Origin of the sequence: Mixta tenebrionis (genome assembly GCF_006517625.1) — a bacterium.
In the GTDB taxonomy this organism is placed as follows: Bacteria; Pseudomonadota; Gammaproteobacteria; order Enterobacterales; family Enterobacteriaceae; genus Mixta; species Mixta tenebrionis.
Genome location: NZ_VHQI01000010.1, coordinates 114,000 through 156,761, shown reverse-complemented (window position 1 = coordinate 156,761; position 42,762 = coordinate 114,000). Strand labels below are relative to the sequence as shown.

46 protein-coding genes and 1 pseudogene (1 of these 47 cut by a window edge) are annotated in these 42,762 nt (G+C 57.1%); 19 read left to right on the top strand and 28 right to left on the bottom strand.

Translation table 11 applies throughout. The features are described 5' to 3' along the window. The 18 genes and pseudogenes from FKM52_RS16465 to FKM52_RS16385 all read right to left on the bottom strand — a co-directional run. On the bottom strand, window positions 1–623 hold a 623-nt coding region (locus FKM52_RS16465; RefSeq protein WP_181407950.1), incomplete at its 3' end, for a phage tail protein. Continuing rightward, window positions 620–1,228, bottom strand: a complete 609-nt coding sequence (locus tag FKM52_RS16460; RefSeq protein WP_141177239.1) for a phage tail protein I — start codon at window positions 1,226–1,228, stop codon at window positions 620–622. The genes FKM52_RS16465 and FKM52_RS16460, both read right to left, overlap by 4 nt. Beyond that, on the bottom strand, window positions 1,221–2,129 hold the full coding sequence (locus tag FKM52_RS16455) for a baseplate assembly protein (RefSeq protein ID WP_141177238.1): 909 nt from the start codon (window positions 2,127–2,129) through the stop codon (window positions 1,221–1,223). The genes FKM52_RS16460 and FKM52_RS16455 overlap by 8 nt, the downstream gene beginning before the upstream one ends. Before the next feature lie 4 nt (window positions 2,130–2,133). Next, window positions 2,134–2,484: a GPW/gp25 family protein gene (locus tag FKM52_RS16450; RefSeq protein WP_141177237.1), complete on the bottom strand. Its 351-nt coding sequence runs from the start codon at window positions 2,482–2,484 to the stop codon at window positions 2,134–2,136. Beyond that, window positions 2,481–3,065: a phage baseplate assembly protein V gene (locus FKM52_RS16445; RefSeq protein ID WP_141177236.1), complete on the bottom strand. Its 585-nt coding sequence runs from the start codon at window positions 3,063–3,065 to the stop codon at window positions 2,481–2,483. Before FKM52_RS16445 ends, FKM52_RS16450 begins: the two co-directional genes overlap by 4 nt. A gap of 425 nt (window positions 3,066–3,490) precedes the next feature. Continuing rightward, the gene (locus tag FKM52_RS16440) at window positions 3,491–3,961 is read right to left on the bottom strand and encodes a phage tail protein (protein WP_377092467.1); all 471 of its coding nucleotides are present in this window, start codon (window positions 3,959–3,961) and stop codon (window positions 3,491–3,493) included. Further along, window positions 3,921–4,211: an Rz1-like lysis system protein LysC gene (gene lysC / locus FKM52_RS21835; RefSeq protein WP_220446300.1), complete on the bottom strand. Its 291-nt coding sequence runs from the start codon at window positions 4,209–4,211 to the stop codon at window positions 3,921–3,923. Before lysC ends, FKM52_RS16440 begins: the two co-directional genes overlap by 41 nt. Further along, a pseudogene (locus tag FKM52_RS22015) lies at window positions 4,135–4,479 on the bottom strand (Rz-like lysis system protein LysB); the annotation flags it as partial. The gene lysC and the pseudogene FKM52_RS22015, both read right to left, overlap by 77 nt. Then, complete coding sequence (locus FKM52_RS16430; RefSeq protein WP_141177234.1) at window positions 4,479–4,988, bottom strand: lysozyme; 510 nt, start codon at window positions 4,986–4,988, stop codon at window positions 4,479–4,481. The gene FKM52_RS16430 and the pseudogene FKM52_RS22015, both read right to left, overlap by 1 nt. A gap of 3 nt (window positions 4,989–4,991) precedes the next feature. Beyond that, window positions 4,992–5,198: a phage holin family protein gene (locus FKM52_RS16425; RefSeq protein ID WP_141177233.1), complete on the bottom strand. Its 207-nt coding sequence runs from the start codon at window positions 5,196–5,198 to the stop codon at window positions 4,992–4,994. Between the two features lie 6 nt (window positions 5,199–5,204). Continuing rightward, window positions 5,205–5,408 carry a tail protein X gene (locus FKM52_RS16420; protein WP_141177232.1) on the bottom strand — a complete coding sequence of 68 codons (204 nt, stop codon included), beginning with the start codon at window positions 5,406–5,408 and terminating at the stop codon, window positions 5,205–5,207. Beyond that, window positions 5,405–5,710 carry a hypothetical protein gene (locus FKM52_RS16415; protein ID WP_141177231.1) on the bottom strand — a complete coding sequence of 102 codons (306 nt, stop codon included), beginning with the start codon at window positions 5,708–5,710 and terminating at the stop codon, window positions 5,405–5,407. Before FKM52_RS16415 ends, FKM52_RS16420 begins: the two co-directional genes overlap by 4 nt. A 666-nt stretch (window positions 5,711–6,376) precedes the next feature. Continuing rightward, window positions 6,377–6,562, bottom strand: a complete 186-nt coding sequence (locus FKM52_RS16410; protein ID WP_141177230.1) for a hypothetical protein — start codon at window positions 6,560–6,562, stop codon at window positions 6,377–6,379. A 203-nt stretch (window positions 6,563–6,765) separates the two neighbouring features. Next, window positions 6,766–9,000, bottom strand: coding sequence for a replication endonuclease (locus FKM52_RS16405; protein WP_141177229.1), 2,235 nt, complete (start codon window positions 8,998–9,000; stop codon window positions 6,766–6,768). Beyond that, entirely contained in the window at window positions 9,000–9,221 is a 222-nt protein-coding gene (locus FKM52_RS16400) for a TraR/DksA C4-type zinc finger protein (protein ID WP_141177228.1), read from the bottom strand. The genes FKM52_RS16405 and FKM52_RS16400 overlap by 1 nt, the downstream gene beginning before the upstream one ends. Next, a complete protein-coding gene (locus FKM52_RS16395; protein ID WP_141177227.1) occupies window positions 9,221–9,436 on the bottom strand; it encodes a DUF2732 family protein in 216 nt (71 codons plus the stop codon). The genes FKM52_RS16400 and FKM52_RS16395 overlap by 1 nt, the downstream gene beginning before the upstream one ends. Window positions 9,437–9,516: 80 nt before the next feature. Continuing rightward, a complete protein-coding gene (locus tag FKM52_RS16390; protein WP_377092468.1) occupies window positions 9,517–9,903 on the bottom strand; it encodes a hypothetical protein in 387 nt (128 codons plus the stop codon). Between the two features lie 95 nt (window positions 9,904–9,998). Continuing rightward, the gene (locus tag FKM52_RS16385) at window positions 9,999–10,262 is read right to left on the bottom strand and encodes a hypothetical protein (protein WP_141177226.1); all 264 of its coding nucleotides are present in this window, start codon (window positions 10,260–10,262) and stop codon (window positions 9,999–10,001) included. Between the two features lie 132 nt (window positions 10,263–10,394). On the opposite strand from FKM52_RS16385, the gene FKM52_RS16380 reads away from it, so the two are divergent. Next, the gene (locus tag FKM52_RS16380; protein WP_141177225.1) at window positions 10,395–10,982 is read left to right on the top strand and encodes a phage repressor protein CI; all 588 of its coding nucleotides are present in this window, start codon (window positions 10,395–10,397) and stop codon (window positions 10,980–10,982) included. A 287-nt stretch (window positions 10,983–11,269) separates the two neighbouring features. Then, on the top strand, window positions 11,270–11,749 hold the full coding sequence (locus FKM52_RS16375; RefSeq protein ID WP_244316907.1) for a hypothetical protein: 480 nt from the start codon (window positions 11,270–11,272) through the stop codon (window positions 11,747–11,749). 248 nt (window positions 11,750–11,997) lie between these two features. Here the strand turns inward: FKM52_RS16375 and FKM52_RS16370 are convergent, their stop codons facing one another. Then, window positions 11,998–12,531 carry a GNAT family N-acetyltransferase gene (locus FKM52_RS16370; protein ID WP_246085545.1) on the bottom strand — a complete coding sequence of 178 codons (534 nt, stop codon included), beginning with the start codon at window positions 12,529–12,531 and terminating at the stop codon, window positions 11,998–12,000. A gap of 181 nt (window positions 12,532–12,712) precedes the next feature. Between FKM52_RS16370 and FKM52_RS16365 the strand changes: the two genes are divergently transcribed. Further along, on the top strand, window positions 12,713–12,922 hold the full coding sequence (locus FKM52_RS16365; RefSeq protein ID WP_141177223.1) for a hypothetical protein: 210 nt from the start codon (window positions 12,713–12,715) through the stop codon (window positions 12,920–12,922). A 55-nt stretch (window positions 12,923–12,977) separates the two neighbouring features. Here FKM52_RS16365 and FKM52_RS16360 read toward each other — a convergent pair whose 3' ends face one another. The 3 genes from FKM52_RS16360 to FKM52_RS16350 all read right to left on the bottom strand — a co-directional run bounded on the left by FKM52_RS16360 (window position 12,978) and on the right by FKM52_RS16350 (window position 16,293). After that, complete coding sequence (locus tag FKM52_RS16360) at window positions 12,978–14,393, bottom strand: GGDEF domain-containing protein (protein ID WP_141177222.1); 1,416 nt, start codon at window positions 14,391–14,393, stop codon at window positions 12,978–12,980. Window positions 14,394–14,620: 227 nt separating this feature from the next. Beyond that, window positions 14,621–16,096, bottom strand: coding sequence for a SulP family inorganic anion transporter (locus FKM52_RS16355; protein WP_141177221.1), 1,476 nt, complete (start codon window positions 16,094–16,096; stop codon window positions 14,621–14,623). After that, the gene (locus tag FKM52_RS16350; RefSeq protein ID WP_141177220.1) at window positions 16,096–16,293 is read right to left on the bottom strand and encodes a hypothetical protein; all 198 of its coding nucleotides are present in this window, start codon (window positions 16,291–16,293) and stop codon (window positions 16,096–16,098) included. The genes FKM52_RS16355 and FKM52_RS16350 overlap by 1 nt, the downstream gene beginning before the upstream one ends. A 666-nt stretch (window positions 16,294–16,959) precedes the next feature. Between FKM52_RS16350 and FKM52_RS16345 the strand changes: the two genes are divergently transcribed. Further along, window positions 16,960–17,691 carry a purine nucleoside phosphorylase YfiH/LACC1 family protein gene (locus FKM52_RS16345; RefSeq protein ID WP_141177219.1) on the top strand — a complete coding sequence of 244 codons (732 nt, stop codon included), beginning with the start codon at window positions 16,960–16,962 and terminating at the stop codon, window positions 17,689–17,691. A 117-nt stretch (window positions 17,692–17,808) separates the two neighbouring features. Here FKM52_RS16345 and FKM52_RS16340 read toward each other — a convergent pair whose 3' ends face one another. Then, the gene (locus FKM52_RS16340) at window positions 17,809–18,528 is read right to left on the bottom strand and encodes a response regulator (protein WP_141177218.1); all 720 of its coding nucleotides are present in this window, start codon (window positions 18,526–18,528) and stop codon (window positions 17,809–17,811) included. A 600-nt stretch (window positions 18,529–19,128) separates the two neighbouring features. Here FKM52_RS16340 and FKM52_RS16335 point away from each other — a divergent pair. Next, the gene (locus FKM52_RS16335; protein ID WP_181407949.1) at window positions 19,129–22,611 is read left to right on the top strand and encodes an ATP-binding protein; all 3,483 of its coding nucleotides are present in this window, start codon (window positions 19,129–19,131) and stop codon (window positions 22,609–22,611) included. A gap of 163 nt (window positions 22,612–22,774) precedes the next feature. Next, the gene (locus FKM52_RS16330; protein WP_141177216.1) at window positions 22,775–24,790 is read left to right on the top strand and encodes an NADPH-dependent 2,4-dienoyl-CoA reductase; all 2,016 of its coding nucleotides are present in this window, start codon (window positions 22,775–22,777) and stop codon (window positions 24,788–24,790) included. A 5-nt stretch (window positions 24,791–24,795) separates the two neighbouring features. Here the strand turns inward: FKM52_RS16330 and rlmG are convergent, their stop codons facing one another. Next, entirely contained in the window at window positions 24,796–25,920 is a 1,125-nt protein-coding gene (rlmG, locus tag FKM52_RS16325) for a 23S rRNA (guanine(1835)-N(2))-methyltransferase RlmG (RefSeq protein WP_141177215.1), read from the bottom strand. 84 nt (window positions 25,921–26,004) lie between these two features. Between rlmG and FKM52_RS16320 the strand changes: the two genes are divergently transcribed. Next, entirely contained in the window at window positions 26,005–26,508 is a 504-nt protein-coding gene (locus tag FKM52_RS16320; RefSeq protein WP_141177214.1) for a M48 family metallopeptidase, read from the top strand. A 1-nt stretch (window position 26,509) separates the two neighbouring features. On the opposite strand, the gene FKM52_RS16315 is transcribed toward FKM52_RS16320, so the two are convergent. Next, window positions 26,510–28,198 (bottom strand): chloride channel protein, encoded by a 1,689-nt coding sequence (locus FKM52_RS16315; protein WP_141177213.1) that lies wholly within the window; start codon window positions 28,196–28,198, stop codon window positions 26,510–26,512. Between the two features lie 154 nt (window positions 28,199–28,352). On the opposite strand from FKM52_RS16315, the gene FKM52_RS16310 reads away from it, so the two are divergent. The 3 genes from FKM52_RS16310 to sstT all read left to right on the top strand — a co-directional run bounded on the left by FKM52_RS16310 (window position 28,353) and on the right by sstT (window position 32,052). Continuing rightward, entirely contained in the window at window positions 28,353–29,339 is a 987-nt protein-coding gene (locus tag FKM52_RS16310; protein WP_141177212.1) for a Gfo/Idh/MocA family protein, read from the top strand. A 266-nt stretch (window positions 29,340–29,605) separates the two neighbouring features. Then, the gene (locus tag FKM52_RS16305; RefSeq protein WP_141177211.1) at window positions 29,606–30,577 is read left to right on the top strand and encodes a TerC family protein; all 972 of its coding nucleotides are present in this window, start codon (window positions 29,606–29,608) and stop codon (window positions 30,575–30,577) included. A 236-nt stretch (window positions 30,578–30,813) separates the two neighbouring features. Further along, a complete protein-coding gene (gene sstT / locus FKM52_RS16300; RefSeq protein ID WP_141177210.1) occupies window positions 30,814–32,052 on the top strand; it encodes a serine/threonine transporter SstT in 1,239 nt (412 codons plus the stop codon). Window positions 32,053–32,096: 44 nt separating this feature from the next. Here sstT and FKM52_RS16295 read toward each other — a convergent pair whose 3' ends face one another. From FKM52_RS16295 to uxaC, 3 genes are read right to left on the bottom strand one after another with little or no spacing between them, the layout of a single operon-like run. Continuing rightward, window positions 32,097–33,587 (bottom strand): UxaA family hydrolase, encoded by a 1,491-nt coding sequence (locus FKM52_RS16295; protein WP_141177209.1) that lies wholly within the window; start codon window positions 33,585–33,587, stop codon window positions 32,097–32,099. Window positions 33,588–33,599: 12 nt separating this feature from the next. After that, entirely contained in the window at window positions 33,600–35,045 is a 1,446-nt protein-coding gene (locus tag FKM52_RS16290; protein ID WP_141177208.1) for a tagaturonate reductase, read from the bottom strand. A 14-nt stretch (window positions 35,046–35,059) separates the two neighbouring features. Further along, window positions 35,060–36,469: a glucuronate isomerase gene (uxaC, locus tag FKM52_RS16285; RefSeq protein ID WP_141177207.1), complete on the bottom strand. Its 1,410-nt coding sequence runs from the start codon at window positions 36,467–36,469 to the stop codon at window positions 35,060–35,062. Between the two features lie 418 nt (window positions 36,470–36,887). On the opposite strand from uxaC, the gene FKM52_RS16280 reads away from it, so the two are divergent. The 9 genes from FKM52_RS16280 to FKM52_RS16240 form a co-directional block, all read left to right on the top strand. Further along, window positions 36,888–38,195, top strand: a complete 1,308-nt coding sequence (locus FKM52_RS16280) for an MFS transporter (RefSeq protein ID WP_141177206.1) — start codon at window positions 36,888–36,890, stop codon at window positions 38,193–38,195. Window positions 38,196–38,699: 504 nt separating this feature from the next. Continuing rightward, entirely contained in the window at window positions 38,700–39,470 is a 771-nt protein-coding gene (gene exuR / locus FKM52_RS16275) for a transcriptional regulator ExuR (RefSeq protein WP_141177205.1), read from the top strand. A gap of 334 nt (window positions 39,471–39,804) precedes the next feature. Next, entirely contained in the window at window positions 39,805–40,482 is a 678-nt protein-coding gene (locus FKM52_RS16270) for a DedA family protein (protein ID WP_141177204.1), read from the top strand. Further along, window positions 40,482–40,862: an EnvZ/OmpR regulon moderator MzrA gene (gene mzrA, locus FKM52_RS16265; RefSeq protein ID WP_141177203.1), complete on the top strand. Its 381-nt coding sequence runs from the start codon at window positions 40,482–40,484 to the stop codon at window positions 40,860–40,862. The genes FKM52_RS16270 and mzrA overlap by 1 nt, the downstream gene beginning before the upstream one ends. 183 nt (window positions 40,863–41,045) lie before the next feature. After that, window positions 41,046–41,417 carry a DUF1090 domain-containing protein gene (locus tag FKM52_RS16260; protein ID WP_141177202.1) on the top strand — a complete coding sequence of 124 codons (372 nt, stop codon included), beginning with the start codon at window positions 41,046–41,048 and terminating at the stop codon, window positions 41,415–41,417. A gap of 42 nt (window positions 41,418–41,459) precedes the next feature. Further along, window positions 41,460–41,765, top strand: coding sequence for an ElaB/YgaM/YqjD family protein (locus FKM52_RS16255; RefSeq protein ID WP_141177201.1), 306 nt, complete (start codon window positions 41,460–41,462; stop codon window positions 41,763–41,765). A gap of 2 nt (window positions 41,766–41,767) precedes the next feature. Next, complete coding sequence (locus FKM52_RS16250; protein ID WP_181407948.1) at window positions 41,768–42,166, top strand: phage holin family protein; 399 nt, start codon at window positions 41,768–41,770, stop codon at window positions 42,164–42,166. Then, window positions 42,163–42,450, top strand: a complete 288-nt coding sequence (locus tag FKM52_RS16245) for a YqjK-like family protein (protein WP_141177200.1) — start codon at window positions 42,163–42,165, stop codon at window positions 42,448–42,450. Before FKM52_RS16250 ends, FKM52_RS16245 begins: the two co-directional genes overlap by 4 nt. 205 nt (window positions 42,451–42,655) lie before the next feature. After that, a protein-coding gene (locus tag FKM52_RS16240) for a DoxX family protein (RefSeq protein WP_141177199.1) crosses the window boundary here: on the top strand, window positions 42,656–42,762 show its beginning. 286 nt of this gene lie beyond the right edge of the window; only the first 107 of its 393 coding nucleotides appear in the window; it begins with the start codon at window positions 42,656–42,658; the stop codon falls past the right edge of the window.

The following is a 42,762-nucleotide window of genomic DNA, read 5'->3' as shown; positions in this document are numbered from 1 at the left end:
GCTTCCCCCAAACCAAGGTTTTTAAGAACCTCTGCTACCAGCCCAGCGTCTTTAACTTCTGCCAGCGCATTGGCGATCTGCAGGTACTGCGAATGCGGGTTTTTCTCCGCCAAATGCGTCTGCATCACCTTGTCAGCGTAGGCCCGCACTTCAATAGCTTTATCATCAACATACTTACGGGTTGCCAGCACGATGGACGGATCGATTTTAAGCGTTACGGCGGCCGCGCTGTTGACGATTAAAATCATACGCACGGTCTGGGTACGGCCGCTGCCTTCCTGCAGCTGCGGCTTATAGGTTTCCGGGCAGTTCGCCACGGCAACCAGATCGCCATCGGCGTCAAACAGGCCGATTTCACGGATCCAGAAGCCCCCCTCGCCTTCAGGAATAATTTGCTCCGCAATAATCTGGCTGTTGTTAACCTCGTCAACGCTGAGCGAGTTCAGCGCAGCGCGACGTCTTTCACCAATAAGGGTGGTTTGTGCAGGATCGGGCGCCGGCAGTTGTCCGCCGCCGTCGCCTACGGCCATTTCGGTAATCTGCACTTTAGTGCCAAGCGCAGCCGCATTCGCTAACTTGGCTGCGCCCAGGTTGGTCAGCAGGGCAAAATATTTTGTCGTCATGCGTGTATGTCCGTCAGGTCAGTAATATGCACCGCCGCGCCGATATAACCCGGCCCGCCCACGGTGATGGTTTCAGAAGTCCAGGGATAAACGGTTAGCTCGTCGCCGCTATAAGCCGTAGCGGCGACCGGCAGCGCGCCGTTCACATCCAGGTTGATAGAGAGCCCGATAAGATGGCGACTGCAGGGCTTCGCATCAGCGATCAACCGCTCCAGCTCGTTATACATCTCTTCGGTAATGCCGGTATCCAGCACGCCGACATCAAGTCGAAAAGTGCCGGGCGTCTCGCCAGTGTTAAACCATTCATTAATGCGGATAAGGTAACCAAGCGGCTCCACCACGCGACGCAGCGAACCGATAGTGCCTTTATGCCGGTGAACATATTCAGATGCCGCGACCACGCTACGCCTGGTGGTTTCTGACCAGCTGGTATCCCAGCGATCCACCGACCATGCCCAGGCAAGCCAGGGCAGCAGCTCCACCGGGCAGGTATGCGCATTCCAGAGCTGGCGCAGCGGTACCGGGATATTTTCAAGCCTGGCGCAGGCCTCAGCGGCGGCGACCTCCAGTAATGAAGAGCCCGCCGGCAGCAAACGATCACTCATCAGAGCCCCCAACCGTAATCTGCCAGCCGGCGCACCAGGCGGCCTGCGTCTTATCCAGCACCATATCTTTAGCGGGTTCCGTCAGCTCAACGCGCTGTACGCCCTCAACATGCAGCGCGGCATACAGCGCCGATCGGCGAATATCCCGCCCAAGACGCGCCTGAGCGCTGACAAAGGCGGCAAGCTTTTTCTCGGCGGCAGCGCGTATCGGCTCCGCTTCCGGCCCCGGATAGAGGTAGAGCACAGCGTCAACCCTGTAGTCCACAATCCTGGCTGACTGCACCGTGACGCGATCGGCAACCGGACGCACGTTCTCATCGTTCAGCGCGTGGTTTACTACCTCCAGCAGGTCAGCAGCCGCCTCGCCGTTCCCCTTGCGCGACAGCACCGTAACGGTAACGCAGGCGGGCGAGGGGCTGATGGCTGAGGCGTCCGCTACCCGGCCATCGGCGCTTTTCGCATGATACTCGTAGGCGCCGGTTGGTCCGGCCACGCTTAGCCCTTCAAAGGCGGCGGCCACGCGCAGACGAAAGTTATCGTCGCTTTCCATTACCGCCGGCGTCGGCGGGATGGTTGAATCATCCGCAGGCTTCAGCGTCAGACGCTTAACGCCGTTATTGGCGCCGAGCTGATCGAGGTCGCTGCCGATGGCATAGGCCACCATATTGGCTTTTGCCGCCTCGTTTACGCGCTGACGCAGAATTATTTCGCGATAGGCATTTTCCTGCAGTAGCTTAACGATCGGTTCAGACTCCAGCGCCAGCGTGCGCGAGATAGCCTCCTGCTGATCGGCTGGATAAAGCGAGATCAGCGCGATCTTCCGTTCCTCCAGCAATATTTCATAGTCCAGCGCTTCGACCACATCGGGCACCGGAAGCTGGCTCAGGTCAATGGTTGCCATAGTTTCAGCTCACAGGAATGGTTAGTGAAAAATCCTGCGCCGTATCGGTGCGGCTGCCGGCGATTTCCACCGCCATGCCGCCGTCAAACGCAGGTTCATAGCTGATAGCGGTCAGCTTTATGCGCGGTTCCCACTGCAGAATCGCCATATAGCAGGCCGACATAATTTGCAGGCGCAGCGATTCATTTTGCGGCTGGTCGATCAGAGCTGACAGCAGCGAGCCGTACTGGCGCCGCATAACTCTGGATCCGATCGGCGTAATCAAAATATCGCGCACCGACTGGCTGATATGCGCCAGATCCGTTATCGCCTCGCCGCTTTCGCGACTCATACCGGTGTAGTGTTCCGTGGTCATAGTGGTGTTCCCGTTACGCCGCCGCTGTCGCCTTTATGTTGATGCGTATGCAATATTTTGCCGTTGGAGCTGAGCTGTCCGCCGCTGTGCAGCACGTCGCCTTGCAGCATGCCGCCCCCGGTCAGTTCAAAGGTGGCTGCCTTCAATTTTTGGCTACATTCCACCAGCGGGCTGTCGAGGGTAATTTTCCCCGCCGCCTTAATCAGCGCGGTCTGGATGCCGGTGGCGGTTAGCGCGCCGCTATTCGGTTCATATTCGATCACCGCGCCATCCGGGAAGGACCAGTGCAGCGCATCCGCCGAGGCTGACGGCGCCGGATGGCTCTCCGAGAACACGCCCGGCAACACAAAGCCGGTATTTAGCTCGCCGCCCAGGCTAAGGATCAGTACCTGCTCGCCTACGGAGGGCGCGCTCCACGCCCGCGAGCGTCCGGCACGTCCGGTAAGCCAGGGCAGCCATCCGGTAGTGTTTTGTCCCGTATTCACGCGGCATGTCCCTTCGTCCAGATTGACGGCGGATATGGTGCCGATACGGATGATGTTGCGCAGCAGGCGCATAATTTCGTTAAGGTGTCCGTTCATGAGATGAATTTTGCGCAAAGCCGGCGGGCGGCGCTATCTCTGCCGGCTTGCTCATCCACCAGTAAGAAATGTTCGCCAAAATGCGCTTCCCTGCGTTGCGCCGCAGCTTTAGCTGCCATTAAAGCGTCGGACAGAGTTGTCGACCGGCTCTTCTGCCAGACCGGAGACGCTTTTGATCGGGAATGTTGTTTGACAGCAAAAAACCGCGCCGGCGCGGAAGGGATGGCGCCGGCAGGCGCGTATTCGGGGGAATAATCGTCGGCAGATGATAAAGCGGAGGGTTACGCGCTAACGTCGGCAGCAGCAGACGCCGGCACAGCAAAAACGCAATCAGACCGGACGAACGGCCAATGCGCCAGCGCAGCGCAGGGACGAAGGCGGCAGCCGCATCCTGACCGCCGGCCTCAATATGCTTTCAGGCTGGGTTACGCGTGCAGCTCGCTAAGCAGCACGCCGTTCACATACAGCCGTATCGGCCGGTTGACGTTTTCCGGCAGCGGCGGCTCGCCGAGGTGGTCAACGTGCAGCGCGTCCTCTTCCTGCCGTACCATCACGCGTTCGGTCAGCTGCAGATCAATGTTGATATTGCAGCACGCGTCGCTTACCGCTTCCGTTTTGAAAGTGAAACCGGTGCGGCACTTTTCCGCGCTGGCCATCATCTCCGGCTGATTTTCCCGCAGCCAGACTAAAATCGGCACGATAATCAGATCGATATCGTCCGTATAGTCGGTAACAATCAGCCTGAGCTGATAGTGATATTCAAACGACAGCGACGGCGCGAACGTGGAGACAATTTGTCCTGACGGCATCAGCACCTGCAGGCGTGCGGGATTTTGCGCCAGCAGCGGAACGTGATTAATCAGCGTTTCGCGCAGCGATTTCGGCTTTAACATCATGTTGCTCCTGGCATTCTTTGATCATTTCAATCTGCAGTCCGCACGAAACCAGTGCGGCTTCCAGCTGGCGGTTATCCGCCGCCAGATCGCCCTGCGTCTTCAGGTGATTTCCCGGCACCGGACAGCTGGTCACACGCGGACAGCCAGTCCAGATAAGCACGGGCGTTGCTGAAGGCGGGACGCGTGTGCAGCCGGATAACATCGTCAGGCAGAGCAGTAGCAGACCAGCTGCGTAGTGTCGGGTTTGCATCGTTTTCCCTTTGTATTTGCAGTTCACGGTTAATCGCGGCAGAGCTGGCGCGGCCCTGCTGCAGGCGGAGCGTGGCTTCGCGCTTCGCGCTTTCACGCGCCTCTTCGTTCAGGCGGTTAATGGCCCGATCGCGGCTTTCGATCCCGGCAGAAAGCGTGCCAATAGCGCGCTGCGCCTGCGCCAGATCGCTTTCGGCCACCGAGAGTCGCCAGTACACCACGCTCAGGGTCGCCAGCGACGCGGCCAGCAGCAGAGCCAACAGACGCATCATGCCGCCCCCTTAAGGCACAGAGCCAGTTCGCGTTCGCGACGGTTTTGCAGCCCCTTGCTGAAAACGCCGTTGACATAAACCCAACGCTTCAGCTGCAGGCAGGCGCTGCGCCACTGGCCCCGCTTGATAAATGTCGCCAGCGTCGAGTTACAGGCGGCGCGCACGCCAACGTTAAAGGCGAACGATACCACCGCGTCATAGACTTCCTGCGGCATATCGCTGCGCATACAGGCGGCTATGCCGCGCTCGATGCGCATCACGTCATACACCAGATTGATCGCCGCCTGACGCTCGTCGATCTCACTATGCGCCGTCACCCCTTCGGTATGGCCAATGCCGTTCGTCCAGACGCCGGCGCTGCACTGATAGGGCGAGGTGCGGCAGCCTTCAGCATCGGCAATCAGCCGCAGGCCGGCCTCAGATATTTTCAAGACTTCAAATTGCGGCAGCAGCGCGGCTATTGCCAGCACGGCCGCTGCGGTACAGCGTTTAACAATCTGGCTCAAGGTTCACTCTCCCTGTGTGCCCTTCCGCCGCAGCTCATACATTTTGCGGCGGTAGTGCCAGTTAATAAAAAACGTCGCTATGTTGATCATCAGCGTCACTACGGCAACGCCGGAGCCCACCATAAAGGCGATATCCTGCGGCGTATGACGGGCGAACCACATCAGCACAATGCCGATCAGGTAGTTAACCAGCGAACTGATTTTCTCCATAAGCCGTTAATCCCACAGATTAACGGTTTCGCTCGTTGCGGCTTCCGGCACTGCCGGCAGCGTGATTTCACAGCCATGCGGTAGCACTGGCCCGCGTTCGGCCAGCCCAGGATTGGCTGCATATACCAGTTCAACCACCTGCTGCGTATGTCCGTAATAGCGCAGACAGATCTCATCAACGGTATCGCCCTGTTGTGCATAAACGTTCATCGCAGCCTCCCCAGCAGTCGTTCGACCTTTTCAGCGATCTGGCGAACTACCGGCCAGGCGCGACAGCGTTCAGCGATGAGACGCGCCAGCGCTCTGGCTATTAGCCTGATGATGACGCCCCGATACCGTTTCGCCAGCGCGCAGCCCTGCAAAATCACGCTTTTTAGCGCTGCAGGCAAAGAAGCAACGGCTTCTTTAATCCACGGCTGATAACGCCCTTTGGCAGCCGGTAAACCGGCTACCTTTCCAGGCGGCTCGGCAGCTTTTGCCAGCCGCCATTTTTTTAATAATGTTGAAATCATTTCATGGCCTCTTGTTTATTAGGCGGCAAAGGAAAAACAAGGTGAGTTCAGGTCAATATCAATTTTGCCCTATCCCGCTTTTGCCTCAACCAAAGCTCGTCCGCTCAGAGAGGAATAAACAACAGCCGCAGCCATAAGCGCTTATTTGCCGTTAAGGCAGCAGCGATCCAGGCATTGCCACGGGCTAACCTCGCCGGTCGGCTATATGTTCTGATTAAGGGAATAAAAACGGGCGGCCATAGTCCTTAGTCGGACATGATGAAGAAGGAATTAAAAAAGGAATAATTGATGACGCGCCCCGGCGGCGGAACAACCGCAGACAGAGCAGACAGAGCAAAGAAGGTAACAGCAGGCGATAAATAACCGCGAGAGCAGGCGTTAACGTTAAATAACCGCGCCGGGAAACATTCTGCTGTTTCCTTCAGGCGTTATTATGCGATAGCGTCGGGGGAATCAGCGGCATAAATAAACAGCACAGGGCCGCAACTATAAGCAATTACGTTAATGCCCTGTTTCATACTGTCGCCAGGAAAATAGTTTCCTGCTGACAATATTTAATGGCCGCTAATCTTAAAGCAGCTCTCCGTATGCGTGTGTAAAAGTTACAGCTCAACGGGTTATGTCTTATTCATCATGGTTTAAAATTCCGTTAACGTTGCCGCCGCATTATTTATCAGCGGAGAGCGCCGAAAGGGCTGCCGAAAGTTGATTACTCTTTACCCCACCCTTGCCTGCTATTTCAGCGATCAACGCCAGCGCGATCTCCCGATCGCGTTCCCGGCAGGATCCCTGCGTCGTTAGTCTGGCGATCAGCTCAACCCGCTCAAGCATTACCTGTTCTTGTAAATCCATTTCTGCACTCCCTCCTCCATCAATTACTGTATACATATACAGTATCACAGCATGAGTTTCGATATAAAGAATTTTCAAGCCGGCACTAGCCGTAAATATCGCGCTGATATATATGCTTTTTCACAACATGGCTTGTGCGCGCATCATCACAGTCAAAGCTGGGTAAACGCGCGACTATTCGTCGTTCCGCGCTAAAAAAGCCACTATTCGCCTGGCGTCAGGCGCCGCTTAACTAGTAATTTTTCTAAGCGATGGAAACGTACCAGCGGGCTTTCTTTGCCGTTTTGTTTCGTCGCGCGAAATAGCTCGCCATTGACGACGCTGCGAAACCAGCGCCCGGCAATTTTCGTTTCCGTGCCGCCGATTAAACGCACCGCCAGCGCCCGACTGATGGTTTCACCGGTTAGATCGCGCACCTGACCAATCACTTTGGCGCAGGCCGCCTCCGTTTTATCCGCCCGCCGCAGCGCGCGCCGCGGTTTCGATGGCAGCCCGGCTTTAATTCGCGCCAGTATGCGGCGCCGTTCCTTGCGGCTGAGCCTCTCCAGCGTTTCTCGCCCTCCGATCTCCACAGGTGCCGTACAGTTATTGACAGAACTCCAAGGCGACGCTGGCGCTCCTCTGCCAATAAGCTCAGGATCCGCTGCGCGCTTCGGTACGATTTTCCATGATATCAGGCGGGTCAGAATCGGCGTGTCATGCCCTACCGCAGTAGCGTAGACGCCCTTAATACGCAGGATTTCCTCACCGTAGCGGTTCCACTGTTCGCCAGGCTGATACCAGGCGCGTACCGCCAGCTCATCGCGACGTACAAACGGGCCGCCCTGAGCGTTAACGTAGGCCGCCCAGTCGCCGGCATCGGCGGCGTCATGCGCGGCGGCAAACTCTACGCTCAGGGCGCGCGCGGCTGCGCCGTCAGCCATACGGCGCAGTTCGCGCCAGACCGTTACCGGCGCGCCGCCGACAAACTGAAACTGGCGAATATGCCAGCGCGCCGCCCATGCGGAAACGGCGGCGGCGGTCTCTTTCAGCGTCTTGCCGCTCTCGTTATCCCGCTCGCCCTCCAGCGCATAGCCGTCGATATTTTTAGAAATATATTTCGCTATATAGCCGGTGGCGCTGCCCTTCTGCGGATCGATCGGCTCAGCATGAAAGCGCGCCCGTCGGGCTTTCGCCGTCGACAGCTCGCCGCTCTCCTGCTGGCAGGCATAATCACGCATCGTTTGACGCACCTGCTCCACCGCTTCCGGGCGCATAAACATCAGCATATGCCAGTGCGGCGTGCCGTCATGGTGCGGCTCCGCGACGCGGATACCGAAAATGCGAATATTGGCGCGATGCAGCCTGGCGCGGATTTTCTGCCAGAGATGGCAGAGATAACGCTGGGTTTCCGTTGGGCTGGCGCCGTTCCATTTACGATTACGGTGCCCGGTTTTGATGGTGGCGTGATAGCTGCCCGGCGCGGTCAGGGTATAAAACTCGCCGACGAACCCCATCTGATGGCAGATATTTTCGAAGCCGCGGATACGGGTCATCAATTCACAGCGGCGAATCGCCGGGTTAGCCACGCTGCCGTCATACTTATCGATCAGGCTGACGCGATTGCCCTCTTCATCCTCCAGCTCCATCCCCTTAAGAAATTCGCGGATACGGCGTTTCTGCTCGCGCCACTCAATAACCGTCATGGTACTGGCGTAGGGCGTATGAATTTTGCTGACGTTTGCCAGCGCAATTTGCAGATGTTCGCGCCACGCGGCGGCCACGCGGCGCAGCTGGCCTCGCCACCACCTTTCGTTCTGCATGCGCAGAATAGCCGGCGTCGCCTCTTCCGGGCTGAAAAAACGGGAGGCGACTCTGTCCCACAGCGGCGGCGTCTGTCCCAGATGGCGAGTAATAGCGGCGGCGGTTATATAAATGCGGTGCGTATAGCGATAGTCAGATTCATTCGCCACCTGCCCGTGCGCCTGGGTTATCTCCGCCAGGATAAAGCTGGCGATATCTCCGGCCAGCAGATCTACGTCGGCGCGCGTCATATCGGGCAGGCGGTTAACGCGTTTTACTAATTCCCATAGCGCGCCTGCGGCTCTGGCCGCGCCCTGCTCCACGGCGGCGTTAGCGGCCAGCAGGCTAACCGTGCCGCGTTGCAGCGGCTCCGGGCGATAGCGCTGGTTGACCATCTCAACGCGCGGCAGCGTACGTTCCATGAAGTTTTTTAACAGATAAGCGTTGGCGCGGGCCGCGCCCTGGGTGACCTCCAGATCGTTCAAACGACGTCTGACGTCCCGCTGCACCAGAGTCGGCTGCTGTTCCAGCAGGCGCTGCGCTTCAGTTAACGCCGCAATCATCCGATCGCGGCGTTGGATCTCTCCATAGGTAGGATAGGGGCTGGCGATAGCTTTCCGCGGCGCGTTCCACGGGTAAGCATATTCCTGACTCATTATCGCCCGCCCTGATAATGCCGGCTTTTCAGCTCCGCAATTTCCTGGCAGGTTATGCAGCGCGTTACGCCATGAATGGCGCGGCGGCGGGCTTCAGGGATGGCGCTGTCGCACTCTTCGCAGAAAATGGCGCTGACCTGTAGCGGACGGCGAACCACCGCCGCGATATTCCGTTCCAGCGCCTCGTCCAGGTTCTGCTGTTCTAAATCTATCGCATCCATTAATGCAGCTCCCACGACGCGCGCTGGTAACACTCAGCTTCCTGGCGCAGCAGCTCCGCCGCCTCGGCGCCGTTAAGATCCAATAGATTAATACGCAGAGCGATCGCCACCAGGCGTACAGCAACCGCCAGCGCGCACTCTTTACGTTCGGCGGCGATAATCGCCTGCAGCGCGGATTCATCCACTTCAAATAACTCGTTTTCGCTATTTAGCATGAGGTTTTCTCCTGTTTTCAGGCATAAGCATGCCCGGCGGGTTTACGCCATTTACGGATATTGATAAGAAATAAATTTATTTATGCAGACAGAAAACTGTCGGCGACAGAAAACTGCCGCGGCAAAATACGCCCCCAGCGGGATAGCTGATTCATGGCGTTAATAATCTGTTCGCGGCGCTTTTCATCGAAAGATTCAAAGGGTCTGCCGACGTCGTCCGCCCGGAATGTTCCCGGCGCGTCACGGTTTGCCAGCGCCAGCACGCAAAATTTAAACGCCTCATTCTGGCGATTGAAGTAATTCAGCGCCGGATTGCGATTATTGTTGCGCCGCTGCCGCCACGTTTTCCGAAATTCCTCAAAGGTCATTTTTTCAACTTTATCCGCGCGGGCATGTACCAGCCAGATGGTTGTAAAAGGCGCTTTTGCGCGCTGCGGCGCAAGCGCGAGAGCCGTACGCTTCACCATATTCCAGCACTCTGTTGCTCTCCTCACGGCCAGTTCGGACAGGCGCCCTGCCGGGAGAGATATGTTATTCGCATCAAAAATTCACTATTTGTGAATTATGCGCCAACGATGATTTGGAAGCGCGAATGCCCCAGCGCCTCGCGTACCTGCCTCTCTTTCCATTGCGCGTAGAGGATTCTCACCCTGCCGGTGGCGCGCCGTTTTCCCTTCTTGATCCGGCGCGCTTCAATAGGCAGGCAGGGGTTTTCGCCGGTGGTCCAGCGACGAACGGTACGCAGAGAAACCCCCTCCAGCGCCGCAAACTCAGCGGCATACACCTTTTCACGGGGGATTTTGACGATTGTAATTTCACTAGTCATATAGCATGATTCCCAGTTAGCCAATTTACGCCATCCCTGGCCAATAAATGCCGATTAATGCCAACGATGGATACCTTTTTAGGAATAGTAATTCGATTTACCGCATTACGCAATACGTGAGGACGTTTTTTAATGGCATTTAATATCACCTCAACTAATGAACAGGTTCTGGATCGCATCTGCGAGGTCTACGGCTTCCATCAGAAAGTGCAGCTGGCGCGACACTTCGATATCGCCGCCAGTTCGCTGCAAAACAGGTATACGCGCGAACATATCTCCTTTGACTTCGCCGCGCTTTGCGCCCTTGAAACCGGTGCCAGCCTGATGTGGATCCTCACCGGTCAGGGCGAGCGCTTTCCCGGAAAAGGGGATTTGTCCGCTGATAAAAGTGAAGTGTGCAGGCTGGAGAAATTCACATTAAGTGAAGGAGAGTTAGTTAAGACCGGCAGCTTCGCTATCGATCGCAGCGTCATCAGCAAGGCGACGGCGCAGGTTCAGTGCATCGAGTCTGACGGCACGCTGTTTTTTGTCGAGCAATCGACCGCGCTTTCCGACGGCCTGAAGCTGGTAGATATCGATGGTACCGTCAGCATTCGTGAAATTGCCGTCCTGCCGGGCAAAAAACTGCACGTTACCGGCGGCAGAGTGCCGTTTGAATGCGCAACAACTGATATTGGCGTATTGGGTCGCGTGATAGGATCTTATAACGAGACTAACTAATAGCCGTACGAATCCCCTCCGGCACCAGCGGAGATTATCAGCCCGCGGGGCTGAGAAAGCGTTTACGGTTTAATTAGCCGGGCGAAAGCGGTGATAAACAGAGAGGCGAAAAAGGATAATAGCGGTAACTTATGGCATCCTTTTTCATCTTTGAGCCGCTGATAAACATTATATTATCGCCCTGCGCCGTTTAAGGCAGATAAATATCTGCAGGTTCAGGCGACGGCAAAATCAGCGCGTTGAATGATTAACTCCATTCGCTTAGAATATTTCAGGAGGCGTTTTTTGTGCCTGTTTTCACCGGCGCGAAAGCGGTTATTCTCTTCCTTCAGCTACTTCTGACAGACTCATACAGAATGTCTGCGCACTGTTGTTACGATTTTTATTATATGGAAATAGTGATGAAAAAACTTCTGGGGTTAGCTACCTTACTGCTTTCTTTTGCTTCGCATGCAGCATTTGTTCATCCGTTGGATTTCGATGGCTCTGAGGCGCAAAAAACAGAGGTTATCGACTACATTAAAGACCGGGTATATCAGGATTACTGCGATAGCGGCCTGGATATGTGCCAGCCGACAACGCTGCGCATGATGGAAAAACAGAATCTTTCCGCTTTTAAAGCGTTAACCACAGCCAAAAATCGTGCCGTGCTGGATAATGTTATCGCCACCTACTGTGACAGCGCGCTGGATATGTGTACCTACGCCAATCTCGATATGATGTACAGGCAAAACGTTAAAGCCAGCAATGAAACTTTAAGTTGGTAACCAGATAATTACATCCCTCTTCTTTTTATTAATACAGATGTAATTGTCGTTACACTGTATGCAGCCGAAGCTGAAACAGCGCTTCGGCGCCTTAATGAAACGAAGCGCGCCGGATAATATAACTCCGCCGACTCAGAAATTACCCGGCATGGTTTATTTATCACCGCCTGCGCCCTCAAAGCTAAAAAATTTGGCTGAGCTTTAATTGCCGCTACAGCGCGGCGTTAATGCAATATTTATGCGGGCTGTCAGCGCGTTGTTTTTAACTCTTTGCTGAACAGGCCAAACACCCAGTCATCCTGCCAACGACCGTGCAGATAATAGTTGCCGCGCAGCACGCCCTCCTGGATAAAGCCTACCTTCTCCAGCACGGCTTTTGACGCCAGGTTGCCTGCCGTTACGGCGGCCGTCAGCTTGCGAAAATGGTGTGCGAACGCGGCGCGGCATACCGCCCGTAGCGATTCAGTCGCGTAGCCCCGGCCATGGAAGGCTGCGTTTAGCAAAAAGCCGACCTCGGCAATGCCGTCGCCGCGATCGATAAAGCCGGTAACGCCCACGGCCCGCCCGGAGGCTTTCTCGCGCATCGTCAGACAGAGCCAGCGTCGACTGCCCGGTTGCCAGGGAAGCAGACGCGCCTGAAACACATCACGACGTATCGTATCGGCATCGCGCACGTCGCAAACGTAGCGCATTACCGCTGGATCCTGATTTAAGGCAAGAAAGAAGGGCCAGTCCTCTTCCGCCAGGGGATGATAACTCAGGCAAGGAGAATCGATATGCATCAGACTTTTCCGCTGTAGTGGCTGCGGAAAACCATAGCAGAATTTCCGCTGACGATGCGCTTCTTTCATTCTGGTAGCGCCGACAAAATAGCGCCGCTTATGGCGCCTGTTCAGGCGATTGGAAAACAGGCGGCTACGTATGATGGCTGACAGTTGCCTTAAGATCGCCGCCGGAGCCGCTATGTCTGATAAAGATCCCATTGTTGAACGCCTGTCGCTGGAGCTGTTGGCCCTGCGTCAGATAGTCCAGATGCTGATTGCCTTCGGCAACGTGCCAACCGGCGGTAAGCTGAATAAATATCTGGAAAACCTGGCGCACGATGTTGAACATCGTGACGGTCGGGAGGCGAACAAAGCGATCGCCGATGCGATCCGCTCCTATATCCGCTAAACATTCTGACCCCGCCGCCGCACAGTTTCGCGACGGCGGTTTTTTCCACCCCCGCTCAGACCGGCAGCCTCGTCTGCGACGCCGACGTCGTCTGGTTGCGCCCGTTGCGTTTTGAGATAAACAGCTGTTTATCCGCAGCGGAAATCAGCCGGTTAAATGCCTCGCTGCTATCGCCATTCAGCCTGCCGCTGGCGGCGCCGATGCTGACGGTAACGGTCGCCGCGCCGCCGCGCAGCTTAAATTTTTCCTGCATAATGCGCTGACGGATCGCCTCCGCTTGCGCCAGCAGCTGTGCGTCAGAGCGATCGAGCAGCAGCACCAGGAACTCTTCGCCGCCGAAGCGGCAAACCAGCCCGGCCTCTCCCACCGTCTGCTGCATCCGCTGCGCCACCTCCTGCAAAACCAGATCGCCAGCATCATGACCATAGTTATCATTGATCGCTTTAAAATAGTCGATATCAATCAACAGCACGCCCGCCTGACGCGCGTGCAGCTCGCCATTCTGATCCAGCTGCTGTAAACGATCGTACAGGCCGAAGCGCGACAGCTGACGGGTAAGAAAATCGTGGCTGGCCCGCTGCGCCAGCTGACGATTAAGCTGCCGGATAGCATCCATACTGACTGCGGCAATCAGCGGGCCGATCGCGACCGTCGCAACGCCTAGCCGTGCCGACGACAGATGGCTGAGCGCCAGCAGGCTGTCATCCCCCTGAATATTCATTACGCCATGCACTACCAGCACAATCTCCGTAATGCCGGTAAGCAGCGTTAGCCCGCTGGTCAGCCAGAGCGGATAGCTAATGGCGCACCAGATCAGCGCCGGAACCGGAAACGAAAGGCTGCCGCCGCCGCCGATCGTCACCGCCGCGCCAATAGCGCCCAGCAGCGCTAAGACCGGCCCACCTTTTTGCCAGTGACGGCGTAAAAACAGCCTGCCAGGGCGTCGCGGCAGCGTCAGCATAAAAGGCAGCAGCAGCACGCCGGTGGAAAACTGTTCGCTCAGCCAGTCGCTCCAGGCGCGCAGCATGCCTTCGCGAAATAACAGCCCCTGCGCCAGCGTGCCCCAGCTGGCGCACAGCACCGAAGCCAGCAGACAGGCCGGGAAGATACCCAGCGCGCTTTTGACTCTGCCGGAGGCGTTAAACGGCCCGTTGCGCGGTATCAGCATAAAAACAGCGACCAGAATAAACAGGACATTGGCGCCGTTAATGGTAAAAGCCGACAGCGCCCAGCCGGAGAACAGCGTGTCGTTAAATACCATTGCGCCGTAGCAGACCAGGTAATAGCGCAGGCGGTGCAGCCAGGGAAAGCGCACAAAAATCCCGGTCAGCAGCGCATTAACTGGCCAGAACAGCGACAGTTCGGCAGGCTGGCGCAGATGGCTGCCGACAAAGCAGAACAAGGCGGTGAATAAAAAGAGCCTGAACGCATTTTTAAGCGGATGATTTTTATCAGGAAGTGAGAATTGCATAGCCGAGCTTACCCATTGCGTTGCTCATGCCGCCGTCAGGTCCTCAACCGGCAGCTTCATTAAGCGGCACGTTATCCGTTACCGCGCCGGGAAAAGCCCTGGCGAAGCGCGGCATCTTATCACAGCGCTAATTATTAGCAGGATGAATCTTTTTCAGCGAGCCACAGATAAAAAAACAGGCGCCCGATGAGCGCCCGTACTTAATTATCGCTGCGCCAGCGGCGCGGTCAGTTAACCGTTACCGGCCACTGGTTTAGTCGGATGCCGCGCGCCGGCGCCTTCTCGCCAAATTCTTTGAGCACCGCCTTAACATCCGCATCTAGATAATCAACATTGTCATGCTCTACTACTACCACGCTGTTTTCCGGGATGTTGTCCAGCAGATGTTGCAGACGCGGGTTATGCATAAAGGTCAGGTTCTGCCGCAACCGCAGTACATAGTGATCTTCACAGTGAGTGAGGTGCATAGCGTTGCGGTGGCTTTTATACAGGCTGTAGAGGATCTGCGTAGCGATGCCCAGGGCGATGCCGGCCAGCATCCCACAGGTAATAATGCCGACGATGGTGACCAGAAAGGGAACAAACTGCTGCGCTCCCAGACGGGCCTGTTCGATAAACAGCCGCGGTGTCGCCAGCTTGTAGCCGGTATAGAGCAGCACCGCCGCCAGACTCGCCAAAGGGATAACGTTCAGCAATGCGCTAAACCACAGGCCGCACAGCAGCAGTAAAATACCGTGCAGCAGGATAGAGACTTTGCTTTGCGCGCCGACGCTGACGTTTACCGAGCTACGGACAATTACCGCGGTAATCGGCAGCGCGCCGATCAGGCCGGCCAGCGTATTGCCGATGCCCTGCGCTACCATCTCTCTGTTTGGCGAAGGATGAGGATGCTGCGGACGCAGTTTATTCAGCGCCTGCTGGCTGAGCAGCGTTTCCAGGCTGGCCACCAGCGCCAGAGTTATCGCTACCAGGTAAACCGAAGGATTGCGCCACGCCTGCCACTCCGGGCCTTGCAGCTCGGCAGCCAGCGCCGGCAGGCTGTCAAACGCCGGTAATACAATCCGCGCCAGGCCGGCGGTAAAATCGGGCTGCCAGCGCTCGCCGTAGAATGTTGTCAGCCCGCCAGCCAGTACGGCGATAAGCGGCCCCGGAATCCAGCCCAGCCCCCTGATCCTTTTTACCGCCGGCAGGCTCCACAGCCACAAAATCAGCAGACACGCCGCGGCAACGGTTACAGAGGCGGCGGAAAAACGCAGGCCGCCGCTAAAAATCGTCCCCAGGCTGCCGTCGCCGCTAATGCCCAGCGCCACCGGAATTTGCTGCACAATCAGAAGAATGCCGATAGCCGCCAGCATGCCTTTGATGACGCTGCCCGGCACCAGCGCAATAAAACGCCCGGCACGCGCGATACCAAGCAGCAGCTGAAATATCCCGGCCAGCATCAGCGCCAGCAGGAAAGCGGAAAAGGATCCCAGCGTTTCTACCGAGGCCACAACGATGGTCACCAGACCGGCGGCCGGGCCGCTAACCGCAAAGCGCGACGGGCTGAATGAAGTGACCACCAGCCCGCCGATAACGCCGGTCAGCAGGCCGACAAAAGGCGGCAGCCCGCTGGCCTGGGCGATGCCCAGACACAGCGGCAGCGCTACCAGAAAAACCACCAGACCAGCAGGAAGATCCTGCCGTACTGTTTTCAGGTTCATTACGTTATTATCTCCGCCGATAGCTGAATTAAAGTGGTGACACCGCGCGGCAGCCAGTCGCGGCCAGGGCCGCGCCGGTTTTGCGGCGATACCGACAGGCTCAGGCATAGCGCATCGCTCATGGCGCTTTCACGATAGTCAACATCATCCTCTTCGTGACAGTTAACAGAGGCAAACCCGATCGACAGTGAAACCATCAGGAAATACCGGCCGCGTGAATCAAGCGCCGTTAATGCTTGCCTGGCTGTTTTTGATGATAATAAATAACCATTAAAAAACAACCTTGCAACAATACATTAAAATGTAATGTTATTTAGGCATAGTGTATATTTATGGTAAAAACGCCGTGCCGAAAGAGAAATTATCGCACTTAAAATCCCCTTTAAAAGATTTTAAAAATCAATGCATTGAACGAATTTAATTAGTATGAAAATACTTATGCAATGATTTCTTTTTTCAATAAAAGAGAGCACTATGTTTAGACAACAATCTCATTAAGAGCACTGCGTCTCGATATTTGCTTATTAGTCACGCTTTTTAGGTATAAGAAAAACCTGTAATACTTATCGACAGCTAAAGTCAGGTGAATATCACCATTAATTTAATTACGCAGGTGATCGATTACGCAGGCATGATTGATATCTGCAATAGCGTATTTACGTCATAATTTTATTCACTATTAAAATTATTTGCGCTTTTTATCGCCAGTATCAGAGCAGCGAATTTTGACGCCAAATCGAAGGCGACACGCATACCCCCTTCCCTCGCCGGACGAGAGTCCCTCTATTCCAGACTCCCGTCGCCGCCTGCTATGCTGAATGCAAAGCGCAGCGCTGCTGCTCAACTCTCAGCAAGGAAGTTTTATGTCTGACGCTCTGATACGTACCTCCGCGCTGCTCTCTTCCCTCAGCTGGCTGGAGCACGCTTTTTTACCTGCGGGCATGGCGCCTCCCGCAGAGAGCGCCTTTGGACGCCAGCGACACACCGCCTCGATCATTACGGCGGAAGAAGCCTTCCCGCCAAAAATCCGTGAGGCGGACGGCGTGATCGCCAATGGTTCGCGTCCGGTAGCGGTTTACACGGCGGATTGCCTGCCGGTACTGATCGCCGATACGCGACGGCATCAGGTCGCGGCGGTCCACGCCGGCTTGCAGGGCGCCCTGGCCGGCGTGCTGCCGCAGGCGGTGGCAAGGTTAATTCGCGGCGGCGCGACGCCAGAAAGCCTGTATGTCGCCATCGGCCCGGCGATTGCGCCCTGTTGCTATGAACTGGGAGACGAGGCGTTGAATAATATCCTGACAAATCCGTTAGCTACGGCGCCGCGCTACTTCTCAAGCCAGCCGCGCAATGTGCGGGCGGTTCGCCCACAGGCGCAGGCGGCCCGGCGTGGCGTTTGGTTCGATCTGCCGGAGCTGGGGCGTCAGATGTTGCTGGATATGCAGATCCCGGCGGCGCAGATTGAAATATTGCCGGTATGCACCTACTGCTGCGCCGAGCCGCGCTCCAGCTATCGCCGCAACACCCATACCAGCGAGGGTTACGATCTGCGCTACGCCTGGATACGCCGGCGGAACAGCGAAGTGCGTTCGCCGTGATGACGTGATGAGATAAGAACAGCAAACAAGGCGCTACGCTGAGACTTTCCTGCCGCCTGTTCGGCAGGATAGCGTCCAGCTTAGCGACGCCAGCGCGCGCATGGCTGGTAATAAGAGTTACAAACGTTCCGTTGCTTCGGGACGGGATAAAAGATCGTTGCTGTATTTAAAAAGCTCGCTATCAGAGCGTAAGCCAAGTTTTCTTAATGCCGATTGCTTTTGCCCGCTCACGGTTTTACGGCTGCGTTTGAATTTTATAGCTATTTGCGAAACGCTCATGCCGTTCAGAAAACAGCGTATTACCTCCACCTCGCGCGGGCTTAGCAGCTTCACGCGCTCATAGAGCGTGCCCTTCTGCGCCGTTCCGCCCTGGCCGCTGCGCGCCTCTTCATTGATCACATAAAGATCTTCGATTTCATACGCCATATCGCGCGACAGCCAGTTGCGGCCCTGACCTACCTGGCGAATCGCCTGGATCATCTCATTCATATCCTGGCTTTTTCCGATAAAACCTTTAACGCCGGCGTTCAGCACCATTTTTACCACCGCGGGGCTTTCCATCGCCGATGAAATAAGAATATTCAGGCGCGGGAAGTGGTTACGAAGCTGTTTAATCAGGGCCAGACCATCCAGCTCGCGCTCCCCCAGCAGAAAATCAAGCACCAGTACATCCAGCTGCAGATCCGGCAGCTCGCTAAAAAGCACCTGACTGGAACCAAAAGTACTCACTAACACCATATCTGGCTCTGCGCCGATACAAATTTCAAACGCAGTACGGATCATGGGGTGATCGTCCAGTAGCGCAACCCGTAAAGGGTGGGCGATCGTCTTCGTCATCTTTTTCACTCCTTGAATCATTATCGATGATTATGCGCACCAAAAATTAATATCCTGATACACCGCTTCATGCAGTGTTTAACGGCTGGTTTCGCCATTTTATTAATACTGGCGGTTACTTTTTTTCTATATTTAAATGCGTATATCACATCCCTGTCGAACTGACGCACACAACAATAGAGAGTTAAAGGCGACTCGCCACATTGCTCTCCCCGGCTGCGCTGGCGCTGCAGAGCCCGTTACCGCCTGAGGTTGAGACAATTCCCGATCTTTTTAGCATAAAAATACCTTTCCCGATAGCCCGTTTCACAGCGAAAGGCAATTGCTTTAAGAAAAATAAACGATAGTGGACTATATAAGAAATGTCTCAAAATAATTATCGAAGGATAACTACCCTATGTTTCAATGCGGAAAAATTCTATTATCCTCAGTAAAATCGTAAAATAAAACCCAGCCTTTATAAGACATTACTTCCCGCTGAATTTTAATTTTTTGTGAAGCTGGGTTTTCAGGACGGCGTTAATGATAAACAGGAAATTTTACTTTTACTTTTGTTTATTTATTCTTAACTTCCCCGTATTTGCTCAGCCTCAGGAATTAATGCTGCTGGTCAACACGGAGCTGGTGGTTCCAAAGAAAGAAGAAATCAGGGAATTAAAAAATCTTACCTATCCGTCAATATTACGTGTTGGTGTTCCCGGCTCAGTCCGTCCTCCGGTTTACATCAATATGGAGTCAGGGAAATTTGAAGGCATCGCTGCGGATTATTTAGCCGCGCTGAAAAGAATGCTGGGCGTCGAAATCCAGATCATCGCCTATGATACGCCGACTGAAGCCTCCCATGCGTTAAGAAACCACCAGCTGGATATGCTGGCCTTTTATAATGCCCATCTTTACGATTCAGACAACGTTATCGCCACAACGCCCTGGCTGCTCGATCACGCGGTTATCGTCGAGCACGATCGCTCGGCAAGCGATTTTAAACAAGCCGCGCAGCCGGTGCTGGCGTGGGCGGAAGCGCCGGGGTTCGCACCCCTGCTGCAACGCTATTTTCCCCATGCGCGCCTGAGGCACTTTAGCAGCGCTGAAATGGCGCTCGCCGCCGTGGCGTATGGCCAGGCAGATGCGATGTGGGGCAGCGCGGCCAGCATCGAATTTTTACGCCGTTACGGCTATGGCAGCCTGATTGCCGCCCCTGCCGATCGCTCTATTGAGGATATGAATCTCTCTTTCGGCGTCTCCGCCAGCCATCCCCAGCTGGCGAAAGCGATCGATATCGCCCTGCAATATATTCCGCTGGCGGGACGTCAGCGGGTTGTCGGACGTTGGGGGCTGGATTCCACCTTTGTGCTGAAGGCCCATCCGCTGATGCTGAATCCGGAAGATGAGCGCTGGCTACAGGAGAACCGGGTGATCTCCGTTACGCCGAGCCGCGGTATGCCGCCGCTCTCCATCGTCGGCTACGACGATCAGCCTGAGGGAATCGAAATTGAATTCCTGCGCCTGATCAGCGAGCGCACCGGCTTTAAGTTTATTTATGGTCCCCCTTCCGCCAGGCGCGATAAATCCTTGTTAACGCTCTATCCGGCGGAGCTGGAGCCGGAAACGCCCGACGCCGATCTGATCTATTCGCGCCCCTATATCTCCACGCCGTGGGTAATGGTGCAGCGCGAGCATGGCGTCACGGCGGCGTCGCTTTCGCAGCTGCGGGATAAGCTGCTGGCGATTGAAGAAAACAGCCCGATGCTTAAATGGCTAAAGCATTACTACCCCGGCTATAAAATTATGCGGGTGAAAAATTCGCAGCAGGCTTTCGATCTGCTGGTGAAGGGCGAAGTCGATGCCATTATTCAGCCCAAGCTGATCGCCGATTACCAGATTAACAATCGCTACCTGGGGCGATTAAAAATCATCCGCACCGTCGGCGATCGTCCCGCCCGCTTCGCCATGGCGACCCAGCGCGAAAACGTCGAGCTTATTCATATCATCAACAAAGCGCTGCTCAGTATTTCCCGCGTCACCCAGGAGAGGATCGTGCTGCGCTGGCAGAACGCGCACCACACCGATACCAGCGGCTACTGGCAGTACTATCACAGCGTGCTGATTAAAATCGCATTGGCCGTCGGCTTAATCACCCTGCTGATCCTGCTGTGGAACCGTCATTTACAGCGCACCATCCGTGAACGTACCCGCGTCGAGCAGGCGCTGAAAAACCAGCTCACCTTCTCCAACACGCTGTTTGAAGAATCGCCGGTGGTGATGTACGTACGCGACCGGCAGATGCGCCTGCTGCACTGCAACAAGGCCTATGTCGACTTCTTACAGCTGCCGCGTGAAAAACTGCTGGGTTCGACGCTGCAGGAGCTGCCTGAAGATTTTGAAGTGCATGAAAGCTTCTACGCCATCTATGAGCAGACTTTTGAAGACGGCAAGCCGATGGTGCAGGATCTTAAGCTGCGCTATCAGGGGCGTGATTACTACATGCTGCACTGGGCGCTGCCCTACCGCGATCATGCCGACAATATCGTCGGCATCATCGGCGGCTGGCTGGATATCACCGAACGCTATGAGCTGCTTACCGCGCTGGAAAAAGCGAAGGAAGAAGCCGATCGCGCTAATGAGTTCAAAAGCCGTTTTCTTGCCAATACCAGTCACGATATTCGCACTCAGCTACACGCGATTATCGGCCTGCTGGAGCTGGAAATGCGGCGCTCTAACCGTCCGCTTGGCCCGAATATTACCGCCGCCTATGAATCCGCTACCGCGCTGCAAAGCCTGATCGGCAACGTGCTGGATCTCTCGAAGATTGAATCGGGCGTGCTGCAGCCGGAACCGGCCCCCACGAACCTGGTTAGCATCGTCGAACAGCTGTTTACCCTGTTCCGCAGCAAGGCGAAGGCGCGCGGGCTGCGCTTCCGGAAGCTGATTACCGTTGAAGAGCCCTGCGTCATGATTGACGCCACCATGTTTAACCAAATCGCCGCCAACCTGCTCAGCAACGCGCTGAAGTTCACCCACAGCGGCGAGGTGGAAATCTCTCTGCTGCAGCAGGCCGCAAGGCCAGGCGAAGAGGCGCAGGGCCGCTATCTGCTCAGGATCAGCGATACCGGCTGCGGCATCAGCGCGCACGAACTGCACAAGATCTTCGATCCCTTCGTGCAGGCGGGCGATCGCGTCAGCCAGCAGGCCGGAACCGGGCTGGGCCTGAGTATCTGCCGCCATCTGGCGCACCTGCTTAATGGTGAAATCAGCGTGGAGAGCGAACCGGGCGCAGGTTCGGTGTTCACCTTCAGCTTCTGCGCCCCGCTGAGCCAGGAAACGGCGCAGGTAACGGTCGAGCCTGAACAGCCTACCGGCGCGGGCGTAAGGCATATCCTGATCCTGGAAGACCACGCGCCTAACCGCCTGCTGCTGGCGCAGCAGCTCAAATATCTGGGGCATCAGGTCACCGAATCGGAGCGCGCGGCGCAGGCGCTTGAGCAGTGGGAACAGCAGAAAAACGGTTTCGATCTGATTATTACCGACTGCAATCTGCCCGATATGGACGGCTTTACCTTTACGCGCACCATACGCCAGCGCGAAGAGGAGCTGGGCCTGAGCCCGGTAGTAATTATCGGTCTGACCGCCTCGGCGGAAACCTCGATCCAGCAGCGCTGCCTGGATGCCGGCATGAACTGCTGTCTGTTCAAACCCGCCAATATCGAAACGCTGAGCAGCTTTATCTCTACCTCGGTTCCGGTCGGCGCCGCCGAACTGCCGGCCAACGGCCTGCTCGATCAGGTGGCGGCTGCCGATCCCGCCGCCTGCGCCAGGCTGATTGAAAGCGCGATTGAGAGCCATCGGCAGCTGGCGGAGAAGCTGCAATACTGCCAGCAGCACGAAGAGCTCACCACCCTGGCGCATACGCTGAAGGGCGGCGCGCGGCTGCTGCATGCCGACAGGCTGGAACAGCTTTGTCAGCAGCTGGAAAACAGCCAGCGCGGCGATCGACTGCTTGAGGCGCTCTGTCAGGATATCCTCAACGAGGTGCAGGTGCTGGAAGCGCAGCTGTACGCACGGCTGAAGGCGCTGAACCTCCCCTGAGGCTGGCTCTTCCGCTCCGCCCGCGTTTCTTTGCACGGGGGCGGAGCGCTTTTTTGATATATCTCACAGCCTGCTCGCCTGCCGCTTTCCTTTCCCGCCGCAGCGGTTACAGTCAACTCATCTGACCACTCAACAAAAAATTAACATTCAGGTGAGCCGCCCTATGTCGATCGCCCCTTCGCTTTTCGATCCGCTCGATCTGGGTTTTACCCAGCTTAAAAACCGCGTGCTGATGGGTTCGATGCATACCGGCCTGGAGGAACGCCCTGACGGCGCCCGGCGTCTGGCCGCCTTCTATGCGGAGCGGGCCGCCAACGGCGTGGCGCTGATCGTTACCGGCGGCATCGCGCCCTCGCCGGAAGGCGTGATTACGCCCGGCGGTTCGCTGCTGAACAGCGAGGCGCAGCTGCCGCACCATCGTTCAATCACCGAAGCGGTGCATCAGCACGGCGGTAAGATCGCCTTACAGATCCTGCACGCCGGGCGCTACAGCTATCAGCCTTCGCTGGTGGCTCCTTCGCCGCTCCAGGCGCCGATTAATCCTTTCACGCCGCAGACATTGACGCACGAGGCGATTCTGCAGCTAATCGCAGATTTTGCCCGCTGTGCCGCGCTGGCGCAGCAGGCAGGCTACGACGGCGTCGAGATTATGGGATCGGAAGGCTATCTGATTAATCAGTTCCTCGCCGCGCGCACCAACCAGCGCAACGATGAATGGGGCGGCGATTTCGCTCATCGCATGCGCTTTGCGTTACGCATTGTGGAAGCGGTGCGGGCGGCGACCGGCAATAACTTTATTATTATCTATCGCCTGTCGATGCTCGATCTGGTGCCGGACGGCAATACGCTGGCGGAGACCATCCAGCTGGCGCAGGCGACGGAAGCCGCAGGCGCGACGCTGATCAATACCGGCATCGGCTGGCATGAGGCGCGGATACCGACCATCGCCGCCGCCGTTCCGCGCGCCGCTTTCGGCTGGGTCACCCGGACGCTGCGTCAGCATCTGACGCTGCCGCTGATCGCCACTAACCGCATTAATCAGCCGGAAGTGGCGCAGCGCCTGTTGGATGAGGGCTGTGCGGATATGATCTCCATGGCGCGTCCTTTTCTGGCGGATGCCGCCTTCGTCAGCAAGGCGCAGGCTGGACGCGCGGCGGAAATCAACACCTGCATCGGCTGCAATCAGGCCTGCCTTGACCAGGTTTTTGCCGGCAGGGTCAGCTCCTGTCTGGTCAATCCGCGCGCCTGTCACGAAACGCTGCTGCCGCAGCTGCCGGCCCGTCAGCCTAAAAGGATTGCGGTGGTCGGCGCCGGTCCGGCCGGACTCGCCTTCAGCGTTAATGCCGCAATGCGTGGCCACCGCGTCACGCTGTTCGACGCCGCGCCCGAAACCGGCGGCCAGTTTAACGTGGCGCGCCAGATCCCCGGCAAAGAAGAATTTAACGAAACGCTGCGCTACTACCGCACCCAGCTGGCGCTTCATCGGGTCGAGCTGCGCCTTAACTGCCGCGCGGAGGCGGAGATGCTGCGTGATTTTGACGAGATCGTGCTGGCCGCCGGCATCGTACCGCGCACGCCCGCTATCGAAGGCATCGATCACCCGAAGGTAATGAGCTACCTGGAAGTATTGCGCGATAAAAAACCGGTGGGGGAACGGGTCGCCATTATCGGCGCGGGCGGCATCGGCTTCGACACCGCCAGCTACCTCAGTCACGGCGATCGTAGCAGCAGCCTCGACGGCGACGCCTTTTGTCAGGAGTGGGGCATCGATAAAAGCCTGCGCCAGCGTGGCGGTTTAACGCAGCCGCAGCCGCCGCGCAGCCCGCGCCAAATCTGGCTGCTGCAGCGCAAGCCGGGCAAGCCGGGCGCCGGTTTAGGCAAAACCACCGGCTGGATTCACCGCAGCAGCCTGCTGGCGCGCGGCGTACAGATGTGGGGCGGCGTCAGCTATCAGCGCATTGACGACCGCGGCCTGCATATTCTGCGCGACGGCAGCCCGCTGCTGCTGCCGGTCGATCGGGTGATTATCTGCGCCGGGCAGGAACCGAACCGGGCGCTGGCCGCGCCGCTACGGGCGCTGGGCAGGCCGGTACATATTATCGGCGGGGCGGACGTCGCGCTGGAGCTGGATGCGCGCCGCGCCATCGCTCAGGGAACGCAGCTGGCGCTGACGCTGTAGGCGCCTTAACGCAGCTTAACGGAACGCAGCACGACAAACTTTTTGTTTGAGGCCACCAGCGTACAGTTGCCGAACAGCTTTTTCATTTTGCGATGGTAGTCAAGGTGGCGGTTGCCGACGATGCGCAGCTCGCCGCCATATTGCAGGCAGCGGCGCGCATCGCGGAACATCTGCCAGGCAATATGATCGGTAATTGCGCTCTGCTGGTGGAACGGCGGATTGCACAGCACCGCGTGCAGGCGATCGGAGGGAAATCCGCTCAGCGCGTTAGCCACCTGAAAATGGCTGCGCGCCATATCCTGCGGGCGGTTCCGCTCTACGTTAAGGCGGCTGGAAGCCACCGCCATCCACGACTCATCGAAAAAATGCACTTCCGCCAGCGGGTTCATCTCCAGCGCCAGCAGGCCGATAACGCCGTTGCCGCAGCCGAGATCGACGATTTCACCGTCGATATTATCGGGCAGATGCTGCATAAAAAAGCGCGCGCCGATATCCAGCCCGCTGCGTGAAAAGACGTTGGGATAGTTATGAATCTGCCACGGCGTGCCTTCCAGCGGCCAGCTCAGGGTTTCCGGCTGCGGCTTTAGCGCAGGCGCGGCGTAGGTGCTGTAAATCAGGCGCGCTTTTTTCCACGCCAGCGAGGTTTTGGTCGGGCCGAGGATGCGCTCAAACAGCTGCAGCGTGGAGTTATGGATCTCCTTCGCCCGCGCGCCGGCGATAATCACCGTCTCCGGCGTCGCCACCTCGCGCAGCTGACGCAGCTGATGTTCCAGCAATGCCAGCGCGCGCGGGATCTTAATCAGCACGCAGGCGGGCGCGGCGGGCAGCGGCGCCAGGCTATCGAGCATCACTACGCGATCTTCATCCAGCTGGTTATCGCGCAGATTCTGGCGCGTCGCCTGCTGGCTGATCCACGAGTCGCTGATGCTGTAGAGCGGGCGATCCAGCGCGCAGGCGAGCGCGCCGAAGCTGTCATTGAACACCAGCAGCGGCCCCTGTTCCGGCACGGGCAGCGTCTGCTGCAGCAGATACTCATCCGCGGCATCCCACGCCTGTAGCGGGTTTTCTTCCTGCATGCGCGGAAAACGATGTAGGGTCAGCGTGCGTTGGCTCAGTTCTAATTGGCTCATGGATTCCTCGGCGTGGTACTATGGCGCATCTTTTCGCCCCGAAAGCGGGGGCGCAGTATACTGCCTTTTTATTCGGGTCGCGTCATGTCGCCATTAATTTATCTGCAGGGTTACCCCGATACGCTGCTGCGTCAGGTGCAAACCCTGATCGATCAGCAGCGCCTCAGCGAAGTGCTGGCGAAACGTTATCCCGATATGCACAGCGTCACCAGCGATAAAGCGCTGTATGACTATACGCTGGCGCTGAAAAACCGCTATCTACGCAACGCGCCGCCGCTAAATAAGGTGATATACGACAGCAAAATCCGCGTTATGAAATATGCGCTCGGCCTGCATACCGCCGTTTCTCAGGTACAGGGCGGCAAGCTGAAAGCCAGGGCGGAGATCCGCGTCGCTACCCTGTTCCGCCAGGCGCCGGAGGCGTTCCTGCGAATGATCGTGGTGCATGAGCTGGCGCATATCAAAGAGAAAGATCACAGCAAGGCGTTTTATCAGCTCTGCTGCTATATGGAGCCGGAGTATCACCAGCTGGAGTTTGATACCCGTCTCTGGCTGACGCACCAGGCGCTGCAGGGCAACGCCGGTTAGCTCAGATAAAATCCTTCGCTTTGCGGATCAGGCTGGTTTTAGTCAGCACGCCGAGATATTTACGATCCTGCGGATTGTTCAGCACCGGCAGGCGCTCCAGCGTAACCTGCGCAAACGCCTCCCACCCTTCGCGGATAGTTTGATTGCGGAACACGCAGGGAAACTGCCCATCCATCACCAGCACCACCGGCGAGTTGGGCGTCAGTTCGCCATCAAGGATTTTGCGGGAGATGTCATGAATCGACACCACGCCGAGGAAATGGCCCAGCTCGTTAATCACATAAACATAGCGCTCTTTTTTCAGCGAGCTGACCGCCAGCGCGCGCCCTACCGATTCATGCGGCAGCAGCGCGGCGCCGGGCACGATAAACTGCTCGATAATGCCGTTATCAAAATCGAGCTTGGCATCGGCGCGGTTAAAATGCTGCGTCACCACCGGCCAGGCGCTGGCGGCCTGTAAGCGCCAGGCGAGCATCGCCGCCAGCACGCTGGCGATCATCACCGGAAACAGCAGGCTGCTGTTGAGCGTCATCTCCAGCGCCATCAGCATCGCCATCAGCGGCGCCTGGCTAACCGCCGCCAGCATCGCGCCCATCCCCACCACGGCGAACAGCAGCGCGTTGCCTACCGGCATCCCCGCCTGCGCCGCCAGCGTGGCGATAATCACCCCCAGCAGCGCCCCTACCAGCAGCGAGGGGGTAAACAAGCCGCCAACCGCGCCCGATCCCACCGACAGCGCCGTCGCCGCCATTTTCGCTACCAGCAGCAGCAGCAGCGCGGGCAACAGATAGCGTCCGGCCATAATATGCACGATCACTTCATAACCATTGCCGAGGATATCGCCAGAAACTATCGCCAGCGCCCCTACCAGCACGCCGCCTAATCCAAGGCGCAGCGGCAGGCTCTTGACCTGAGCGAACCACCGCCTGCTGCGGCCAATCAGCGTGATAAAAATCCAGCCCAGCAGCCCACACAGCAGACCAATCGCCACCGTCAGCAGCAGCGTGGCCGGGCTGAGCTGAAACTGCGCCTCCGCAAACGGATAGATGGCGTTGCGATAGCCCAGCGCCCACATAGTCATTACCGCCGTCGCCGCCGCGATAATCAACGGGATTAGCCTTTGCAGCGCGGTGATGCCGAAGGCGATTTCCGCCACGAAGATCGCCGAAGCCAGCGGCGCATGATAAACCGACGCCAGCCCCGCCGACGCCGCCATCGCCACGATTTCGCTGTTGCTGATGGCGGTACGACGAAACAGAAAGCGTCCCATCAGGCTGCCGCACAGCGCGGAGAGCTGCACCATCGGCCCCTCTTTCCCCACCGACGCGCCGCTGCCGATACTGGCGATCGACGAGAGCGCGCGAAACAGCGAGGTTTTGGTCGGCACCGCGTCGAGGCGGGCGTTGATCACCTCCAGATAGTCGGTTTTGCTGGTTTGCCGCCGCTCAAGGGCGGCGGCGTAGTGCAGAAAGCAGCCCGCAATCACGCCGCCCAGCCCGACAATCAGCGGCCAGAAAAACCACGGCCAGAAGGTAATCGCCTCGGTAATATCCCGATCGCTGTGAAACAGCAGCCGGTTGATCAGCTCAATCACATGGCGAAAACCCAGCGTCACCAGCGATGCCGCACCGCCTACCGGAATAGCGACCCAAATAGCGGTCCAGTTCAGAACGTGTTTACTGCTGCTCACATCGCATCCTTCTGTTGCGGTTTGCTGAAGCCAGGCGAAGCGCCATGATATTGGAAGGCGGATCGCAGGATCAAATTCTCTCTGCCGCCCGGTGGTGGCACGCCGCGCCGCCTGTGCTACGCTGCCATTCTTCGCCCATGCCCGGAAGTTTCCGATGATTCGTTTCGCTATTGTAGGCACTAACTGGATTACGCGGCAGTTTGTCGCCGCCGCACAGCAAACCGGCGCGATGCAGCTGGCCGCCATCTATTCACGTACGCTGGAGCAGGCGCAGGCCTTCAACAGGGATTGCCCGGCTGAACACCTGTTTCTTTCGCTGGAGCAGATGGCCGCCTCAGACGCCATCGATGCCGTCTATCTCGCCAGCCCCAACGCCCTGCACTGCGAGCAGGCGCTGCTGTTTATGCGCCATCGCAAGCATGTGATTTGTGAAAAACCGCTGGCCTCTAACCTGCGGGAGGCTGAGCAGATGATCGCCTGCGCCCGTGAAAATGGCGTGGTGCTGTTTGAGGCGTTTAAGAGCGCCTGTCTGCCCAACTTCGCTACGCTGCGCGAGGCGTTGCCGCAGCTGGGCAAACTGCGCAAGGCCCTGTTCAACTACTGCCAGTACTCTTCGCGTTATCCGCGCTACCTTAACGGCGAACGGCCTAACACCTTTGAGCCGCGCTGGTCCAACGGCTCTATGATGGATATTGGCTATTACTGCCTGGCAAGCGCGCTGGCGCTGTGGGGCGAGCCGCAGCGTGTGCAGGCGCAGGCGACGCTGCTGGAGAGCGGCGTCGATGCGCACGGCACGGTCATCATGCAATATCAGGGCTTCGACGTAACGCTGCTGCACTCCAAGGTCAGCGACTCGCAGATCCCCAGCGAGATCCAGGGCGAAGCGGGCTCGCTGGTAATTGAAAAGCTGGCGGAGTGCCAGCGCGTAGCCTTTATTCCGCGCGGCGGCGCGGCACAGGTATTAAGCCAGCCGCAGCACGATAACAGCATGCGCTATGAGGCGCAGCGGTTTGTCGGGCTGGTAGCGCGGGGCGAATATGACCATTCCGGGCTGGCGCTGTCGCTCAGCACCGCTCGCTGGCTGACGGAAATTCGCCGCCAGACCGGCGTGGTGTTTCCGGCCGACGGCGCAGAGCGCTGAGCGCTATGTAAATATTGCTAAATATTTCCGTCAGGCATTGCTTATTGCCGCGTCCCCTTCTATCTTTTGCCACAGCAAAGGGGAGTAACTTGTAAGCCGATCGATCGTCATTACGATGCGTTACGCATCCGGTCATCGGGCGACCCGGAATCATATTCTGCGTTGTAAGTGAGACCTTGCCGGAAGGCGGGGCTTTGCTTGCAATAAACGGCAACGGCTGGCGTCTTCCGACGTTAGCCGTTTTTGTTTACCGACAGGACTGAATTATGCAAACCGTAGGCACACCGTTACTCTGGGGCAGCTTTGCCGCTGTCGTGCTGATTATGCTGGCGATCGATCTCTTGCTGCAGGGGCGACGCGGCGCGCAAACCATGACGTTAAAGCAGGCCGCTTTCTGGTCGCTGGTCTGGATCTCCGTTTCGCTGCTTTTTGCCGCCGCCTTCTGGTGGTATCTCGACGGCGCCGCCGGGCGAGAGATCGCCAATACGCAAACGATGGCTTTTTTAACCGGCTACGTGCTGGAAAAAGCGCTGGCGGTGGATAACGTTTTCGTCTGGCTGATGCTGTTCGGCTATTTTGCCATTCCGGCGGCCTGGCAGCGACGCGTGCTGATTTACGGCGTGCTGGGCGCTATCGTACTGCGTACCATTATGATCTTCGCCGGCAGCTGGCTGGTTACCCAGTTCAGCTGGATCCTCTATCTGTTCGGCGCCTTTCTGCTGCTTACCGGCATTAAAATGGCCTTCAGCAAAGAGGATGATGAGAACGCCGTCGGCGATAAGCCGGTGGTGCGCTGGCTGCGTAGCCATCTGCGCATAACCGATGACCTGCAGGGCGAAAAATTCTTTGTGCGCCGCAACGGCCTGCTGTATGCCACGCCGCTGCTGCTGGTGCTGATTATGGTGGAGCTGAGCGATGTAATTTTCGCCGTCGACAGCATTCCGGCGATCTTCGCCGTCACCACCGATCCCTTTATCGTGCTGACTTCCAACCTGTTCGCTATCCTTGGCCTGCGCGCCATGTATTTTCTGCTGTCGGGCGTGGCGGAACGTTTCTCCATGCTGAAATACGGCCTGGCTATCGTGCTGGTGTTTATCGGCGTCAAAATGCTGATTGTCGATATCTGGCATATTCCGGTGGCGGTATCGCTGACGGTGGTCGGCACCATCCTGGGCATGACGTTATTGATCAATGCCTGGGTTAACCGAAAAAATGACCAAAAGCGTCTGGCAAAATAATATTCGGCGGTGCACATAGTGCACCGCTAATAATTTTGCGTTATCAGCATGTAGTAAATGCAATCACTATCACAGTTAAGTTACACAGCGATAAAAAAATTTGATCCGCGCTGAAAAGGTAGAATTTCTACTTTTCCTGCCATCGCATTTCCTTATACTCCCCCAGGCAAACACTCATACCGTATTTTCGTCCAGTTGGGCAAACACGGTCACAATAACAATTACTGGTTCTGACGATGGGAAAAAGCTCTTCTACGCTGATTGCGCGCCTGCTGGGCGGCAGTCTGGTAAAACAAATTATGATCGGCCTGGCGGCGGGCGTCGCCCTCGCCTGGTTTTCAAAAGAGACGGCGCTGGCCGTTGGCCTGCTGGGTTCGCTGTTCGTTAGCGCGCTGAAAGCGGTGGCGCCGCTGCTGGTTCTGGTACTGGTGATCGCCTCAATCGCTAACCACAGACAGGGGCAGAAAACCAATATTCGTCCGATCATTCTGCTCTATCTGCTGAGCACTTTCTTCGCCGCGCTGGTAGCGGTGGTATGCAGCCATCTCTGGCCGCAAACCCTGACGCTGAATACGGCACAGGAAGGGATTACGCCGCCCTCCGGCATTCTGGAGGTGCTGCGCGGCCTGCTGATGAGCATGGTCGCTAACCCCATTGATGCGCTAATCAACGCCAACTATATCGGTATTCTGGTCTGGGCCATCGGCCTGGGTATTGCGTTCCGCCACAGCAGCGACAACACGCGCCAGCTGCTGAACGACGCCTCAGAGGCTGTTACCTGGGTGGTGAAAATGGTCATCCGCTGCGCGCCGCTGGGGATCTTCGGTCTGGTAGCCTCTATTCTGGCCTCTACCGGCTTTTCCGCGCTGTGGGATTACGCTCATCTGCTTACGCTGCTGATTGGCTGTATGCTGCTGATGGCGCTGGTATTTAACCCGATACTGGTATGGTGGCAGATTCGTCGCAATCCCTACCCGCTGGTGTTCACCTGCCTGCGCGAAAGCGGCGTAACCGCCTTCTTTACCCGCAGCTCGGCGGCCAATATTCCGGTTAATATGGCGCTGGCGAAAAGGTTACAGCTGGATGAGGACACCTACTCGGTCTCTATTCCGTTGGGCGCAACCATCAGCATGGCGGGCGCGGCGATTACTATTACCGTCCTGACGCTGGCGGCGGTAAATACGCTGGGTATCCATGTAGACGTACCTACCGCTCTGCTGCTCAGCCTGGTGGCCTCGCTCTGCGCCTGCGGCGCTTCCGGCGTGGCGGGCGGTTCGCTACTGCTGATTCCGGTAGCCTGTAATATGTTCGGCATCCCGAATGATATAGCGATGCAGGTGGTCGCCGTCGGCTTTATTATCGGCGTGCTGCAGGATTCAGCGGAAACCGCGCTTAACTCCTCCACCGATATCCTGTTTACCGCCGCGGTTTGTCAGGCGGAAGAGCGTCGCGAAGCGGCAAGAAATCCCGGCTAAGCGCCGCGCAACAAAACAGAAGGCGCCCCGCGGGGCGCCTTTTTTTACAGCGTAACGCCGCTTTTGAAAATCGCCAGCTCGCGAAAATCATTGCGCTCGTTATTGGTTTCTCTGCCGCTCGCCACCTCGACAATGTAGTCAACGAAGCTGTCCAGCAGGCTCTCCATCGCGGTTCCCTGCACCAGCGGCCCGGCGTTGAAATCGATCCAGTGCGGCTTGCGCTCCGCCAGTTCGCTGTTGGTAGCGATTTTTACCGTTGGCACAAAGCCGCCATAGGGCGTGCCGCGCCCGGTGGTAAACAGCACCATGTGGCAGCCGGCGCCGGCCAGCGCGCTGGTGGCCACCGCGTCATTGCCTGGCGCGCTGAGCAGGTTCAGCCCCGGCTGTCGCAGGCGTTCGCCATACTTCAGCACGTCCACCACCTGGCTCTGTCCCGCTTTTTGCGTGCAGCCCAGCGATTTCTCTTCCAGCGTAGTGATGCCGCCCGCCTTATTGCCCGGCGACGGGTTTTCATAGATCGGCTGCTGATGCGCAATAAAGTAACGTTTAAAATCGTTGACCATCGCCACCGTCTTCTCAAAGGTCGCTTCATCCCGGCAGCGGCTCATCAGTATGCGCTCGGCGCCGAACATTTCCGGCACCTCGGTCAGCACCGTGGTGCCGCCGTTGGCGATCATCCGATCGGAGAAGCGGCCCAGCAGTGGGTTGGCGGTAATGCCGGAGAAGCCGTCGGAACCGCCGCACTCCAGACCAAAGCGCAGCTCGCTTAGCCTGCCCGGCTCTCGCCGATCGTGACGCATCGCCTCATAAAGCCGACGCAGATGCTCCAGCCCCGCCTCTACTTCATCTTCCTGCTGCTGACAGATCATAAAGCTGACGCGTTCGCTATCGTAATCGCCCAGCGTCTCACGGAAAACGTCAACCTGATTGTTTTCACAGCCGAGACCGATCACCAGCACCGCGCCGGCGTTCGGATGGCGCACCATGTTTTGCAGCATGGTGCGGGTGTTTTCATGATCCTGCCCCAGCTGGGAGCAGCCGAACGGATGGCTGAACAGGTATACGCCGTCGATATCCGCCGCGTTATCGCTTTCACGCAGAAAACGTTGCAGGATCTGGCGCGCGATGCCGTTAACGCAGCCGACGGTAGGCAGGATCCAGAGTTCGTTGCGGATGCCGACTTCTCCGCTGGCGCGGCGGTAGAGCTGCACCTCGCGATCGGCGGCCTGCGGCGGCAGGGCAACGAAATCGGGCTGGTACTGATACTGATCCAGATCGTTCAGGTTAGTGCGCGCGTTCTGGGCATGAACGTGTTCACCGGCGGCGATCGGCTGCGTTGCATGGCCAATAGGCAGGCCATATTTAATGACGTGTTCACCCGCCGCGATGGAACGCAGCGCAAACTTATGCCCGCGCGCAATCGGCTGGCGCAGCGTCACCGTCAGCCCCTCCAGCGTTAGCTCGCTGCCTTCGTCCAGATCGCTCAGTGCGACGGCGACATTATCGCGCGGCGCTATTTTAATGGCCTGTTGCATAGCCGCAGTTCCTCAGTGTGGTATTGCCGCCCGCATCCCCTGAGCGGCAATGGTTTGCAGGTGTTCGGCAACCGCCTCGACCAGGCCCGGCTGCTGGCTCAGATCGCTCTCCCAGTGCGCTGCATCGCTCAGCGCCGCGGCAACCAGCTGCTGCAGGGTAATCGCGCCCTGCGCCTGCTGCGCCCAGAGCGTGGCGAAGCGATCCAGCCACTGCGCGTCATCCTGTAGCGGATAGCGCACGCCGTCGCGTTCGCCGCGGTAGTAAGCCAGCAGCGCCGCCAGCGCGAAGGTAATGCGCGTCGGCCAGCGTCCGCTTTGCTGATGGCCCGCCAGCAGCTGCGGCAGCAGACGCGTGCGGAATTTGGTCATGCTGTTGAGGGCAATCGCAGAGAGCTGATGGCGAATAAACGGATTACGGAAGCGTCCCAGTACCGCATCGGCAAAGCGGTGCAGATCTTCCGCCGGCAGATCCAGCGTCGGTATTACCTCCTCGCGCAGCATAGCGTCGATAAAGGCGGCGATTTGCCTGTCGGCCATCGCCTCGCCGACGGTATCCAGTCCGGAGAGCCAGGCCACCGGCACCATCGCGGTATGCGCGCCGTTAAGGATCGCCACCTTCTGCTCTTTCCACGGCTTGATATCGTCCACCAGGCGAATATTCAGCGGCAGCGCGTTAAGCCGCAGCTCGTCGGCCACCTGCTGCGGCCCCTGAATTACGAACTGATAGAACACCTCGCCCGCCACCAGCAACGGATCGCGGTAGCCCAGCGTAGCGAAAATCTCTTCCGCATCTTCGCGCGGATAGCCGGGAACGATGCGGTCCACCAGCGTATTGCAGAAGATATTGTGCTGCATAATCCAGTCGCTGAAGGCTGGCGGCAGCTGCCACAGCTCGGCATAACGCAGCACGATCTCGCGCAGCGTGTCGCCGTTGTTATCGATCAGTTCGCAGGGCAGCAGGATCCAGCCCTTATCCGCCGCGCCGGCGAAATGCTGCCAGCGCACCCACAGCAGCTGCGTAAGTTTGCCGGGGAAGGATCGCGCCGGGCGATCATCCAGCCGATCGTCGCCGTTAAATGCAATCCCCGCCTCGGTGGTGTTGGAGAACATAAAGCGAATCTGCGGATCGCGCGCCAGCGCCATATATTCATCGAACTGGCGCCAGGGCTGAATCTCCCGGTTCACCGTGCGAATCAACCGCGGTTCGCTGATCGTTTCGCCCTGCGCGTTCAGGCCGCGGATCAACGCGGTATAGAGTCCGTCCTGATGGTTCAGCGTATAGTCCGCCTGACGATCGATCGGCCTGACTACCGTAACGCCGGCATCCAGATCGCTATGGCTGTTAAGCAGATCGAGCTGCCAGTCAATAAAGGCGCGCAGAAAATTCCCTTCGCCAAACTGGACGATGCGCGTGGGATAGCGCGGGCCGGGAAAAGCGGTACGGTTAAGGGTTTGCATAGAATTTCCCCGACTTAAAGCGCGATGCCGAAATAGTCGCGTGCGTTGTTGAAACAGATGTTTTTCACCATATTGCCCAACAGATCGATATCCGCCGGCGCCTCGCCGTTCTCTACCCAGCGCCCGATCATCTGGCACAGCAGACGACGGAAATATTCGTGGCGCGTATAGGAGAGGAAGCTGCGGCTGTCGGTAAGCATGCCGACGAAGCGGCTCAACAGGCCCATCTGCGCCAGCTGCATCATCTGGCGCTGCATGCCGTCCAGCTGATCGTTAAACCACCAGGCGGAGCCAAACTGCATTTTGCCCGGCTCGCCTTCGCCCTGGAAATTACCCACCATGGTCGCCAGCACTTCGTTATCGCGCGGGTTCAGGCAGTAAAGGATGGTTTTCGGCAGCGCGTTGTTGCGGTTCTGCGCGTCCAGCAGGCGCGCCAGCGGCTCCGCCAGCGGACGATCGTTAATGGAGTCAAAGCCTACGTCCGGGCCCAGCAGCTGAAACTGGCGATGGTTATTATTGCGCAGCGCGCCGATATGGTACTGCTGTACCCAGCCGCGACGGGCATATTCAGCGCCCAGCCAGACCAGCACCGCCGTTTTAAACTGTGCCATCTCCTGCTCAGAAGGCGTATTGCCCTGCAGGCGGCGAGCCAGAATAGCATCCAGCGCGGCGTCGTCCGCCTCGGCGAACAGCACCACATCCAGCGCATGATCGGAAACCTTGCAGCCGTGCGCGGCGAAATGGTCGAGCCGCTTGCTGAGCGCGCGGCGTAAATCATCAAAGCGACGTATATCCACGTCCGCTACCGCGCCAAGCTGACGCAGGTAATCGCCGAAGCTTTCCGCCTCAATATTGAAGGCTTTATCAGGACGCCAGCTCGGCAGCACTTTGACAGCAAAGCTGCCGTCCTGCGCCAGACGCCGATGATGTTGCAGATCGTCAATCGGGTCGTCGGTAGTGCCCACCATACGCACATTCATCTGTTGCATGATCCCGCGCGCGGTAAAGTCATCCTGCGCCAGCAGCGCGTTGCACTCATCCCAGATGCGATCGGCGGTTTTCTCAGAAAGCAGCACGTTGGTAATGCCAAAGGGACGGCGCAGCTCAAGATGCGTCCAGTGGTAGAGCGGATTGCCGATGGTATGCGGCACAGTACGCGCCCAGGCGTTGAATTTTTCGCGATCGCTGGCGTCGCCGGTGCAGAGCGCTTCCGGTACGCCGTTTGCGCGCATTGCGCGCCACTTATAGTGATCGCCCTTCAGCCAGATGTCATACAGGTTTTTAAAACGATAGTTATCGGCGATCTGCTGCGGCGGCAGATGACAGTGATAGTCAAAAATTGGCTGATCGGCCGCGTAATCGTGGTACAGAAGCCGCGAAAATTCAGTATCGAGTAAAAAATCTTCGGTCATAAAACGGGACATTCCTGACTCCTCTTACATGAACGGCGCAGTTGCGTTCAGCTGATGGCAAAAAGTTATCATACCAATTCACGCAGCCGCAGCGATAATTTTGAGATTCAGCTCACATATCAGACATCTTATTGCGCCTGATTTTTCGACTAATCGCCGTTAAAGCTACTAATTCACTGACATTTCGTGATTTTTAGTATCCCACATTACAAAGGTGGTTTTTGTGATGGCATTCAACTTTTAAATCGGTATGACAAGTTATCTTCTGGCGGTCCAAATTGGTTGGGAAATTTTTTACAGGCAAGGAAATAAAAAATGGGCTGAGGCCCAGGATAAGTTCGCAAATGCTCTCTGTCGGGCTTCAGCGTTGACAGACCCGCATAACAACAACAGCGGCACGGGCCGCAAACAGAACTGGAAGAGGTATGACATGCGTAAAATAAAAGGTCTGCGCTGGTATATGATTGGTCTGGTGACCATCGGTACCGTGCTGGGTTACCTGACGCGCAACGCCATTGCCGTTGCCGCACCTACGCTCGAAGAACAACTCCACATCACTACGCAGCAATATTCCTATATTGTTGCCGCCTACTCGGCCTGCTATACCATCATGCAGCCGGTAGCGGGCTATATCCTTGACGTGCTGGGCACGAAAGTAGGCTATGCGCTGTTCGCGATTTTGTGGGCGGTGTTCTGCGCCGCCACCGCGCTGGCAGGCAGCTGGGGCGGCCTGGCTATCGCCCGCGGCGCGGTCGGCGCGGCCGAGGCGGCAATGATCCCCGCCGGTCTGAAAGCAAGCAGCGAATGGTTTCCGGCCAAAGAGCGCTCGATCGCCGTCGGCTATTTCAACGTTGGCTCGTCCATCGGCGCGATGGTAGCGCCGCCGCTGGTAGTATGGGCTATCGTCGCCCACAGCTGGCAGATGGCGTTTATCATTACCGGTATTCTCAGCATGATTTGGGCGCTGTGCTGGCTGATTTTCTATAAGCATCCCAAACAGCAGAAGAAATTAAGCGATGAAGAGCGTGACTATATCCTCTCCGGCCAGGAGGCGCAGCATCAGGTCAGCAACGGCAAAAAAATGAGCGCCTGGCAGATCCTGCGCAACCGGCAGTTCTGGGGCATTGCCCTGCCGCGCTTCCTGGCGGAACCGGCATGGGGCACCTTTAACGCCTGGATCCCGCTGTTTATGTTTAAAGTCTACGGTTTTAACCTGAAAGAGATCGCTATGTTCGCCTGGATGCCGATGCTGTTCGCCGATCTTGGCTGCATCGTCGGCGGCTATCTGCCGCCGCTGTTCCAGCGCGTTTTCGGCGTTAATCTGATCGTTTCGCGTAAGCTGGTGGTAACCATGGGCGCGGTTCTGATGATCGGCCCCGGCACTATCGGCCTGTTTACCAGCCCTTACGTGGCAATCGGCCTGCTGTGCATCGGCGGCTTCGCTCACCAGGCGCTGTCCGGCGCGCTGATTACGCTCTCTTCAGATGTTTTCGGACGTAACGAAGTCGCGACTGCTAACGGTCTGACCGGCATGGCCGCCTGGACCGCCAGCACCATGTTCGCCCTGGTAGTGGGCGCGCTGGCCGATACGCTGGGCTTTAGTCCGCTGTTTGCTGCGCTGGCGGTGTTCGATCTGCTCGGCGCGGTAGTTATCTGGACGGTACTGAAAAATAAACCGGTTTCTGAACTGCAGCAGGAACAGAGTGTCGCTCCTGCCGGTACGCCGGTACGTAGCTAAGCGGCCGGGCCGGATGCGCGCAGGCGACGTACATCCGGCCGGTTTTTCCGCGCCCTCCGGTTTCCTCACGCGCTCTTCCTTTTCCGCGCCAATCTTCTTTTTCTCTGCCAGTCTTTCTTTCGCGTAACGATCTTCCTTTCCCATGCCAATCAGCCTTTACCCTTCGTTCTTTCTTTTCCTTTCTTTTTTGCTTTCCCCTGCCGCTTGTTCTCTCTTTGCCTGTTTCCCTTATCCCGATCTATCTTTCCTTGCGTTTCCCTGACTGCGTCCCTGTTCTTCTTGCTGTTTTCCTCTCGTCGCCGACTTTTCTCTTTTCGCGCTTGCCGCTGCTCCAGCACAACGTTATCTGCGCCTGTGCCAGAGCGCGCCGCGCCGCCCAGGCCGCCTGCTGCCTGAAGTGCGCGTTCCCTCGCATTTCAGGCTCCTTGCGCTGACAGCCATTGGCCCACAGGCCGGTTAAGTGGTATAACAACTTACAGAATATTCCCTGCTATGGATGTGCTTATGGAAATCAGCGAACCGCGACGCCTTTATCAACAGCTGGCGTCAGAGCTAAAAATGCGTATTGAGGCTGGTCAGTATCGGGTGGGCGACAAACTGCCCGCTGAACGCCTTATCGCCGAGGAGATGCAGGTCAGCCGCACCGTGGTGCGTGAAGCTATTATCATGCTGGAAGTGGAAGGCTACGTAGAGGTGCGCAAAGGCTCCGGCATTCACGTTATCTCCAGCCAGCAGAGTCACCGCGTAGTCGCGGACAGCCAGCTGGAGTTCGCCAATTTTGGCCCGTTTGAGCTGTTACAGGCGCGCCAGCTGATTGAAAGCAACGTGGCGGAGTTCGCCGCCACGCGCGTTACGCGTCAAGATATTATGCAGCTGATGGATATTCAGGAACGCGCGCGCAGTGAGGATCGCTTCCGCGACTCGGAGTGGGATATGCATTTTCACGTGCAAATCGCTATGGCGACGCAAAACAGCGCGCTGGCGGCTATCGTGGAAAAAATGTGGCTGCACCGCACCCACAACCCTTACTGGCTGAAGCTGCATGAGCATATCGATCAGCGCGCTATCGGCAGCTGGTGCAGCGATCACGATGCGATTCTGAAAGCGTTGATACGTAAAGACCCCGCTGCCGCCAAGCTGGCGATGTGGCAACATCTGGAAAATACGCGTCAGATGTTGTTTAACGCCACCACCGACGATTTTGAATTCAATGTCGATCGTTATATGTTCGCTGAAAACCCGGTGATCTTACCCGATACCTCCTCTTCACGCTAAAAAAGGACGCTTTGGTTGCCAAAGCGTCTAAAGTCAGCAAACTTACTTTAGTGTCAGCCTGTGTAAAGCTCCTTCCCGCTAATGAGTGCCGTCGGTAAAACTCTTAGGCGGGGGCAACTTTCCCTGTCTCGCATCGCTGTATTTTGTTACAGTTAACTGCCTTTTCTTACCCTTTCGTTTCGGGAAAGAGGAGTGCTGCGGTTTTTTATACAATATCGGCAGAAGGCGATTACCCGGCCTGCGGTAGCGGCGACTACACTAAAAAATAACCTGCCCGCTCTGTTGGCCTGCCGATCGATGAGCCTGTATTAACAATGAAGTTCAGGAACAATGAATGGATATTTTAAAAGCATTGTTGCAAGCGTTATGGCAACAAGATTTTGAGACACTGGCCGATCCGACGCTGGTCTGGGCAATATATGGCTTACTGTTTATGATTCTTTTTCTGGAAAACGGGCTGCTGCCTGCCGCTTTCCTGCCCGGCGATAGCCTGCTGATTTTAGTGGGCGTGCTAATCGCCAAAGGCACCATGAATTTCCCGCTGACGCTGTTTATTCTTACCACCGCCGCCAGCCTTGGCTGCTGGGTCAGTTATATACAAGGTAAATGGCTGGGCAATACGCCCACGGTGCAAAAATGGCTATCGCACCTGCCCGCGCAGTATCATCAGCGCGCCCATCAGCTGTTTCATCGCCACGGCCTGTCAGCGCTGTTAATTGGCCGCTTTATCGCTTTCGTGCGCACCCTGCTGCCGACTATCGCCGGGCTTTCCGGCCTGAGCAACGCCCGCTTTCAGTTTTTTAACTGGATGAGCGGCTTTTTATGGGTGCTAATCCTGACCGTACTGGGCTTCGCGCTGGGGAAAACGCCGATTTTCCGCCGCTACGAAGATGAGCTGATGTTTTGCCTGATGCTGCTGCCGCTGGTGCTGCTGGTGTTCGGCCTGATCGGTTCGCTGGTAGTGCTGTGGCGTAAACGTCAGGCCGGCATTGATGAGAAAGGTCAGCCGTGATGCGCTGGCTGCAGCCTCTTTTACGCCAGCCGCTGCGCTGGCTGCTGGCTGGCCTGTTGGCGATTATCGCCTTCGCCCTGCTGCCCGCCCTGTTTCGTCATGAGAACGCGCTGCAAATTCGCGTGACGCATCAGGGCGTGACGCTGCCGGACGGTTTCTACGTCTGGCAGCAGCTCAACGCGTTGGGGATACCGGTTAAGAGCATTACGCCCGCGCAGGACTCACTGGTGCTGCGTTTTGAATCCGAAGAGCAGAGTCAGGCCGCACAGCAGGCGCTGCATAAAATCCTGCCCTACGGCTTCGAGATCGCCCGGCTGGAGAATAACGGCAGCAGCGGCTGGCTGAACAAAATTTCGCTGCGCCAGCAGTCCGTCGGCTGAGTGGATCGCCCGACGCGATACTTTTCGTAAAATCTCTTCTTCAGCAACGCTTTTTGAGCTTTCGCCAAAGAGTGTCTATTCTTACAAAAGGTTATGAGGCGGCACGGCAGCCAGCCTCATCACCGCCGCATCTTTACCGTTCACAGGGAACGGCTGAGCTTAACAATGGAAGGCCGCTATCACATGAAATTTCGCACCTCGCTTTTTCTGACGCTGGTTTCTCTCTCTGGTTTCACGCAGGCGGCAAATACGCTCTGTATGCAGAAAGAAAAGGATATCGAGCGGGAAATATCTTATGCCCAACAGCATGATAATCAACGCCGGGTGAACGGGCTGGAACGCGCGCTAACCGAGGTTCGCGCCAGCTGTACCGATGAGAAGCTGAAGGCGGCGCATCAGGAGAATATCCAGGCTAAGCAGCGTGAAGTGGCCGAACGTGAAAAGGATTTGAAAGATGCCGAGGAGGATGGCGACAAGGAGAAAATCGCCAAACGCCAACGCAAATTAGAGGAAGAGCGCGAAGAGCTGAAAGCGCTACAGTCAGCGCCTTACTAACCCATTTACAGCGTACATTGCCTGAGAATAAAGGAGTGTTTCATGTCAAAAGATACTACGTCAGAACACCTGCGCGCCGAGCTGAAAAACCTGGCGGATACGCTGGAAGAAGTGCTGAGCCAGTCCACCGATAAATCGAAATCAGAGATAGACAAGCTGCGCAGCAAAGCGCGCGCCGCGCTGGATGAATCGCGCCAACGCCTGGGCGAAACCGGCGATCGGCTGTCGCAGACTACCCGCGAAGCGGTAGGCCGCGCCGACGACTATGTGCGTGAAAATCCGTGGCACGGCGTGGGCATCGGCGCCGCCGTTGGTCTGGTGATCGGCATGCTGATGTCGCGTCGTTAATTATGGCCGATGCTCAGCAAAGCCACGGCCCAGGCAAAGGGGTCATCAACATCGGACAGCGTCTCGTTACTACGCTGGTTAGCATGGTAGAAACCCGTGTGCGCCTGGCGGTGGTCGAGCTGGAAGAGGAAAAGGCCAATCTGATACAGATGCTGTTGATGATCGGCCTGACCATGCTGTTTACCGCTTTTGGTTTGATGAGCCTGATGGTGCTTATCATCTGGGCGGTAGATGCGCAGTATCGCCTGATGGCGATCGGCATCACTACCGGCGTACTTTTCCTGCTGGCGCTGATTTTCGGCCTGTGGACGCTGCGTAAATCACGCAAGTCTACGCTACTGCACCATACGCGTAAGGAGCTGGCCTCCGACCGCCAGATGCTGGAGGATCGCCATTCATGAAGCGCGCCGCCCGTGAGCAACGTAAAGCGGATCTGTTAATCGCCATTCACCAGCAGCGCCTCGATCTTAGCGCGGCCCGTCGTGACTGGCTGCTGCATACCGCCCGTTACGATCGCGGCTGGATGACGCTGCTGAGCCTGCGCAGCTACCTGGCGATCGGCAGCAGCGCCATGGCCATCTGGTCGGTGCGCAATCCAAACTTCTTTATGCGCTGGGCGAAGCGCGGATTTGGACTCTGGAGTACCTGGCGTCTGGTGAAAGCCAACCTGCCGCAGAAGCATTAGGCGTAATCGGGTAGCCTGCGATAATGCGCAGGCTATCAGATTCAATTTTATTGAACTTCTCTGACAGTTTATCTCGCTTACAAAACTTCCCTGCTGCGCCTATTATCCTCCTCAGTTAGCAAACAATGCGCTTAAACGCTTGCGTTGCCTGCCTTTAATCGCCCGGACGCCTGTTGTCTGACGCAAAACAATACTGGGGAAAACCATGAAAAAATTAGAAGATACTGGTCTGTTAGTTGCACGTATTTTAATGCCGATTCTGTATATCGTTTCCGGCTGGGGCAAAATTACCGGCTATGACGGCACGGCGCA

Coding starts and splice junctions, on each gene's coding strand:
- FKM52_RS16360 (WP_141177222.1), bottom strand. CDS start 14,393: ATGCAATTCTCACTTCCTGATAAAAATCATCCGCTTAAAAATGCGTTC.
- FKM52_RS16415 (WP_141177231.1), bottom strand. CDS start 5,710: ATGATTTCAACATTATTAAAAAAATGGCGGCTGGCAAAAGCTGCCGAG.
- FKM52_RS16355 (WP_141177221.1), bottom strand. CDS start 16,096: ATGAACCTGAAAACAGTACGGCAGGATCTTCCTGCTGGTCTGGTGGTT.
- FKM52_RS16345 (WP_141177219.1), top strand. CDS start 16,960: ATGTCTGACGCTCTGATACGTACCTCCGCGCTGCTCTCTTCCCTCAGC.
- rlmG (WP_141177215.1), bottom strand. CDS start 25,920: ATGAGCCAATTAGAACTGAGCCAACGCACGCTGACCCTACATCGTTTT.
- FKM52_RS16420 (WP_141177232.1), bottom strand. CDS start 5,408: ATGAACGTTTATGCACAACAGGGCGATACCGTTGATGAGATCTGTCTG.
- FKM52_RS16250 (WP_181407948.1), top strand. CDS start 41,768: ATGGCCGATGCTCAGCAAAGCCACGGCCCAGGCAAAGGGGTCATCAAC.
- uxaC (WP_141177207.1), bottom strand. CDS start 36,469: ATGTCCCGTTTTATGACCGAAGATTTTTTACTCGATACTGAATTTTCG.
- FKM52_RS16380 (WP_141177225.1), top strand. CDS start 10,395: ATGGCATTTAATATCACCTCAACTAATGAACAGGTTCTGGATCGCATC.
- FKM52_RS16255 (WP_141177201.1), top strand. CDS start 41,460: ATGTCAAAAGATACTACGTCAGAACACCTGCGCGCCGAGCTGAAAAAC.
- FKM52_RS16310 (WP_141177212.1), top strand. CDS start 28,353: ATGATTCGTTTCGCTATTGTAGGCACTAACTGGATTACGCGGCAGTTT.
- mzrA (WP_141177203.1), top strand. CDS start 40,482: ATGCGCTGGCTGCAGCCTCTTTTACGCCAGCCGCTGCGCTGGCTGCTG.
- FKM52_RS16350 (WP_141177220.1), bottom strand. CDS start 16,293: ATGGTTTCACTGTCGATCGGGTTTGCCTCTGTTAACTGTCACGAAGAG.
- FKM52_RS16290 (WP_141177208.1), bottom strand. CDS start 35,045: ATGCAAACCCTTAACCGTACCGCTTTTCCCGGCCCGCGCTATCCCACG.
- FKM52_RS16400 (WP_141177228.1), bottom strand. CDS start 9,221: ATGGATGCGATAGATTTAGAACAGCAGAACCTGGACGAGGCGCTGGAA.
- FKM52_RS16390 (WP_377092468.1), bottom strand. CDS start 9,903: ATGGTGAAGCGTACGGCTCTCGCGCTTGCGCCGCAGCGCGCAAAAGCG.
- FKM52_RS16335 (WP_181407949.1), top strand. CDS start 19,129: ATGCTGCTGGTCAACACGGAGCTGGTGGTTCCAAAGAAAGAAGAAATC.
- FKM52_RS16305 (WP_141177211.1), top strand. CDS start 29,606: ATGCAAACCGTAGGCACACCGTTACTCTGGGGCAGCTTTGCCGCTGTC.
- lysC (WP_220446300.1), bottom strand. CDS start 4,211: ATGCAAACCCGACACTACGCAGCTGGTCTGCTACTGCTCTGCCTGACG.
- FKM52_RS16445 (WP_141177236.1), bottom strand. CDS start 3,065: ATGAACGGACACCTTAACGAAATTATGCGCCTGCTGCGCAACATCATC.
- FKM52_RS16330 (WP_141177216.1), top strand. CDS start 22,775: ATGTCGATCGCCCCTTCGCTTTTCGATCCGCTCGATCTGGGTTTTACC.
- FKM52_RS16295 (WP_141177209.1), bottom strand. CDS start 33,587: ATGCAACAGGCCATTAAAATAGCGCCGCGCGATAATGTCGCCGTCGCA.
- FKM52_RS16270 (WP_141177204.1), top strand. CDS start 39,805: ATGGATATTTTAAAAGCATTGTTGCAAGCGTTATGGCAACAAGATTTT.
- FKM52_RS16340 (WP_141177218.1), bottom strand. CDS start 18,528: ATGACGAAGACGATCGCCCACCCTTTACGGGTTGCGCTACTGGACGAT.
- FKM52_RS16460 (WP_141177239.1), bottom strand. CDS start 1,228: ATGAGTGATCGTTTGCTGCCGGCGGGCTCTTCATTACTGGAGGTCGCC.
- FKM52_RS16370 (WP_246085545.1), bottom strand. CDS start 12,531: ATGCATATCGATTCTCCTTGCCTGAGTTATCATCCCCTGGCGGAAGAG.
- exuR (WP_141177205.1), top strand. CDS start 38,700: ATGGAAATCAGCGAACCGCGACGCCTTTATCAACAGCTGGCGTCAGAG.
- FKM52_RS16245 (WP_141177200.1), top strand. CDS start 42,163: ATGAAGCGCGCCGCCCGTGAGCAACGTAAAGCGGATCTGTTAATCGCC.
- FKM52_RS16405 (WP_141177229.1), bottom strand. CDS start 9,000: ATGAGTCAGGAATATGCTTACCCGTGGAACGCGCCGCGGAAAGCTATC.
- FKM52_RS16365 (WP_141177223.1), top strand. CDS start 12,713: ATGTCTGATAAAGATCCCATTGTTGAACGCCTGTCGCTGGAGCTGTTG.
- FKM52_RS16410 (WP_141177230.1), bottom strand. CDS start 6,562: ATGGATTTACAAGAACAGGTAATGCTTGAGCGGGTTGAGCTGATCGCC.
- sstT (WP_141177210.1), top strand. CDS start 30,814: ATGGGAAAAAGCTCTTCTACGCTGATTGCGCGCCTGCTGGGCGGCAGT.
- FKM52_RS16280 (WP_141177206.1), top strand. CDS start 36,888: ATGCGTAAAATAAAAGGTCTGCGCTGGTATATGATTGGTCTGGTGACC.
- FKM52_RS16320 (WP_141177214.1), top strand. CDS start 26,005: ATGTCGCCATTAATTTATCTGCAGGGTTACCCCGATACGCTGCTGCGT.
- FKM52_RS16425 (WP_141177233.1), bottom strand. CDS start 5,198: ATGGAGAAAATCAGTTCGCTGGTTAACTACCTGATCGGCATTGTGCTG.
- FKM52_RS16395 (WP_141177227.1), bottom strand. CDS start 9,436: ATGCTAAATAGCGAAAACGAGTTATTTGAAGTGGATGAATCCGCGCTG.
- FKM52_RS16260 (WP_141177202.1), top strand. CDS start 41,046: ATGAAATTTCGCACCTCGCTTTTTCTGACGCTGGTTTCTCTCTCTGGT.
- FKM52_RS16440 (WP_377092467.1), bottom strand. CDS start 3,961: ATGATGTTAAAGCCGAAATCGCTGCGCGAAACGCTGATTAATCACGTT.
- FKM52_RS16455 (WP_141177238.1), bottom strand. CDS start 2,129: ATGGCAACCATTGACCTGAGCCAGCTTCCGGTGCCCGATGTGGTCGAA.
- FKM52_RS16450 (WP_141177237.1), bottom strand. CDS start 2,484: ATGACCACGGAACACTACACCGGTATGAGTCGCGAAAGCGGCGAGGCG.
- FKM52_RS16385 (WP_141177226.1), bottom strand. CDS start 10,262: ATGACTAGTGAAATTACAATCGTCAAAATCCCCCGTGAAAAGGTGTAT.